The 57671-nt window shown below is 41.2% G+C and carries 53 protein-coding genes (2 of these 53 cut by a window edge); 3 read left to right on the plus strand and 50 right to left on the minus strand.

The features are described 5' to 3' along the window. From QR40_RS30190 to QR40_RS30195, 11 genes are all read right to left on the minus strand, one after another. A protein-coding gene (locus tag QR40_RS30190) for an Ig-like domain-containing protein (RefSeq protein WP_052431000.1) crosses the window boundary here: on the minus strand, positions 1-4422 show its 5' portion. Its footprint begins 762 nt before the window's first position; the window shows 4422 of its 5184 coding nt (coding positions 1-4422); its start codon is at positions 4420-4422; its stop codon lies off the left edge, out of view. 167 nt (positions 4423-4589) lie between these two features. Then, positions 4590-5069, minus strand: coding sequence for a hypothetical protein (locus QR40_RS22045; RefSeq protein WP_027293949.1), 480 nt, complete (start codon positions 5067-5069; stop codon positions 4590-4592). Between the two features lie 269 nt (positions 5070-5338). Next, entirely contained in the window at positions 5339-6373 is a 1035-nt protein-coding gene (locus QR40_RS22050) for an ABC transporter ATP-binding protein (RefSeq protein WP_027293948.1), read from the minus strand. Continuing rightward, on the minus strand, positions 6370-7119 hold the full coding sequence (locus tag QR40_RS22055; protein WP_027293947.1) for a tyrosine-protein phosphatase: 750 nt from the start codon (positions 7117-7119) through the stop codon (positions 6370-6372). The genes QR40_RS22050 and QR40_RS22055 overlap by 4 nt, the downstream gene beginning before the upstream one ends. Before the next feature lie 55 nt (positions 7120-7174). Beyond that, positions 7175-7990, minus strand: a complete 816-nt coding sequence (locus QR40_RS22060; RefSeq protein WP_027293946.1) for a carbohydrate ABC transporter permease — start codon at positions 7988-7990, stop codon at positions 7175-7177. 12 nt (positions 7991-8002) lie between these two features. Further along, positions 8003-8959, minus strand: coding sequence for a carbohydrate ABC transporter permease (locus QR40_RS22065; RefSeq protein ID WP_044296769.1), 957 nt, complete (start codon positions 8957-8959; stop codon positions 8003-8005). A 9-nt stretch (positions 8960-8968) separates the two neighbouring features. Further along, the gene (locus QR40_RS22070; RefSeq protein WP_027293944.1) at positions 8969-10327 is read right to left on the minus strand and encodes an ABC transporter substrate-binding protein; all 1359 of its coding nucleotides are present in this window, start codon (positions 10325-10327) and stop codon (positions 8969-8971) included. 19 nt (positions 10328-10346) lie between these two features. Next, positions 10347-11159, minus strand: a complete 813-nt coding sequence (locus tag QR40_RS22075; RefSeq protein ID WP_027293943.1) for a metallophosphoesterase family protein — start codon at positions 11157-11159, stop codon at positions 10347-10349. Positions 11160-11392: 233 nt separating this feature from the next. After that, positions 11393-12073: a TetR/AcrR family transcriptional regulator gene (locus QR40_RS22080; RefSeq protein WP_044296771.1), complete on the minus strand. Its 681-nt coding sequence runs from the start codon at positions 12071-12073 to the stop codon at positions 11393-11395. 79 nt (positions 12074-12152) lie between these two features. Continuing rightward, positions 12153-13523 (minus strand): MATE family efflux transporter, encoded by a 1371-nt coding sequence (locus QR40_RS22085; RefSeq protein ID WP_044296772.1) that lies wholly within the window; start codon positions 13521-13523, stop codon positions 12153-12155. 102 nt (positions 13524-13625) lie between these two features. Beyond that, the gene (locus tag QR40_RS30195) at positions 13626-15587 is read right to left on the minus strand and encodes an NlpC/P60 family protein (RefSeq protein WP_052431001.1); all 1962 of its coding nucleotides are present in this window, start codon (positions 15585-15587) and stop codon (positions 13626-13628) included. A 332-nt stretch (positions 15588-15919) separates the two neighbouring features. Here QR40_RS30195 and QR40_RS22095 point away from each other — a divergent pair, with 332 nt between their 5' ends. Further along, a complete protein-coding gene (locus tag QR40_RS22095; protein WP_044296773.1) occupies positions 15920-17086 on the plus strand; it encodes an SAM-dependent methyltransferase in 1167 nt (388 codons plus the stop codon). Between the two features lie 42 nt (positions 17087-17128). Here the strand turns inward: QR40_RS22095 and QR40_RS22100 are convergent, their stop codons facing one another. Together QR40_RS22100 and QR40_RS22105 are read right to left on the minus strand one after the other, a co-directional pair. Then, on the minus strand, positions 17129-18217 hold the full coding sequence (locus QR40_RS22100; RefSeq protein ID WP_052431002.1) for an LCP family protein: 1089 nt from the start codon (positions 18215-18217) through the stop codon (positions 17129-17131). 135 nt (positions 18218-18352) lie between these two features. After that, positions 18353-18574, minus strand: a complete 222-nt coding sequence (locus QR40_RS22105) for a hypothetical protein (protein WP_044296774.1) — start codon at positions 18572-18574, stop codon at positions 18353-18355. Between the two features lie 222 nt (positions 18575-18796). On the opposite strand from QR40_RS22105, the gene QR40_RS22110 reads away from it, so the two are divergent. Then, positions 18797-18937, plus strand: coding sequence for a DUF6364 family protein (locus tag QR40_RS22110; protein WP_027293937.1), 141 nt, complete (start codon positions 18797-18799; stop codon positions 18935-18937). A 60-nt stretch (positions 18938-18997) separates the two neighbouring features. On the opposite strand, the gene QR40_RS22115 is transcribed toward QR40_RS22110, so the two are convergent. The 31 genes from QR40_RS22115 to QR40_RS22260 form a co-directional block, all read right to left on the minus strand. Beyond that, positions 18998-19846 carry a bifunctional 5,10-methylenetetrahydrofolate dehydrogenase/5,10-methenyltetrahydrofolate cyclohydrolase gene (locus QR40_RS22115; protein WP_027293936.1) on the minus strand — a complete coding sequence of 283 codons (849 nt, stop codon included), beginning with the start codon at positions 19844-19846 and terminating at the stop codon, positions 18998-19000. Positions 19847-19965: 119 nt separating this feature from the next. Then, the gene (locus QR40_RS22120) at positions 19966-20595 is read right to left on the minus strand and encodes a cyclodeaminase/cyclohydrolase family protein (RefSeq protein WP_027293935.1); all 630 of its coding nucleotides are present in this window, start codon (positions 20593-20595) and stop codon (positions 19966-19968) included. A gap of 181 nt (positions 20596-20776) precedes the next feature. Continuing rightward, positions 20777-22462 carry a formate--tetrahydrofolate ligase gene (locus QR40_RS22125; RefSeq protein ID WP_044296775.1) on the minus strand — a complete coding sequence of 562 codons (1686 nt, stop codon included), beginning with the start codon at positions 22460-22462 and terminating at the stop codon, positions 20777-20779. Positions 22463-22519: 57 nt separating this feature from the next. Continuing rightward, the gene (locus QR40_RS22130) at positions 22520-23158 is read right to left on the minus strand and encodes a DUF3786 domain-containing protein (protein ID WP_044296776.1); all 639 of its coding nucleotides are present in this window, start codon (positions 23156-23158) and stop codon (positions 22520-22522) included. 38 nt (positions 23159-23196) lie between these two features. Next, the gene (gene acsV / locus QR40_RS22135) at positions 23197-25113 is read right to left on the minus strand and encodes a corrinoid activation/regeneration protein AcsV (protein WP_044296777.1); all 1917 of its coding nucleotides are present in this window, start codon (positions 25111-25113) and stop codon (positions 23197-23199) included. Positions 25114-25116: 3 nt separating this feature from the next. Continuing rightward, positions 25117-25902 carry a carbon monoxide dehydrogenase/acetyl-CoA synthase methytransferase subunit gene (gene acsE / locus QR40_RS22140; protein WP_027293931.1) on the minus strand — a complete coding sequence of 262 codons (786 nt, stop codon included), beginning with the start codon at positions 25900-25902 and terminating at the stop codon, positions 25117-25119. 224 nt (positions 25903-26126) lie between these two features. Beyond that, positions 26127-27470 carry an acetyl-CoA decarbonylase/synthase complex subunit gamma gene (gene acsC / locus QR40_RS22145; RefSeq protein WP_044296778.1) on the minus strand — a complete coding sequence of 448 codons (1344 nt, stop codon included), beginning with the start codon at positions 27468-27470 and terminating at the stop codon, positions 26127-26129. Positions 27471-27496: 26 nt separating this feature from the next. Next, a complete protein-coding gene (gene acsD, locus QR40_RS22150) occupies positions 27497-28438 on the minus strand; it encodes an acetyl-CoA decarbonylase/synthase complex subunit delta (protein ID WP_027293929.1) in 942 nt (313 codons plus the stop codon). Between the two features lie 188 nt (positions 28439-28626). Beyond that, entirely contained in the window at positions 28627-30756 is a 2130-nt protein-coding gene (gene acsB / locus QR40_RS22155; RefSeq protein WP_027293928.1) for an acetyl-CoA decarbonylase/synthase complex subunit alpha/beta, read from the minus strand. A 14-nt stretch (positions 30757-30770) separates the two neighbouring features. Beyond that, on the minus strand, positions 30771-31541 hold the full coding sequence (locus tag QR40_RS22160) for an ATP-binding protein (RefSeq protein WP_027293927.1): 771 nt from the start codon (positions 31539-31541) through the stop codon (positions 30771-30773). Between the two features lie 39 nt (positions 31542-31580). After that, positions 31581-33473: an anaerobic carbon-monoxide dehydrogenase catalytic subunit gene (cooS, locus tag QR40_RS22165; protein ID WP_027293926.1), complete on the minus strand. Its 1893-nt coding sequence runs from the start codon at positions 33471-33473 to the stop codon at positions 31581-31583. A gap of 163 nt (positions 33474-33636) precedes the next feature. After that, on the minus strand, positions 33637-34407 hold the full coding sequence (locus tag QR40_RS22170) for an ATP-binding protein (RefSeq protein WP_044296779.1): 771 nt from the start codon (positions 34405-34407) through the stop codon (positions 33637-33639). Positions 34408-34437: 30 nt separating this feature from the next. Beyond that, complete coding sequence (locus QR40_RS22175) at positions 34438-35313, minus strand: methylenetetrahydrofolate reductase (protein WP_027293924.1); 876 nt, start codon at positions 35311-35313, stop codon at positions 34438-34440. A 45-nt stretch (positions 35314-35358) separates the two neighbouring features. Beyond that, positions 35359-35547 carry a CooT family nickel-binding protein gene (locus QR40_RS22180; protein WP_027293923.1) on the minus strand — a complete coding sequence of 63 codons (189 nt, stop codon included), beginning with the start codon at positions 35545-35547 and terminating at the stop codon, positions 35359-35361. A gap of 12 nt (positions 35548-35559) precedes the next feature. Then, positions 35560-35979: a DUF8180 domain-containing protein gene (locus QR40_RS22185; protein WP_027293922.1), complete on the minus strand. Its 420-nt coding sequence runs from the start codon at positions 35977-35979 to the stop codon at positions 35560-35562. A 407-nt stretch (positions 35980-36386) separates the two neighbouring features. Continuing rightward, complete coding sequence (locus QR40_RS22190; RefSeq protein WP_027293921.1) at positions 36387-37181, minus strand: ABC transporter ATP-binding protein; 795 nt, start codon at positions 37179-37181, stop codon at positions 36387-36389. 13 nt (positions 37182-37194) lie between these two features. Continuing rightward, on the minus strand, positions 37195-38115 hold the full coding sequence (locus tag QR40_RS22195) for an ABC transporter permease (protein ID WP_197041661.1): 921 nt from the start codon (positions 38113-38115) through the stop codon (positions 37195-37197). 60 nt (positions 38116-38175) lie between these two features. Further along, a complete protein-coding gene (locus QR40_RS22200; protein ID WP_063837589.1) occupies positions 38176-39327 on the minus strand; it encodes an ABC transporter substrate-binding protein in 1152 nt (383 codons plus the stop codon). Positions 39328-39458: 131 nt separating this feature from the next. Continuing rightward, positions 39459-40337 (minus strand): 4Fe-4S binding protein, encoded by an 879-nt coding sequence (locus QR40_RS22205; RefSeq protein ID WP_044296780.1) that lies wholly within the window; start codon positions 40335-40337, stop codon positions 39459-39461. A gap of 11 nt (positions 40338-40348) precedes the next feature. After that, the gene (locus QR40_RS22210; RefSeq protein WP_044296781.1) at positions 40349-40498 is read right to left on the minus strand and encodes a CD1871A family CXXC motif-containing protein; all 150 of its coding nucleotides are present in this window, start codon (positions 40496-40498) and stop codon (positions 40349-40351) included. 129 nt (positions 40499-40627) lie between these two features. Then, positions 40628-41689, minus strand: a complete 1062-nt coding sequence (locus tag QR40_RS22215; protein WP_044296782.1) for an Ig-like domain-containing protein — start codon at positions 41687-41689, stop codon at positions 40628-40630. A gap of 67 nt (positions 41690-41756) precedes the next feature. Next, on the minus strand, positions 41757-41915 hold the full coding sequence (locus QR40_RS31925; protein ID WP_156042883.1) for a hypothetical protein: 159 nt from the start codon (positions 41913-41915) through the stop codon (positions 41757-41759). A gap of 49 nt (positions 41916-41964) precedes the next feature. Beyond that, positions 41965-42249, minus strand: coding sequence for a LacI family DNA-binding transcriptional regulator (locus tag QR40_RS33845; protein WP_044296783.1), 285 nt, complete (start codon positions 42247-42249; stop codon positions 41965-41967). A 188-nt stretch (positions 42250-42437) separates the two neighbouring features. Then, positions 42438-42758 carry a hypothetical protein gene (locus QR40_RS22225; protein WP_152614263.1) on the minus strand — a complete coding sequence of 107 codons (321 nt, stop codon included), beginning with the start codon at positions 42756-42758 and terminating at the stop codon, positions 42438-42440. Between the two features lie 168 nt (positions 42759-42926). Next, positions 42927-43655 carry a YebC/PmpR family DNA-binding transcriptional regulator gene (locus QR40_RS22230; RefSeq protein WP_027293916.1) on the minus strand — a complete coding sequence of 243 codons (729 nt, stop codon included), beginning with the start codon at positions 43653-43655 and terminating at the stop codon, positions 42927-42929. A 24-nt stretch (positions 43656-43679) separates the two neighbouring features. Further along, a complete protein-coding gene (locus QR40_RS22235; RefSeq protein WP_044296787.1) occupies positions 43680-45041 on the minus strand; it encodes a hemolysin family protein in 1362 nt (453 codons plus the stop codon). 136 nt (positions 45042-45177) lie between these two features. Beyond that, entirely contained in the window at positions 45178-45525 is a 348-nt protein-coding gene (locus QR40_RS22240) for a type II toxin-antitoxin system PemK/MazF family toxin (RefSeq protein ID WP_027293914.1), read from the minus strand. A gap of 197 nt (positions 45526-45722) precedes the next feature. Then, positions 45723-46892, minus strand: coding sequence for an alanine racemase (alr, locus tag QR40_RS22245; protein ID WP_027293913.1), 1170 nt, complete (start codon positions 46890-46892; stop codon positions 45723-45725). Beyond that, positions 46879-48387 carry a bifunctional ADP-dependent NAD(P)H-hydrate dehydratase/NAD(P)H-hydrate epimerase gene (locus tag QR40_RS22250; RefSeq protein WP_044296788.1) on the minus strand — a complete coding sequence of 503 codons (1509 nt, stop codon included), beginning with the start codon at positions 48385-48387 and terminating at the stop codon, positions 46879-46881. The genes alr and QR40_RS22250 overlap by 14 nt, the downstream gene beginning before the upstream one ends. A gap of 82 nt (positions 48388-48469) precedes the next feature. Further along, the gene (locus tag QR40_RS22255) at positions 48470-49120 is read right to left on the minus strand and encodes a redox-sensing transcriptional repressor Rex (RefSeq protein WP_027293911.1); all 651 of its coding nucleotides are present in this window, start codon (positions 49118-49120) and stop codon (positions 48470-48472) included. A gap of 161 nt (positions 49121-49281) precedes the next feature. Beyond that, positions 49282-50601, minus strand: a complete 1320-nt coding sequence (locus tag QR40_RS22260) for an aspartate kinase (RefSeq protein WP_027293910.1) — start codon at positions 50599-50601, stop codon at positions 49282-49284. 162 nt (positions 50602-50763) lie between these two features. Between QR40_RS22260 and abc-f the strand changes: the two genes are divergently transcribed. Next, positions 50764-52680, plus strand: coding sequence for a ribosomal protection-like ABC-F family protein (gene abc-f, locus QR40_RS22265; protein ID WP_027293909.1), 1917 nt, complete (start codon positions 50764-50766; stop codon positions 52678-52680). A gap of 142 nt (positions 52681-52822) precedes the next feature. Here abc-f and QR40_RS22270 read toward each other — a convergent pair whose 3' ends face one another. The 6 genes from QR40_RS22270 to QR40_RS22295 all read right to left on the minus strand — a co-directional run. Further along, complete coding sequence (locus QR40_RS22270) at positions 52823-53719, minus strand: SPL family radical SAM protein (RefSeq protein ID WP_044296789.1); 897 nt, start codon at positions 53717-53719, stop codon at positions 52823-52825. A 75-nt stretch (positions 53720-53794) separates the two neighbouring features. Further along, positions 53795-54268: a hypothetical protein gene (locus tag QR40_RS22275; protein WP_044296790.1), complete on the minus strand. Its 474-nt coding sequence runs from the start codon at positions 54266-54268 to the stop codon at positions 53795-53797. A 1-nt stretch (position 54269) separates the two neighbouring features. Then, a complete protein-coding gene (locus tag QR40_RS22280; RefSeq protein ID WP_044296792.1) occupies positions 54270-54611 on the minus strand; it encodes a PadR family transcriptional regulator in 342 nt (113 codons plus the stop codon). 145 nt (positions 54612-54756) lie between these two features. Further along, positions 54757-55959 (minus strand): NADP-dependent isocitrate dehydrogenase, encoded by a 1203-nt coding sequence (locus QR40_RS22285; RefSeq protein ID WP_027293907.1) that lies wholly within the window; start codon positions 55957-55959, stop codon positions 54757-54759. Continuing rightward, positions 55956-56657 carry a GntR family transcriptional regulator gene (locus QR40_RS22290; protein ID WP_027293906.1) on the minus strand — a complete coding sequence of 234 codons (702 nt, stop codon included), beginning with the start codon at positions 56655-56657 and terminating at the stop codon, positions 55956-55958. Before QR40_RS22290 ends, QR40_RS22285 begins: the two co-directional genes overlap by 4 nt. A gap of 23 nt (positions 56658-56680) precedes the next feature. Next, positions 56681-57671, minus strand: the 3' portion of a protein-coding gene (locus QR40_RS22295) for a beta/alpha barrel domain-containing protein (RefSeq protein ID WP_044296793.1). Its footprint extends 401 nt past the window's final position; 991 of the gene's 1392 nt are visible here — the last part of the coding sequence; its start codon lies off the right edge, out of view; it ends in the stop codon at positions 56681-56683.

A 57671-nucleotide genomic window follows, 5' to 3' on the forward strand; every position in this document is an offset into this window, starting at 1 on the left:
CTGAACGCTTTCCAGGGTTCTGTCATCATCCTCTGCAGCTGACTGCGCTTTTCCAATCGCTGTCTGCAAAGCCGCAAAACTTGCCTTCGTATAAATTCCACCGGTATTCTGGATTGCTTTTGCACTGTTAATTTTCTGATTCAGATCCGTCACATCCGGTCTTACGATTTCATGAAGACCCTGAACAGCAATATTCAGTGCATTTATTATGGCGGTAATTTCAGACTCAGATGCCCTTTCTTTGTCATAGACCACCCTTGCCTTATCATAAATATTCTGTAGTACTGCCAATGACTGGGCCGTGTAAATACGTGTTTGTCCAAGATACACCTCTGCCTCTTCCAGTTTTTGCAGAAGAACCGTTTTGTCCGCTCCCTGGGAATCCGCTGTTACCGCTTCCACAGCAAGCTTTAAAACATTTTCCTGTGCCTGAATCTGCGGTTCCTCTGCACGTATATTATTCACCAGTGCAGTTGATGACTGGATTGCTGCGGTGAGTACTCCGTATAGTTCATCGGATGCAGAACCCTGTTCCAGGGAACCAGCCGTTTCAATCAGTGCTTTCAGTACGGTGGTATCTGTTCCGCCGCCATCTTTCCATGCCAGGTTATCCCAGTCTAATTGCAGTCTTGCAAACTGTGTTCCTGCTCCTTCGCTGATGCTTTCCATAATAGGGACGTACACCTGCATCCAGATTTCAGAATCATCAATGGCAACCGGCATTGACATGGTTTTCGGATAGAACTGTCCTTTTATACTCTCATCCAGACCGGTTTCCGGATCATTGTAAGCATCATAGATATCGGTATATTGAGCGTCCACGGTCAGCGGGATTAATTCACTGTCTTCCGATGGATATTCATCTCCTTCATAAGTCAGATATTGTAATCTTGCTAAATATCCTTTTCCAAATGCTGCAATGGTCAAAGGTTCAAAATCCATGGTTATTGTTGCAGTTCCTTCTGCTACAGTAAGTGTGGATGGTTTTATAAGCGCTGCATTTCCCATTGAATCCTGTTGATTACTCGAATGGCGCAGAATTGCCGGGATGATGTAAGTACCGTCTTTCAATACACCTTTTGTATTCTCTATTAATGCATTTATGGCTGCATCTAATAAAGCACTCTGCCGGTCAACTGCTTCCTGGGAGACATTTACATCTTCATTTACAAGAGATGCTGAAATTATCGCTGTCTTCAGGGTATGAAAACTCTCCGTTGTATAGGCACCCTGCTCTGTATAGGAATTTGCCTTCTCAAGTGCTAAATCCAGTGCCGTTTTATCTGCCGCTTCCGGTGTCTGGGATTTCACAAGGGATGCCACCGCCGCCTGCACTGCAGTTACCTGTGCATCTACAGACTGCTGATCCGCATTTCTATCATCTGCAACTGCCTGGGCTTCTGCAATAACTGCCTGTAAATCGGCAAAACTTTCCTCTGTATAGTCTTCTGCCTCAAATGTTTTTGCTTCTTTTAGTGCTTCTCTGAGAGCCTGTTTCTTTACTTCTCCTGGTTTGTCGGCAGGCATCAGTCCTGCTATGGCAGCTTCCAGTAATGTTGTCTGTTCATCAATCTCTGTCTGATTTGCAGCAGCATGATCTGCTATTTTCTGGGCAGTGGTCACTGCATTATGTAACTTTTCCCAGGTATCTGCCGTAAACCCGTCTTTTTCATAAGATTTTGCTTCTGCAAGTTTTTCCATTAAGCCGGTCTTATCCGACTGTTGTTCTTTTACATTCCTAAGATCCAGGAATATACGGCCTTCCTCACTGATATCAGAGAACGATGCCTTTACATTTGTACATGTTACGCTGGAAGGCAGGGTGAGTTTTACCTGTGTAATATTCCCATCTTCGTCTTTCTGCGTAACTTCTGCATCTTTATATGCTTCCCCATCCTGGTAACTGAGACTTGTAAGCCAGATATCACCCGAACCTGCTTTTACTGACTGCAAATCAATAAATGCGGTAACTTTTCCACCTTTAACTGCAAGGCGCGCTCCTTTGATGACACCATTATATTCGCTCTCACTGTTAGAACGCATAATCCAAAGTGCACTGTCTGTTGTATAAATACCATCATTTACAAGGACTGTCTGCTGTCCTGACGGTGGGATCTCTTCCGGAGCTGGATCTAGCGTATCATCTGATACTTTTTTAATATTTGCATAGTCAATAGAAAATCTGGCATCCTGGGAATTGTCTCCGGTTTCAGAAAATCCATCCATGACCGGAACACGGAACCTTACCGGGAATTGTGCTTTATCGCTGGGCAATACAAAATATCCGGTCTTAGGGTAATACCTCCCTGTTCCCTCATTGAATATATCTGTGAGATAAGATCCGTCATCATATTTAAAATATGAGTTAAAGGTTACCCGATGTATCTCACCCTGAGGGTATCCTGCGGCATCGTAAGTTACATCCTTGTCATAATACCACATGTCCGTCATATAAGACTCTAGCAATCCATTGGTCACCATACGGTAATCCAGCCACATGGTCTTCACACCGTCTTTCACTACGATTTTCGCTGTTTTGCCAACGCATTTAGAAGACATGGACTGTTTTCCTTCATCCACGATATGCCATACGGTAACAGGGACAGTATAGGTTCCATCTAAAAGCTCTGGTGCATCCTGGTCTGCATTTTTAACTTCATATAAGGCATAATTTGATATGTCGTTGGTCTGGATTACATAATAATCCCCTTCCACTTTTCCGCCCTGAACGCTTAAGTCCGGACCCTCTGCTGCCATTCTGAATAACTGGATTCTTGTCTTATCCCAGTCATCCGGTATCTTAAACTTAAAAGTTACTTTTTGTGTTGGTTTTGTTATCTTATTCTCACCGCTTTGTATATAATAGCGGAAAGCCAGTATATTTTTGGCTATGCCCCCTATATTATTATCGATATCATCATATAAATCCCACTCATCCGGATTATCTGTAACTTCTTCTGATTTCAGCGTGGCATCTTCAGAGACCACATAATTGTTGCTTTCCAGTATGGTGCCTGACTGGGGATCTTCCAATGAAATTGTTTTGACATCCAGTTGGGGGATCATATCATAGGCGCGATATGTGGTACTGAGGAGATTCGATATCAGCAAGTACCTTTTTCCAAAAATTAAATCTTTATAATTTTCGTAAACAGCCGAAAATTCACCTTCATCCGTCAAGTTTATAAGATTCTTATTCCAGTCGTATAATTTTACCGGATCTTTAATCTGTTCCTGCTGCTCTTTGTTATCAAACCTGTAGGTCAGAGTCATCTTTCCCTGGGAAATTGTATATCTCCCCAACTCATCCGGGAAACATAGTGCGTCAGCCTCATAAAGCACTCCTTTACTGCAGCCCGCTTCTCCTTCACTATCTGCAAGCGGAAGCTCCTGCATTTGCTTTATGCTGCTTACATCTAAGGATGCCAAAAAATAATTGAACAGATAATATTCTTCGTCATTCTTCTCTACAGAATAAACAATGTCTCCATAGATATCCTGGGATAAATCGTTCACTTCAAACGAAACATAAACGGAATCATCAGAATCCTCTTCCATTTTCACATCCGACCAGAAATTATCATTTTCAGCAGAAAATCTATTTATAACGTTTGGATGTAAATTGCTCTCCAAAGGATTGAAGTTATGTAAAAATCCTTTCGTTCCAAAGTTATAAAGTAAAGTCCAGTCATCAGCTGTCTGGTTTTTTTGATATTCGGGTTTTAATACCTCTATGGACTTCATATCAGAATAATGGTAAATCTTTAATGTTAATGTATATTTACCGTCTTTTGCCGTAATCATCCCATTTTTCACAATCGGGACCGGAATTTCCTGTGTGAAAAAATCAACACTTTTTTGAAAATTTCTCCAAAGGGATAAGCCCACGGAATACACTCCGTCTTCTAATGTGGTAGTATCTGAATTCACCGGTACCAACTGATCGATGGCTGCATTTAAACCGCCAAGAAACATGGCTGCCATGGGCTCCAGATATTCATTCCCCTCTATCCCCTGCATAAATTCCGAAAAATAATTCCAGGAAGCCGGCGTATAATCTTCTTCCTTCAGGGTTTTTGCATAACTAATTCTCTCCAGCAATTGCTCATAAACTGTCTTTTCCTTTTCTTCCAACTGATCCAGATACGCAGTAATGGAATTTAGATAATGTTCAATTACACTCTCCGGATAAGTAGCTATGTCCGGATTGACCGCCATTTGATCCAATACATACTCCTTAAATGGTTTCCACGTTTCCGGTGTGTAATCTTCTTCTTTTAGAGTCAAAGCATATTCCAGTTTTTCTTGAAATTGTTCCAAAACGGTTTTTTCCTCCGCTGCAGATACATCCAAAGAAAAACAAGTCATAACCATGACCAATGCGAGCATAACAGCTATGCCTTTTTTTAGTATTATTTTCATGATTTCCTCCCGTTTTTTTCTTTTCTAAACAGTAATTAAGAAGAATTTACGTATAAACGAAAATTCTTCTCAATTTGTGATATCGATAATCATATACATTCACAAATATTTTTTATGATTACTTATACCTTAAACAACCAATGCTGATTTATATGGATACAATATTGCTATTCTGCATGGTTTTCAATCACCAGATCACCGATAGAATTCATTGGCATCAAATTTAATACGCTGATTGTAAAATCACCTATTATCTTTAAATTCTCTATATCTGATACAGGACCCGTGTAAGTAAATATAAGAGCATCCGTTTTACCATTACCGTCCCGGTCTGCTACCACATTCACATCTTTATTGATTACACCATCCCCATCCGTATCCATATATACTTTTGTGAGAGACCCGCTCATCCCATAAGCCTTAAAACCTTCATCTACATTTACCGTAACCTGAATCCCACCTGAAGTCTCAGTATATACAGCATCCAAAAGTGCCCCATCACCCATGGATAATGTCGTAGTACCTGTTTTATACAATTTTGCATCAAATGGTCCCTGCTGTTCTGCTGCAAATGCAGTCAGTCCCATACTAAGTGTCATGCTTCCTGCTAATCCTGCTGCGAATAATTTTTTTGCAATTCTGTTCATAATGTGTTCCCTCCTATTTGGGTTAAATATAAATTATTAGTTCCAATTAGCACTTGCTAACTGGTTGTCATTATATTACTGCATATTTTTAATTGCAATACTTATTTTCGTTGCTTTTGCGCACCGTTTATATCCATATATTTCCATAACTCACCGCAGTTGCTAATGAAATCAGGGTTGTCTCACGGCAACAATGATATTTTTTCTCAAAACAAAAGCAGCTGCAAACAGGATTTTACCCATTTGAAGCTGCTTACAGGGAAATAACTTTAAATGCCATTTATAAAATCCGCAAACTTCCTCTGGCAGATCTTATCCCCCTGAATCCGGTCCCCTGCTTCATCAAAATAAAAAATATGTTCATAAGGCAGACAAACATCTGCAAGCTTATCCTGATCTTCCCACAAGCAGACGGATTTCGCCTTGATATTGCCGATTTCGGTTCTCACACTGTATATACTGTCACTGCCCAGCTGCTCTACCGTCTTTATTTCGCCCTTTAGATGAATTCCTTCCATCAGCGGTTGATTTAAGCTAACGTGTTCCGGCCTGACCGCAACGCTTCCCATATTCCAATGGATGATATTTGCCGGAGGAGAGCCTATGAATCCGGCTACAAATACATTGCGCGGATTGGTATAAATCTCCCTTGGAGTCCCCTGCTGCATGACGATTCCCTGATTCATGATCACAATATTGCTCCCCATAGACATCGCTTCCACCTGATCATGGGTTACATACAAAAAAGTAGTTTTAAGCTGCTCATACAGCATCGTTATTTTTTCCCGCATCTGGTTTCTCAGTTTGGCATCCAGGTTAGACAGGGGTTCATCCATGAGAAATACTTTTGGATTTTTGACCACAGCTCTTGCAAGAGCCACTCTTTGCCGCTGGCCCCCGGACATCTGTGCGGGACGCTTATCCGCCTGATCCGTAAGCTCTACCATCTCCAGCGCCTTTTGCACCTTTTCTTTCCGCTCTGCCTTAGGCACTTTCTTCACTTTTAATCCGTATTCTACATTTTCACGCACCGTCATATGAGGGTACAGCGCATAGTTTTGAAAAACCATCGCCAGTTCCCTGTCTTTCGGTTCCACCTTTGTGACCAGGCGCTCTCCAATGCAGATATCCCCGGCATCCGCTTTTTCTAATCCGGAAATGATGCGGAGCAGCGTAGATTTTCCACAACCGGAAGGTCCTAACAACACCGTAAAAGATCCGTCCGGTATCTGAATAGATATCTCTTTTAATACCTGAATGTCCTTAAAATTCTTTACGATATTTTTTACTGCTACACTGCTCATCTTATACTTCCCTCCATTTTCCTCTGAATTGCATACATCTCTTCCCTGTCCAGATTCAGGCTTTCCGTATATTTTCTCACACTGCCATACTGTCTTTTCAGATATTGAATAGTCTGCTCCATCTCTTCCGGTCTGGAGGCGAACAGATACTCCGGCATTTTGATTCCCGCACTTAACAACTGTTTCTTTTGTTTTTCAAACAGAGGCCTTATATTTTCTTCGCTGGCTGCATAATCTGCAATGATCAATTTTTCCTCTACCTCAGCCAGATCCAATAGCAGCATAGCAATAACTCCCGTCCGGTCTTTACCTGCAGTACAGTTAAATACCACTGCCTGGTGAGGATAGCCGGCGATAATGCTCATTACTTTTGCAATCTCTTCCTTACTGTGTTCCAAAAGTTCAATGTAAAGCCCCGCCATACTATCCGGAAATCCTCCCTGCAGCCCATTTGACTGGATCTGATCCAGTAACGGCACCTGGTGATAATCTACATCTGCTGCATTGCAAAAAACACAGGGAAGTATTTGCACCTCCTGACAGCTTCTCAAATCAATAACTGCCGCTATACCGGCTTGTTTTAATTTTTCCTGATCCTGTCCGGTGAGGCTGTGCAGCCCGTCTGCCCGGTACAGTTGGTTCTGTACTAACTTCTCCCCCCTGCAATTAGTATACACACCTAAATCCCTGACATTGTATGCCATTTCTAAATCCAGCGGTTTTGATACTTCCTGATTGTTTAACATAATTTCATCCTCCATCTGTAAAAGTCCGGGCGTATTTTATCTTCCGGCACCTTCATTATTTGATTCCCCATTTCATAAAAGAGTCCACAATATTTTTCTGCAATACCATATAGATCAGAAAAATCGGAATACAGGATACTGTTGTAGCTGCCATCATGGATCCCCACAGATTTACATCAGAACTTACAAACATTTTAAGCCCAATCTGTATGGGCGCCTCTTCCAGCTTCTTAGCTATGAGCATGGGCCACATGTAATCATTCCAGGAATTGATAAATAGCAGGATTCCAAGTGATGCGATGGATGCTTTCATGCTCGGCAGCACAATATCTTTTAATATCTGAATCTCCCCGCTCCCATCCATTCTTGCCGCATCGATTAAGGCTCTGGGAAAGGACTGGAACGCCTGGTACATAGAAATACAGGCAAATGCCGATGCCAGATAGGGAAGTACAATGCCGAACAGCTGTCCGTTCAGGCCCATATTGTTGATCTGGGTATAATTGGGTACCATAATTGCCTGGAAAGGGATCAGCCAGGTTAAAGTCAGCAAAGCATAGACCAGCCCCTTCCCCCGGAATTCCCATCTGGTAAGGGCATAGGCTGCCAGTACCGAGGTAAATACCTGTCCGGCTGTTTCAATGATACTGATTACGATGGAATTAAATAGCATTTTCAGAATCGGCATTTGAGAAAATGCATAAAAATAATTATTTAAAGTAAATTCTTTGGGAAGCGGCAGGTAATTAAAAATTTCTGCCTCACCTTTTAAAGAAGAGATAATCATCCAGTATAACGGAAAAATTGCCAGAAAAGATAACAGGATCAAAAGACCATGCTTAACGCCATTTAACATTTTACGCTTCATCATCTTCGCATCCTCCTAATTGTCATAAAAGGCATATTTTTTTGTAAGCCTTTGCATCGTCAGTGCGATGATTCCAAATAAAACGAGAAACAGTGTTGCCGCTGCTGCACACAGACCTACATTCAGATCTCCAAACGCAAACTTATACATCATATAATAGATATTGGTTGAAGTTGCAAAGGGCCCACCCTGAGTCAGTACATCGATATAAGCAAAAGACCACTGGCTGGAAAAGAGTACGCTGACCATCAGCATCAGCATTGCGGTGGGTGACAGTAAAACCAGTGTCATATCAAAAAACCTCCGGATACTCCCTGCACCATCTAATTTCGCAGCTTCGTAATACTGTGTATCAATCCCGCTTAAGGCAGAGGAAAACATCAGGGTGCTAAATCCAATCATTTTCCACCCGGAAATCAGTATAATCATCAGTCTGGCAAATTTCTGGTCTGCAAAAAAAGCAATACTCTCCCCGGTAAGCCCCATTGTCTGCAGTAAATGGTTCACTAATCCATTACTAGGATGCATCAGCCATTGAAAAATAATACTCACGGCTACCGGAGCCATAATCATGGGAATAAAAAAGATTGCACGGTAAATCTTTTTTGCCTTTTCGTTTAAGTCCTGTGTAGCCGCGGCTATAAAAAGCGGCAGTACAATGGAAAACGGCAGCATCCCCAATATATAAATAAGGGTATTTTTAAGCGCAGGAACAAAGTCTTTGTTATGGAATAACTTTACGAAATTTTGAAATCCAACATACTCAGGCACAGTCCCCGGCACCATGCTCCATTTGTACATGCTGTATTGCAGAGTCTGCAGCAAAGGTTTGTAAGTCCAGAAAATGATCAGTCCGATAGCCGGCAGGAGAAAGAGATAGGGTTTTATCCCTCCCGGAATTCTCTTTCTAACAGTTTTTTCCGCGGCTGATGATGCCGCCGCATATTTTTTCTCCAGAGATAATGTACTCATTCGTTCCTCCTATTCCAACAACTGGTTAATGTTACTCTGGGCTTTTTCCAAAACCGTTTTAACATCAGCATCTGTGGTTAGTGCCTCCACCGTTGCATCTCTAAAAATGGTGAACGCTTCATTGGCAATACCGCCGGGCCAGATGGTAACCGGACGAATTTTCTTTAACTGGTCCAGATTCACACGAAGGAGCGGATACTGGTCCACAAAATCTTTCAGATAATCCGGATCATCAGCAAGCTCCGTTCGAAGAGGGAGATACCCGATTTCCGAAGTGATAATTGTGTAGCCTCTCTTTCCTGTTGCAAATTTGATAAATTCCCAGACTGCCTGGGCTTTCTGATCAGTATCCGGGCGTACAGCCAGACAGCTTCCGGAGTTCACCGGTACAGCCTCATTTCCGTCAAATCCTGGCATAGCAGCGCCATACAGTTCCCATCCTCCTGCTTTTGCTGCACTTGCAAAACCGCTCAGCACCGAAGTAGATTGTATATGCATTGCAACATTTCCCGCCATAAACTGCTGCATCAGATCGTTATCCGTACCTTTTGCACCGCAGCCTTCCGTAAAAAACTGTTTCCATATTTCAAAAGCTTTGACTGTGTTATCCGCAGCAAAAACTGCTTTCGTCCGATCTGCATTGATCATATCCGATCCGCTGCTATATACGATTCCTTCTGTCACCCAGCCATTATCTGCCGCCAGGCCAAACCCATCCTTACCCGTCTTTTCTTTAATCATCTTAGCCATTGCAAGCATCTCATCCCAGGATTTCGGTGGTGAATCAGGATCTAAACCGGCATCCTCAAATAACTTTCCGTTAATGTAAAGAATTGGAGTGCTGAAGGTAAATGCAAGGCCATAAGTCTTATCATTAATCTTTCCAAGAGCCAGTGCGTTTTCAGCAATCCCATTAAAATGCTCCTTTAACTCTTCTGCAGAAAATACATCTTCGTAAGCTTTTATCCCCAATGATTCCCTGGATGCATCCAGAGTTCCGAAGGTATGCTGAATAATATCTACCTGATTGCCAGCCTGTATATCCGTTTTAAATTTAGTCATATCATCAGGGACACCCTCAACTACTACCCCTTTTTCTTTTCCAACCGTATCATTGAATTCCTGGATCAGGTGCTCCATACCTGCCTTCATGGTCGGATAATTCAGACTGTAACTATAAAAAGTAACGTTTGTGGGATTCGCCGGATCCAGAAGATTCTGAACTGCCACATCATTTCCTTTAGCAGGACTTCCTGCTGCTTCGATACCTTTTGGTGTACAACCTGCAAGAGCTGTCGTTCCTACTATAATCGCCGCAGCAAGCGCTGTCATTCTTTTCCACATAAATCTCTTCTTTTCTCTGCCCATTTTATTTTCTCCTCCTGAGTTATTGCAATGCTTTCTTAAATGCTGAAAGTTCAAAGGTCACATATGCCGCTGGCTTTGGAGTACTTGTTTCATAATGCACCTGAAGCCTGCCGTCATTGATTTCACAAAGGCAATAACCTGTTTTATCCGTAAAGCTTAACATCTGTCCCTCAATTCCCAGCCCAAATGCCATGGAATCTGCCGTGATCTGAGGTATATGCTCCAGATAATTTAAACTGTTTGCATGGGTATGACCACAGAAAATCCCCAGCACATCACTGTTCTTCAATATATCCCACATTCTGTTTGTGATCTGCATTCCCAATTCTTTTACTTCCCACTCCACCGGATGATGAAAAGTAATGATCGAACCTACCGGTGCTTTTTCCGCAAGAATGCCTTCCAGCCATTCTACCTGCTCTTCGCTGATATATCCGCTCTCTTTCCCAGGTACCGCTGAATCCAGCACGATTACCCGAAGTCCGTTTATCTCTTTTACATAGTACAGGGAACGGTCATCCGGCTCCATTTGAAGCCCTTCCCGAAATTCCAGTTTTTTGTCGTGATTTCCAAGTGTATAGATCACTTGGGTCGTAGGCATACAGGAGCATACCATATCATTCAGATACCGGTAATCCTCTCCGGTTCCTTCGTGTACCAGATCCCCGCTGATTAAGACGAAGTCTAACTGTCTGGCCTCCAGTTCTTTCAGGCTTTTTTCCAGATTAGCCGAAGGGCTTCCGGCTTTTTCAAACAAATCTTTCATTTGATTCCCACTATAGTCTTTGCAGATATGAGTATCTGATAAATGTGCAAATCTAATTTTTTCCATATATTCCTCCTGGTATATTCTTTGCTTGTTCTTATCTACACTCTTATCTTAAAGAACTTTTGTAAATTATACATGCTGTTCAATGTTAAGTTTTTGTAAATTAAACATAGTGTTCATTTTTCATTTTTTGGAAATAAACCGGATCAAAATATATTTTTGCATACAAAAACAGGACGAACTGCGTTTATTCTTTTTGCAGTTCGTCCTGTTTTATTTAATGTGCTGACTACTCGTTACCTTAACAGATTTTGCGCCAGTTTTGATTCGTATCCGTCTTTTTTGGCAGCCTCCAGATATCCACGTAATATTCCTTTTAGTACCTGCAGTGCCGACAGATTATATTTCAGCGGCAGACTGTCCCGATTATTATTAACAATATGAATCGCTCCCAGCGTGCCATATACCAGGGAAACACAGAATTCCTTACTGTCCAGTTCCTCACGGACAGAACCATCATGGAAATTTTTCATAAGGAATGCCACGGTAGACCCAGAAGTTAATCCGGTAGTCTCGTAAAGTTCCTTAGTAAATCGGGTATCCGGATATAATTTATTATTTAGATACTCCTTACTGAAATGAAAAAAGAATTTGTAGTAATCCGGTAGTTTTTCAAATACATCTACCATATTTTGCAAAAACAATGCTATCTTTTCATAGGTCGACAAACCACTATCCATGAACTTCTCTTGCTTCATCTGATTAACCTGCTTGTTAAAATCAATATAGATTTCCCATGCAATGGCATCCCTATTCTCAAAATAGCGGTAGACCGTGGCACGCATCAGATTACTCTGCTGCGCAATCTGCGACATACTGACATCCTTAATATCCTGCTCTAAAAATAATTCTTTCGCCTTTTCCAGTATAAAAGCCCTTTGTTTATCACTGTGTTTTACATATTTATATTCCTGCACGATCCCACACCTTCAGTCTCTCTTTTTTATTTATTATAGCGACTGATCAAAAAATATACAACCTGTTTCTTTTTCGTATTTAATTTAATGCACTATTTTTCCCTGATAATTCCGGCAGCACCATACAAAGCATGGTAATAAAGCATGCCAGGCCCCCGATAAAATTTGAAACCGGTTCTGCGATAAACACTCCCTTTACTCCAAGGCTTCCAATCTGAGGAAGCATAAGGGTCAGTGGTATCACGATAACAGCTTTGCGCAGCAGCGAAAAGAACACCGCCTGCTTTGCCTTTCCGAGAGATACGAAAACTGTCTGCCCTGCAAACTGCAGTGCCATCATAAAAAAACCAAAGAAATATAATTGAATGGCTTCAACACTTGCCTGTATCATTTCAGGCTCATTATTAAAGATACGGATAAAAAATTCCGGAAACAGTATAAGTATCAGCCAGGATACTGTAGTTATAACTACACATACTACAGACATAAATCGAATTGCTTTTTTCACCTGCCCAAAATTTCCGGCACCATAATTAAAGCCTAATACCGGGGTCGCCCCATTCGTAATTCCCTGCACCGGCATGCTTAAAATTTCCCGTATGGAGTTTAAAATCGTCATCACTCCAACGTATAAGTCACCGCCATAGGACTGCAGGCTTGCATTACAGACCACCTGTACTGCACTGCTAGTAACGGACATAATGAATCCGGACAGTCCCAATCCTACAATCTCCCTAAGTCGATGCCATTTCACTTTCATCGTCTTCAGATGGAGCTTTAAGATCGCCCGTTTTCCAGTCAAAAATTTCAGAACCCAGATTGCTGAGAGAAACTGGGAAATAATCGTAGCAAGCGCCGCACCCTTTACCCCCATACCAAATACAAAGATAAATATAGGGTCCAATATAATATTGGTCACAGCCCCCAGTAAAACCGTCAGCATACCCATCTGTCCAAATCCCTGGCTATTGATAAAGCTGTTCATTCCAAGTCCAATCATCACAAAAACGCTGCCACACAGGTAAATCATAGTATAATCCCTGGCAAATGGATAAGTCGCGTCACTCGCCCCAAAAGCATATAATATAGGTCTGTTAAAGATCAGTCCTAAAATCGTAAGCAAAACACCGCAAAGTATCATCATGGAAAAGGATGTACCCATTATCTTCTCTGCTTCCCGGATTTCCCCCCTGCCACGTTCAATGGAACAAAGCGGAGCCCCACCCATACCGAATAAATTTGCAAATGCCGATACCATTGTAATAATCGGAAAGCAGAGACCCAGTCCGGTAAGTGCCAGAGTACCCTGTTCCGGTATTCTGCCGATATACACCCGGTCAACGATATTGTACAAAAGGTTAATTAGCTGTGCCATGGTCATTGGCACAGCTAATTCTAATATATTCTTATAAACATTTCCTTTGGAAAAGTCCGTCTGATGTGCCTTCATATCCTTCCCCCAAACTTATCAAACATTCTATTTTAACCATAATTTATAAGCGCCGTACTTCATTTTCTGAAATACGACGCTCTTTATCATCTTTAACGTAAATTAATTTGCCATATATACATTCGTATACTGTACGCCAAAATTAACTGCTTCCTGATGGTTATTGAGATAAATATCCACATGACCATAAGGTGTGCCCCTGTCTTCAACGGTATAGATCTGACCATTAATTACTAGTCTGGTTCCAAATGGAACACCTGCCATAGCTACGGTTCGTCCCTGAATTGGCATTGCACCGCTGGCTGTAGGACCTCCGGACCACTGACCGCAACAAATCGGGCAGCTGCAATATGCTGTTAATTTAAATGTTCCCAGAAGCTGTCCGATATCGGAATCGCTTGCTGAAGTATACTGACCTGTATTATTGGAAACCAGTTCCACATTGGCTACATCATCATCTGATATGATTCGGGTTGCCCAGACAGCTTCACCCGTATTAACATTAGCATTTACAATACCGGTTGCCGTACTCTGTGCCTCTACAGTCTTACCATCTCCTATATACATAACGACATGGTGAATATAACCATCCCTGGCATAGAAAATCAAATCACCCGGTGCTGCTTCTTCAACTGGAATTTTCATTCCATACTGAGCCTGATCCTCAGCTACACGCGGAAGACTGTAACCGTACTGTGCATAGATACTTTGTACAAATCCGGAACAATCCGCTCCATTTGTCAGACTAACACCACCCCAGACATAAGCATTGCCTACGAACTGCTGTGCAAACCGAACCATAGAATCACGGATGGAACTTGATATTGCACCCTCTTTGGTTGAGGTTAATGTATAGTACAGTACTTCATTTTCTTCCGAGTCAATCAGCTCATCTGCTAAAGCGATTTTATCTTCGCCGGTTTCTTCTACGAGCTTTTCAGCTTCTTTACCCTGCATAAGGAGTTTGCTGCTTACAAATCCCCTCACATCACCGGATTCTACGTAAACCCAGTCTTTTTTTGCATCTTTCAACACATAGCAAAGAGCACCTTTTGGAAGTTTTCCAATGATACGGGATTCTTCTGATTTACCTTCTCTGATATTCAATCCTTCTGTCTTAGCGATTGCATATCTCTTTTTAACTACTGTTGTCTTCGTAGTTGTTTTTGTAAAAGTTAAAGCCGGATTCTTTAAGGGATTCACTAACGCAGTTGCTTTCTGCAACTTTTTCTCTGTCTTTTTCTTTACATAATTATTGGCTTTTTTACCAGTCGTAAGTTTATCTGCTTTTACAAAACCTCTGACGGATCCGGACTCTATGTATGTCCACTCTTCATCTTCACTTTGCAGCACATAACAAAGTCCATTCTTAGGCAGTTTTCCAACTACCGTAGAAGAAGTATCTTTGTCACTGTATACCTTTAAATTTTTCTGTTTTGACAGCGCATATACTTTCTTTACCGTAACAAAACGGAATGAAGATAGAATCTGAGGCGGTATCACGATCTGCTGGTTTGCAACCAGTTCCTGATTGCTGCCATATTGTGAATTATTCGTTTGATTTTGATTGGATTCAGTCTGTTTATTACTCTCAGTCTGATCTTTCTTTTCGGTCTCTTTTTCCGTTCCTACGATTTGAGGCTGCTTATGTAGATCTTCCGTCTCACTTTCTGTAGGTTTTTCTGTATCTGACCCGTCCTGTGAGTTGGATTCTGAATCATCACCCGGATTCGTGCCATCTCCCGTTTCTCCTGTTGAAGGCGTCTCTGTCTCAGTGGGTGGTTCTGTTTCCGGTTTGGTATTTGGCTGTGATTCCGATTCAGTCGGAGTCGTTGGTTCAGTTGGTGTTTCTGATGGTGTATTTGATTCTGATGGCGTTGTCTCTGACGGCTGAGTCTCTGGCGGAACTGGTTCAGTCTCCGGATTTGTTACCGGCTGTGAATGAGCCTCCGTGTGATTCTCTGATGCGACCGTCGTGGGTTCTGCTGCCATAGAAACATTGGGAACTACCAGGGAAAGCGACATAGCTGCAACCATGACCCTGCACAATGATTTATAATGCATATTTTTGTATTCTCCTTTTGTCTCCTGCTGCGAATTTCGTTTTTAATGCTTAAATGCCAAATTGAATTTCATATAATTATGTAAATTAATTCATAATACTAGTATACCTTACTTAACAATTGTGTCAAGTGTTTTATCCCCAAAACATAATTGTTCACAACAAATTCACAATCTAAATCTACATATTTTCAAGATTTGCTGTATATAACCGTGAATTATTGTACAGATTTAATATTGTAAAGTATTTTAATAAGTTTATAATTATTTTGTAAATAATATCATACTGTTTTGGTATTATAAGAAATATCTATAAACGACTGGAGGTAAATTTAATGACATTAACAGAAAACTTTTTAATTCAATTTCTTCAAAGATTTGATGAATATCCCTTTTTAGTAAAGCTAAAAGGAGAAGAACATCTAATCGGTGACGGGACCCCCGCCTTTACGGTCAAATTGCAAAATGATATTCCAAAACAGGAACTGCTAACAAGCACTTCACTCGCCTTAGGCGAAGCATACATGCGGGGTGATCTCGATATAGACGGAGACCTGTTTGATGCACTGGACCACTTTTTGGGGCAGATGGGGAAATTTTCCACAAATCATTCTGCGCTGAAAAAACTAATCTTCTCTTCACACTCGAAAAAGAATCAGCAAAAAGAAGTATCTTCTCATTACGATATCGGTAATGATTTCTACAGCTTATGGCTGGATGACACCATGAGCTACTCCTGCGGCTATTTCAAAAACGCAAATGATACCCTGTACGATGCACAAGTAAATAAAGTTGATTACATTCTCGAAAAGCTTTACCTGCAAAAAGGTATGAGCCTCCTTGACATTGGCTGCGGCTGGGGATTTCTGCTAATTGAAGCTGCTAAAAAATATGGTGTATCCGGACTTGGAATTACACTCAGCAAAGAGCAGCAGAAAAAATTTCAGGACAGGATCAAAGAAGAAGGCCTGACCGGGCAGATTTCTGTAGAATTGATGGATTACAGAGATCTGGCTAAGAGCGGCAGAACTTTTGACCGCGTTGTAAGTGTAGGCATGCTGGAGCACGTAGGACGTGACAACTACGAACTGTACATTAAAAATGTAGACTCCGTTTTGAAAAAGGGCGGGATGTTCCTGCTGCACTATATCAGCGCGCTGCAGGAACATCCCGGTGATCCATGGATTAAAAAATATATTTTCCCCGGAGGTACTGTGCCAAGTCTGCGGGAAATGATTCATATCCTGGGTGATTATAATTTCTACACCCTGGACGTAGAAAGTCTCCGCCGACACTATTTTAAAACCCTTCGCTGCTGGAGCCAGAATTTCAACGAACACCGTGATACGATCAACGAGATGATGGGCAGTGAATTCACCAGAATGTGGGATTTGTATTTAAATGCGTGCGCTGCCACATTCCACAATGGTATCATCGACCTGAACCAGATCTTAATCTCAAAAGGCATCAATAATGACCTTCCAATGACCAGGTGGTATTAGTCCATTCATAAATAGAGTGGCTATACCACTCTATTTTGCTTTTTACTGGATGCCTGTATTATTAATGATCTGATTACTGATTTCCTGCACAGTTGCTGATGGGGTATAGCTTTCCCCGCTGAATAAAAACTGATGAAGCTGAACAACATTATTTGCAAGATTTTTAGGAACCACACAGTCTCCCGCTGATGGAATATCCGCAGTATCTTTATCCATTGGAAAACCTGTGGTTTCTCCCATGTTATAACCGGATATACCTGTTGCCAGCTTTAATATTTCCGTATTAGAAAGGCTTGTAAGGACCATAGGCAGAATTGTATCGATCGCTTTATTTAATGTGAGCAAATCGGTTGTTTTTGCCTTCTGCATCAGCTGTTCTAATACTTTTCTCTGGCGTTCCGTACGTTCATAATCAAGTCCGATGTAACGGATACGGCTGTATGCCAGCGCCTGCATACCATTTAAATGCTGCATGCCCGGTCCCGGAACATCGGGTGTTTCTTTTCCCACAACTTCCCGTCCCTCAACCAGATAACCATTCAGCCACTGTACTTCACCTTCCGTCAACTCTATATCAACGCCGCCTAACAAATCAACTGCTTCTACAAGTGCCTGAAAATCAACGGTAATATAATCACTCAGATTCAAATCCAGGTTTTTGTTCAGCATATTTAAAGACTGCTTTGGTCCTCCAATGGAATATACTTCTGTTGCTTTCTGAAATCCTCCCTGGGTATTATCCAGGTAACTGTCACGATAAACTGATGCAAGTTTGATTTCTTTTGTTTTATTGTTGATACTGCATATCATAATCGTATCGCTGTTTGCCCCTGAAGAAAGACTTCCTTCACGGGAATCCACACCAAAAAATGCAATATTGGTATAGCCGGACATATTTTTAAGTTCAGCCGGATCCAGATTTGTATTGATAACCAGATCCTCTTTCGGGATATCATTACGCTGGATCTTCGCAAATTTCACAAGAACAAACACTGCTGCTGCCCCAACGAGTAAAAGCAATACTAATAAAATAAACGGCCATATTCTTCTTTTCTTTTTTCGCTTAGGCATCCTGCCATTTTGCGGATATCCTCCATATTGGTTATTGTACTGATCTCTTGAATAACTCATAATTTTCTCCTCTCATAAAAGCGGATTATTCAATGCTAAAACTGATGTCTGTGGTATTATAACATTTTTTGACTGCATTCGCTGAGATTTAAAGAAAGATTAAGAAAGCTTAATGAAAATTACCGTTTCAAATGGTCAGCGTACAATCTGGCTTCCGTATGTGAAAATTGTGTTCATGGCTTCGTTTAATTTTTCAGCTTCCGCCCGGTTTCGTGCCATACAATAAAGCTTATACCTAGTGTCATGATCCAAAAGGATATGCTGCATCACGCACAGCTTCTCCACCGGTTTCAATTTGTCCAGCTCCTGATAGAACTGTTCATGAATAAATAAATATTCATTATCATGTTCATCCATAATTCACATTCTCCCCATATCTTTTATTATTTGCAATAAATGATTATAAATTAATATTTTACTATAATGCTCATTATTTTTCAATTATGCTGGTAAAATTTGAAAAATAATCTTATATAATATCCATGTTTTTTTAAGATTCCTGTATCATTTGCACATGGTAAAAACCGAAAGCAGGGTATATAATAATTTTGCCAATTTTTACTACAGGGAGATGAGAAGATGAAAAAAAAGGTCAGCTTAACACTGGAAACAAATGTAATTAAAAAGCTACGGCAATTAGCTGATTCTGATGAGCGCTCTTTATCACAATACATTAACATTGCGCTCAAAGCACACATCAAAAATCTGGGTATCGATTGATAAAAAAAGGAACGGTACCGCTTTTCAGCTTTCCCGTTCCTTTCCAGATCTCATATTTAATTATAAGGTTCTCATAGCCGCTTCCACCACATGTCCTACCAGAACGGAAGTTGTTACACTACCTACTCCGCCCGGAACAGGTGTGATTGCTTCTACAATCGGTTCTGCTTCATCATATTTTACATCGCCGCAGAGCTTGCCTTCCTCATTCACATTGATTCCAACATCAATTACAGTCTGTCCTGCTGACAAATAAGAACCATCTACTACACCCGCACGTCCTGCAGCTACAATCACAATGTCGGCTTCTTTTACAACAGAAGGCATATCCACTGTTCTTGTATGACAGATCGTTACGGTAGCATTCTTCTTAATCAGCATCATAGCCGCGGGTTTTCCTACTACCAGGCTTCGTCCCACAACAACCGCTTTTTTACCGGTACAATCGATTTTATAGTGATCCAGTATTTCCATACATGCCTGTGGAGTACATGGAGGAAATCCCTGTTTTGTTCCGGCAAACACACCCACCATAGAACCATCTGTAATTCCGTCTACATCTTTCTCCGGATTCAAAGCTTTAATAACTGCATCTTCGTCTAAATGCTTTGGCAATGGACGGAAGATCAAAATCCCGTGGATTTTCTCATCTTTATTCACCTTATCTAAGGTTTCCATTAATTCTTCCTGTGATACATCTGCAGGGAGTAAGAATTTTTCATAAGATACGCCCAAAGTTTCACAGCGTTTTGTTGCACCTCTTTCATAAGAGACATCATCCGGTCTTTCCCCAACACGGATAATTCCAAGAGTAGGATTAATTCCTTTTCCTTTTAGCGCTTCTGCATCTGCTTTGATTTTTTCATTTAAAGCTGCCGTTACTTCTTTTCCAAGTAATTGTTTTGCCATTTTTATACCCATTGCATATTGCAGATTTCCTGCAATACTGCCACAATTAAAACAAGTTGAAAGAATTACAGCGTGGCTTCCTTTCTATTTCATAATTTTCTTCCAACTTTCTCTTTCTCCTATTTCAGTCTTCCAAGCACACTCTGAAAGATTTCGTCTGCAAGACTTGTATATTTCTCTAACATCTCATCTGCCTTTTTATTTAGTTCTTCGGCATACTCTCTGTTCTTCATAGATTTCGTATTAATATATACGTTTAAGCTGGCACCTTCTAATGCTGCTTTGCAAAATGCTGCGCCAACACCAGCATCACTGATGGCAAGTGTACTTCCTTTTGCTGCAAATTCTACAATAATATCAATTGCTTCACAGCATTTTTCCATGATTTCCATGGGTACGGAACAGGCATCTTTTAAAACAATTTCCATTACACGTGCTTTTTCTGCTTTTTCTTCTTCGGTTTCACGGGGCATACCGTATGCTTTGGAAAGGGGCTCGAAAACTTCCGCATCTCTCTCGATTAATGTCAAGAAATCTTTCTGAAGCTGGTCGGATTTTGCTTTTAACGCATACATTTCCTCTTCCACTTCTGCATACTTCTTCTTACCTACAGTTAAACTTCCCACCATATTTCCCAGTGCTGTGCCAATGGCACCCACTAATGCTGATGCTCCGCCACCGCCCGGAACCGGAGCTTTGGATGCTAATACTTCTACAAATTCATTACATGGTACAGTTGAAAATCCCATAATACCCTCCTACATGTTTTTTTAATATGGGGCGTAATATATGAAATACTACGCCCCATTTCGGACTTATCACTATAAAATTCTGCAAATCAAAGCTTTTCCAAGCTTTATCAATAGATTCTAAAGATTGTCTGAAAATTGCTTTCTGTCAGCTGCGCGGAAATGAATTTTCAAACACGCTCTAGAACAATCCGGAAATCTTTCCTGTCTCGTCTACGTCGATTCTTTCTGCTGCCGGAACTTTTGGAAGTCCTGGCATGGTCATGATCTCTCCTGTGAGGGCTACGATAAAGCCTGCTCCTGCGGAGATCTTTAAGTTACGTACTGTTACTTCAAAGTCTGTCGGTGCGCCAAGCTTTGTCTGGTCATCTGTCAGACTGTACTGTGTCTTAGCAACACAGATCGGGCAGTTCCCGAATCCAAGGTTTTCCAGTTCTTTCGCCTGCTTCTGAGCATTTGCTGTGAGAACTGCTTTCTTTCCGCCATATACTTTCTGTACGATTGCATTTAATTTATCTTCGATACTTCCTTCTAATTCATAAGAATAGTGGAATTCACTTGGCTCTTCTACCAAACGGATTACTTCTTTTGCAAGAGCTTCGCCGCCTTCGCCGCCTTTTGCCCATACTTCAGAAAGTGCTACGTTTACACCAAGTTCTTTACATTTTGCTTCTACCAGGTCTAATTCAGCCTTGGTATCCGTTGGGAATGCATTGATTGCCACTACGCATGGAAGWCCGTATACATTTTTGATGTTGCTTACATGTTTCAGTAAGTTTGGCATACCGTTTTCCAGTGCTTCTAAGTTTTCGTTATTCAAGTCAGYCTTTGGAACGCCGCCATTGTATTTTAATGCACGCACRGTTGCTACGATAACAACTGCGGAAGGGGTAAGCCCTGCCATACGGCATTTGATATCCAGGAATTTCTCYGCTCCAAGGTCAGCGCCGAATCCTGCTTCTGTGATTGCGTAATCACCCAGTTTTAATGCCATCTTTGTTGCAATTACAGAGTTACAGCCATGTGCGATATTRGCAAATGGTCCGCCGTGAACGATTGCAGGCACGTGTTCCAGAGTCTGAACCAGGTTTGGTTTCAGAGCATCTTTTAACAGTGCTGTCATAGCGCCCTGTGCATTTAAGTCGCCTGCGGTTACCGGTTTCTGCTCTGCAATTTTTCCATATGTATATCCAACGATAATCTTGGAAAGTCTCTCTTTTAAATCTGTGATATCTTTTGCCAGACATAATACTGCCATAATTTCAGATGCAACGGTGATATCATATCCGTCTTCTCTAGGCATTCCGTTTGTCTTTCCGCCCAGTCCGTCTATTACATTACGAAGCTGGCGGTCATTCATATCCACACATCTTCTCCAAGTGATCTTTCTTGGGTCGATGTTTAATGCATTGCCCTGGAAGATATGGTTATCCAGCATCGCTGCCAGTAAGTTGTTGGCTGCACCGATAGCATGGAAATCACCTGTAAAGTGAAGGTTGATGTCTTCCATCGGAACTACCTGTGCATAGCCGCCGCCTGCTGCGCCGCCTTTTACGCCGAATACCGGTCCTAAAGATGGCTCACGAAGCGCAACCATAACGTTCTTGCCCAGTTTTTGTAAACCATCAGCCAGACCTACGGTAGTTGTCGTTTTTCCTTCACCTGCCGGAGTCGGGTTGATTGCTGTTACAAGAACTAATTTTCCGTTTGGAGCATCACTTTCTTTTAAAAGGTTGTAGTCAATTTTCGCTTTGTATTTACCATATTGCTCCAGATATTTTTCGTCAATACCTGCTTTTGCTGCAATTTCTGTAATTGGGGACATGGTAGTCTCCTGTGCAATTTCGATGTCTGATTTGTAACCCATAGAAATATCTCCTTTCAAAACTATCCGTCCAATGTTTTCCTGACACTTTAACGGATTTTAGATTTTTTTTAATGTGCCGATGGACACATCTCCAACAACTGCCAGATCCTCTGCTTCAAAGGATAGTGGAAAATTATCAGAAAATAGTATTTGGGATGACGGTGGAAACTCATCATCCCCAGCCCATAGAATAAATCGTACAAAATATCCATTTATGAATTCAAACTCGTAAGATACATCGCCAAGCTCTAATCTTACGGCGCCCACTTTGTCCATTTGTGCCTGAAAAAGTTCTAACTTTGAACCGTAGGAAAATGCCAGACGCATCAGGCATCTGCCCTGAAACTGTCTGAAATAAACCTCACCCCAGGGCACTTCACGATAAGTCAGATACTTTCCGGTTGTCTCAGATGCTGTGCCTTTTGTCAAAAAACGGATTGCAATAATCTTTGCAGATATTTCTTCCATAAGGGCACCATATGTCTCATCATCAGTCTCTGCTTTTTCCACACTGAATTCCGGATAAGATATCAGATAACTTTTCTGCATCATCCGCAGCGTAAATACCTGCTTTTCTTCATCAAAGGGAACTCCTGTGCGTCTGCTTGCTTCAATCGGATCTATTTTGCGATATTCTTCAAGGTAATGCTCGAACGGGATTCGTTCTTTGTTGTCTTTTTCGTACTCAATATTCATATGTATCCCCATTGCTTCCTTTCAATATCCCAATTTAGTTAGTCTTCAAATAGTGTCGTATCTGTATGCGGCAAGAAACATGCTGCAACAAACTCATCCATATACTGAGGGATTGCACTTAATTCCAGATAAGTCATATTTCTTGCAACTTCATATACTTTCCGCTCAGCCTGAGTAGAGCAAAGCATTGCATATGCCCCTGACAGGGATGAATTTCCAATATACTGGTACAATTCCAAAGGAACTTTCGGGAACATCCCAATATGAATTGCATTTTCCATATTGATACCGCTTCCAATGCCACCTGCTACATAAACATGTTCTATCATTGAAATATCAAAATCACAATAAGATAACATCGTCCGGATTGCAGAGAAAATTGCTCCCTTTGCACGGATAAAATTATCGATATCAACTTCTGAAATCTCCACATCCTTCACAGACCCTGCTTCTGACTCAAATGCCAGCACATAGCTGCCCATATCAAATTTATCGTGTCTTACGCGTTTTCCTTCACGGACAAATTTACCTTTAGGGTTAATAATGCCGCAACGGAATAACTCACTGATAATATCAATGATACCGGAACCGCAGATTCCAATCGGTTTCGTCCCCTCATCTCCAATTACAGAGAGATTTGGCTCCATTGTTTCTTTATCTATGGTACAAGCTTCAATTGCTCCATCTGTAGCCCGCATGCCACAGCTGATATCCCCACCTTCAAATGCCGGTCCTGCTGAGCAGGCACAACTCATTAAAAAGTCAGAGTTACCAAATACAATCTCGCCATTGGTACCAAGGTCAATAAACAAGGAAAACTCCGGTTTATTCCACAGTGCACTTACAAAAGCACCTGCTGTTATATCTCCGCCTACATAGCTTCCGATATTTGGAGCTATAATAATATGGGAATCCGGATTAATATGAATTCCAATATCAGATGCATACAGTGAATTCGTTTTAAAGAAGGTTGGAATGTATGGTTCCATACGAAGAGGATCAGCATTGATACCCATTAATAAATGGTTCATAGTGGTATTGCCTGCAACACACATACGATATATACTCATAGGATCCAGTTTCGCCTGTCTGCACATGGTCTGGATCAACGGATTAATCGTCTCTTCAATAACTGCTTTTTGCAGTCTCTCCTTGCCGCCTGGTTTTGCCGATTCAATTATACGATTAATTACATCGGCACCGTAACGGATTTGTCCGTTTCCGGAAGAACCTTTTGCAAGAATAGATCCGTCCAGCATATTAATCAGAATTGCTGAAACCGTTGTTGTTCCGATATCAATTGCAATTCCACCTACAATCACTTCTTCATTCTCCGGGAAAACATCATATACAAATATATTTGTTTCAATTTTTCTTACAATTATTTTGACACGAAAATTGCTTTCCCTAAGCACATCCGGCAATTTCTTCAAAACCGAATATGGAACACGGATCTTTTCAATACCAGTTATTGCCGTAATTGCGCGGGTAAACCGCTCATTGTCAGGCATGGTATCATCCAAAGTAGGCTCATCCATAGATACATTCAAAATCTCTAATGTATTCTTCAGTTCAATACCTGCTTCTAAAATCTGTTCTTTTGCATCGGAAAAAATCTTTAATTCTTCCGGCGAACTTAGATCTGCCACTTTCATACGGCTTCTGTAAGCAGAGGCAATATCCGGCACCAGTACTTCCACATCCGCATTTATGGTACTGACACAGGCGAGACGCCAGCCTTCGGCATAGTCCTCATCCGTAATATGACGCGTCTTTTTTGATTCTAATTCACCGCCAACGAGCTTTACTCTGCATTTCCCGCAAGATGCATTTCCTGAACACGGTGCATCGATAGCTACGTTTGTTTTTCTCGCTACCTCAAGAAGGCTTTCACCGAAAGCAGCGAAGACAATAATATCTTCGCTGTTTTCAAACTTAAAAGTAACTTTATGCATATATTAGATCTCCAGATAGGAATCCGCATATAAGGTATTGTTTTTAAATACATCACAGGATTTGATTGTTTCCATCAATCTTAAATCACAAGGATTTACGATAGCGGAAGTCAAACCATTCATCATAGCCATAGCTACTAAAGCAGAATCCATGATCGGACGGATATGTTTTGGCATACCGTTAGAGTTATTGGATAATCCACCTGTAGAGTTTAATCCCATATCGCTGAACATTTTAATTGCTTCTAAAACGTCCATCTGCTTGTCCTGCATTCCTTTAACAACAAGGAATAACGGGTCAAACCAGAGATCAGTAGGTTCCATGCCAAGTTCCAGACCTCTCTCTAACATGTTCTGGCAGTGCATCATACGTTCGTCATTATCAGATGGAACGCCTTCTGCGGAACATAATGCGATAACAATTGCATCATTTGCTGCAGCTAAATCGATATTTTCGATTCTGTCTCCGGCATCTGCAGAGTTAACGATTGGTTTTCCTTTTGAACGGTTATATACGGAAATACCAGCTTCAATCGCTTTTTTATTAGCGGTATCCAGTGCCAGCGGTACATTGTCGAATTCATTCTGAAGCAGCTGAACAGCCCATTTCATTAATTCTTCGCCATCGCTTTCAGCCGGTCCGATATTTACATCTAAGTAAGTTGCGCCTGCATCAAGCTGCTCTTTTGCACGCTGAATGATAGGAGCTCCGTCTCTTTCTGCCATTGCTTTACGGATAACTGGGGAAATACAGTGGATTCTTTCACCAATTGTTACGAATTTTGCCATTGTTTAATCTCCTTCTCTAATTGAAATTGTTGTAACATTTCAGACAGGTCTGCGCATTTACTGCGCCGACCGTATGAAAACCTGGAGCCTGCAGACATCCAGCCCTTCGCCGCAGGCGAATTTCAATGGGCTGGATGTGTAACAGTTCATGCTGTCTGAACTGTTACATATTGTTAGTAAAATCATTTACTGATTTCTGCCATACTATATTAGTATAGAGAAAATTACTGCATATCTTTTAAGAATTTCACAAGCTGTACAGCTTCATTTGGTCCTACAATGACATCCCATCCCGGAAGTTTCGCTTCTACTTCACCTTTTAAAACAGCTACTTTACCTGGAAGAATTAATTTTCTGTTTTTGATCTTGCCTTCGATATCAGCTTCTCCAAAATATTTAGCAATAGAACTTGCAGATAATTTACCTGCTGCCCATGCTGTCAGAACGGATAATCCGCCTGCATCACTGATAATCAGATTACAAGGAACTCCGGAACGCTCTAACTCGCCGGATACTACGAAATATGTAAGTGCAAAGTCTACAGTTGTAAGACAAACTGAATTCTCATCTGCTCCATTGATTGGGTAAATACCCGGTTCTACTTTCATTGGCTTCTGAGGATCTGTAAATACGTTCTGTCTTAAACCATATAACGGCAATGCCTGAGCATAAGTCATTTCTTCCATTACTATGATAGAGCCATATTTAATTGTAAACATAGATGCTAAAGCTGCCTGCATGTGGATATCTCCCTTTGCAAGTGCTGCTACATTTACGATTGACGGATAACCAAATGTTCTGTCACTGTCTTTAACTGCTGCTTTTCTCATCTGAACTGCTGTTGCAAATGCATCTTTAATGGATTTACATCCCGCATCCAGGATCAGGTTCTTGTTTCCAAGTCCTTCTAATTTAGCAACTGTATCATATAATTCATTTATATCTGCTCCACGAACACCAAGTACAGCACCTGCTGCAACAGCTATTGCACTCATAGCTTCATAATTGGAAGCATCTGCTCCATTTAATACTGGTTTGCTGTCTTTGCATACTTCAAGAGCTGCTTTTGCAACTTCAACATCTGTACATCCTAAAATCAAAGTTCTGTTCAGAGCCGCTGCTTTTTTTACAAGCTCTACATAATCACTGACTCCATCAGCGCTGTAGTTAACATAGACCATCTCTACAAACATTCTTTCGCCGATACGTTCGTAATCAACCTTAGGAATTGCTGCAAGCTTAGCATCAATTGTTGCTTCATCCATACAATTGCAAAGAGCAACTGCATATCTTGTCTTACTTACAAAAGTTTTTTCGTGTCTTTCAAGAACAGTTTCTCCGCCTAAAGTAAATTCATTTTCGCCTGTTCCGACTTTAATTGTTTTCATTGGTGGTGCAGTAGCCTCTGATAAAGTTGCTAATGCATCCGGTGAGAAATGCGGACATGCACTGATATCCATAGCGCCCTGTGCAACCTTCATTGAGAAAGCCATACATGTTGGGCATCCACACTCCTTACAGTTTTTCTTAGGTGATAATTTAAATATATCAAGACCTTTAAGTGCCATAATTCTTTTTCCTCCTTAAGCAGCAATTATACTAATTCTTTGACTAATTTTGAAATAGTTGCAACTGATACAGGATGTTTTAAAATAACTGCATTTGATCCGGAAACTAAAACTGCTGCTGCTGTCTCTACTTCCATATCAATACCGCGCTGTTCAACATCTCCCCATTCAGGCATATCAGCTTCTGAAGCCATTGATTCTTTTACGCCCCATGTTTCAGATGCTACCGGTGTTATAATCGGCATCTGTAACATTCCATCATTCTGAGATAAAGCTGCTGCTTTTACTCTCTGCATGGTGGAAACAACATATTCAAAACCATAACCTGCTGCTGCAGTACCTACGTTCATAACAACGTTAGAACTGCTGACACCTAACTGTGACAATAATACATTTAACTGTTTTGCAAGGTTGATATCAACTGCTGATTCAGCACCTACTACCTGCTTATAAGCCAGGCCTGCTGCTGCACCAACTGTCTTGTAGTTTTCTTCCTTTGCTGCTAAAAGCATTGCATTTCTGCCTTCCAGTACTTCGGCAGCTTTGCTTAAAAGTTCTGCATCTTTTTCAACGTTCTTGCATCCCGCAATAACAAGTGGCACGTCTACTGCTGCTGCAACATCTTTTACGATTTGAATTAATTCCTCTGTAGATTTGTCAGCTCCGTTGGGATCTCCGCCTTCTAATCTCAGGCAAAGGAAATCAGCGCCTTCCATAGCCGCGGCTTTTTTAGCCATATCAGCTACAGTTGCACAGCCTTCATAATATTTCTGAATAAATTCCGGTTCATTTTCTAAACCGAAGTCTGTGATCTCAACACCTACTTTTGGTGCGTTTTCGATAGGAGCATCGAAGGTATAAAATGGTAATACATTTTCTCCGCCTATGGTAATTTTCTTGTCCCCGCATCCAATTTCAACAGTGTTAATATTTGCGCTGAACTTTCCTGATTTTGCATTAAATGGCATTTCTAATAAACCTCCTTCATGTTTTTAGACTGTTGTAAAACATAATTATATTTTACAACAGTCTGCCTTAAAAATCCATAAAATCTTTGTACTTCTTTAAGAACACTCCCATTAAAAACCCTTGAATTTACTGAATATTTATAGATATCTCCGGTATAAACAAAAGCTTTGGTGATTCTTAAATCAAATTACATCATTGGTTCCATGCTAAGTGCCGGATGACCTTTTTCTTCTAAGTATGCTAATAATGTTTCCGGATCTTCTGCTACTGTTTCATCACCGATCATATCAACAAAGTTATCGATATTATATAATTCTTTCGCGGTAGCATTTAACTTCTCAGCAACCTGATCTTTTAAGTCTTTTGGCATCCATACGATTCTGCCAACACCGCCTTCTGCTTTCATGAACTTCTTAGAAGCGATGAAGTGTTTACCATGTCCCATGAAACCTGGTGTCTGAACACCGCCGCCTGTCATGGAAGCTAATTCAGGGAACGTCATACCGATTGGTGTCATTCCTGCATATTCACGGTTCGCAATACATACACCATTGGATAATGGCTCAATACCACAGATACACTCAAAACATCCACAAGATGTCATAGGATCTTCAATGATAGAATATAAGGTTACTGTTTCAAGAGCACCCTGGGAATATTTCTTAACCGCATCGTTAACATCCTGGTAAGATCCGGTTCTTTCATCAATTAAGCCGCCTTTTGTGATAACCTGGCATGGTCCCTGAGGATCAAGTTCGTTGGTAGCCTTTGCATCCAGCCATGAAACAGCACCGCAAAGTCCAAGTCTTTCAGGTGTAACAACACATACGTGAGACGGTGAGAATGCCTGACACATAATACAGCTGTAGTATACGTCAACACCTTCATCTGTTAATGTACTAAGTCTTTCATCACGTTTGTCATAGCTTGGTACAGCCAGTTCTGAACGAAGTTTTGTACATTCCGCTGCATCCGTAATAACTTTAACCTGACATTTGTCAACAACTGCTGCAAATTCGCTCTTAATTTTAGCATACAGAACTTCACCGATATGTTTTGCTCTGAATCCTGCATTAAAGGTATCTTTGCTCACACGTACACGGATCATATCTCTCTGTCCGGTATGCATTACGCCTTCGATACAGTTGATGTAGGAGTGGAATTTACGTTCAAATACAGGCTCGAAATCAGACTGCATGTTCTTTCCTGCAACTTCTACTATGTAAGCAATACTCTGTTTGCTTCCAACTTCGAATTCGTCAAAGTCCGGTCCGATTACTTCAATCTTATGATCTTCGATTTCTGTTGCTTCTTTTGCCTGTACTAATTCGAAACAGTCAACTCTGGAACCATCGAATTCTACCTGCATATCACCACGGCGGATGATTTCACCTTCAAATGCAGATGCAAATGCAACCGGGATATCGATCTTGGTGATTTTAATCTTAATATCTCTTGCTTCCAGAGATGTTGCGTTGAATTTCGCTACATCTTCCTGAACGATTAAGCTCTTTGGTACGCGGAAGATATTTTCTGTTTCGTTTGTAACTACCGGGAAACCAAGTGCAATTGCACCAGCTCCACAGGCAACTACTACATCATCCAAAGGTCCGAAAGCATTTACAAATGCTGGAACTCTTTCAAATGTATATTTCATTAACGCGCCTGCATCTCCTGCTGTAATATTACCGAAGATCAGAGCTGCCCTGATTGCTACGGATACTACGTGGATTACGCTTGTTACATCTTTTCCTAACGGAATAACACGAACGTTAGCGCCTGTTTTATATCCTAATTCTGCACACTGGTCAATGATTCCGCCAACCAATGTTACCAGGATACCCTGTGCCTGATAGCTCTTAATCAGGTCAACACCTTCCTGTGCAGTTGGTGCAGTACCAAGGACTACAGCTACACCTGGGATATCTCCTGTAACAAGAGGAACGCCCAGCTCACGGATAATTGCATCGCTTAAATGTCCATAGCATGGATCTTCGTAAGGAGCAGCTCCGTCAATATATTTTAACACTTCAATAAACTCTGCACACAGAGCTGTAGCAACACCTGACATAAATGCATCATTCAGACGTTTTTCTCTGGTCATTAAAGATTTTACAACTCCGAGAGCTGTTTTTAAATCACCTAAATTAGCGATTTTTGTTCCTGTTACACCATAGTAACAAGGTAAGCTGTATGCTGTATTTGGAAAACTTACTGCTTTATCAGCGCCATGCTGTGCGATTGCACCGTCAATTGCCTGCTCTGTCAATCCGTATACGGCATCATTTCCACTAAATACTCTATCAAATAATGTCACTGTTATACCTCCAATCAGATACTTGTATTATCGATCTTTTCTTTTATTTTTCTTATCTCTTCTGTTGCGGTGTCGCTAAAATCAAAGGGGGATTTTCCCTGCCGGTCCGCATCGATCACTTCCGTGTTGTAGTGAATGAAGCCCAATAAATCTTCTGACGGAATTTTGGATTTTATAAACTCTTCGTCCTCTTCATTACGCACCTTGTTCGCCACAACCCGCACGTGCTTCACACCAAGGTCCGTTGCAAGACGCTTTACATTCTTGTAGGTTTGGATGCTTCTTGCACCGGGTTCAATTACAACCACAAACTGATCCATTCCCTCGGTAGTTCCCCGTCCCAGATGTTCCAGGCCCGCTTCCATATCCAGGATTACCACATCATCGCTTCTTAAAACAAGATGATTGATAATCCTTTTGAGCATTACATGCTCCGGACATACACAGCCGCTTCCAGCCGTATCAACGGTGCCAAGAACCAGCAGTTTTACGCCGTTTGCTGACTTTGCAAATTTATTCGGGATATCGTCTACTTTCGGGTTGATCTTATAAAACTTATTGTCGTCATTTGCACCGGTACGTTCCTGCACCAGCTTACGCATTTTGGTAATCGGTACGATCTGATCTAATTCTTCATCAGAAAAACCAAGGGCTAATCCTAAATTTGCATCCGGATCCACATCCGCCGCCAGGACATTCTTCCCTTCCTGTGCATATAACCTTGCCAAAGTGGCCGCAAAAGTTGTCTTTCCTACTCCGCCTTTTCCGGTAACTGCAATTTTCATTTTAACTCCAATCTGCTGCCAATAGCAGCGTTCTCCCGATTAGATACCAAGAGCCGCTCTCTTTTCTTCAATTCTGTCAATCATAGCATCTACAAGCTTATCTATATCTTTTTCAACCGTATATGCTGCTTCAACCCATTCTCTTACGCCGCTTGTCAGTAACTCTGCAACTTCACTGGAACCGGATACATAAGGATCAACTCCAAGGAATGTATCGATACCGGTAGAAACTACGTAGTTACCAATGGATACCGCTTTTTCAGACATCCACTCAGGAGCACATCCCACAACCGGAAGCTGAGAAATATTAAGTCCTGAATCTTTTGCAAGTTCAGATGCAAGAATCATCATACGGCTGATATCAACACAAGATCCCATGTGTAATACTGGAGGGATATCAGCTAATTCACAAACTCTCTTAAGACCTGCACCGCAAATATCTTTTGCAGCTTTGTCCATAAGTCCTGCCTTAGCAGCCGCCTGAGCAGCACAACCGGATGCAATGACTACGATATCGTTTGCGATTAATTTTTTCATTAATTCGATGTGAGCAAGGTCAGGTCTGATCTTCGGATTGTTACATCCAACCATAGCAACAGCACCACGGAGTACACCGGATGTAATACATTCCAGTAATGGTTTTGTTGTTCCTGTCTCATCTACCTGTGAATTTGTAACGCCATCCAACACTTTAACAATTGCTTCTACAGAATAACCAACAGTAGCTTTCTGTTTCATATCCGGGATGTAGATCAGATCCGGATTTCTGTTTTCGAAGTTGTCAATAGCAGCTTTTACAATCGCTTTTGCGTTCTCGCCTGCTGTATGAGCATTGAATCTGATAAATTCAGAATCCGGCATCTGAGCGATCGGAGAAGTTGTGATGAATTTTGTATGGAAACATTTGCTTAAAGGACCAAGTGCCGGGAAAATACACTGTACGTCAACTACAATCGCTTCACAAGCTCCTGTAAGTACTACGTTTTCCTGCTGTAAGAAGTTTCCTGCCATCGGGATACCACGACGCATAGCAACTTCATTGGAAGTACAGCACACACCGGATACGGTAATGCCTTTAGCACCTTTGCTTTTCGCATAAGCAATTAATTCAGGATCATCCGCATATTCACAGATCATTTCTGAAAGTGAAGGATCATGTCCGTGAACAACGATATTTACGTTTTCCACTTCCATAACACCAAGGTTTGCCTCTGTATCAACCGGCTTCGGTGTTCCAAAGAGAACATCAGAGAATTCCGTTCCCATCATGGATCCGCCCCAACCATCAGAAAGACCTGCTCTGAATGACTGTCTGATCAGCGCTTCCGGTTTGGAGGAACATCCCATATGAGCCATATGTAAAGAACATGAAACTTCACGGTCAATTGCTCTTGGTGCAATTTCTTCTCTTTCCCAGATTTCCTGAGTATGTTTTGGTGCTCTCTTTAAGAATCTCTGGGTTCCGAATGGCTTACCATATTCCATCATACCCATTTCAGCGATTTCGTGAGCCAGATCGTAGATATCTTTTCCTTCGGTCTCTACACCCCACTCTTTAGCAATACGAAGTAATTTTTCCGGATCTTTTACTTTGTAGTTGCCATCCGCAGCTGATTCATAAAGTGTATGGCAGATTTCACGACCATGATCGGAATGTGTAGCAGATCCGCCTGCTGTAAATTTAAGGTAATTTCTTCCTACGATACCATGTACGTCACATCCACAGATTCCTTTTGGAGCCTTTGGAGTAATACGGCAAGGTCCCATAGCACAGATTTTACAGCAGACACCTGTCTCGCCGAATTTACAGTGTGGTGTCTGGTTTTTTACTCTGAACTGCCAGGCATCAGCACCAACCTTTGCGCCTGTCTCCAACAATCTGGCTGTAGCCGCTTCAAATTCTTCTACTGTTGTTAATTTAAAGTTTCCCATTATAAACCTCCTTTAAAATTGGGTTGTTTTCCCGGGGCTGTTTTTATCCCAACATACGAAATTCATTTCGTATTATCCGCCCCCACGGGATATTTCTCTTTAAAATTAATCCCCCTGGTGTCTGGTGATCCCTTCCATCAAGGGGAATTAATAACTCATAATATTAAAGACCTAATGCATCCACAATATCTCTTATCGCTTTTTTCACCGGTGAATCCTCAGGAAGTTCAACTGTAGGCTTTCCATCGCAGTCAAATTCGTATACATCCGAGTTCTGCGGAACGACTCCTAAAAGCTTTAAACCCTGTTTTTCAATTTCTTCACGGGTTCCTTCGTTCAGTTCTCCATCTGGAGCACGATTGATAATCAATCCCATATCCTTCGGATTCATCTCACAGTCGTTTACAAGCTTTGCAATCCGCCCTACAGCCTGTACTCCTCTTCTGGAACAGTCACTAACCAGTATCATGGTATCAACTTTGGGCAGGACGCCTCTGCTGATATGTTCCATCCCCGCCTCATTATCCATCACCATGTATTTATAATTCGGCAGCAATTTTGTAAGCTGTGTCTGAAGCAGTCCGTTTACAAAACAATAGCAGCCTTTTCCCTGGGTTCTTCCCATAACAAGTAAATCATAATCATCTTCTTCCACCATACAGCGGTTGAACATAATTTCCATATAGTCTGCTTTAGACATACTTGCCGGAATAGGGTTCTTTACACTGTTTTCCGCACGTGCCACTTCTTCTCTGATATCGCCCAGAGTCATATCTACTTCCACTCCGAGAACTTCATTCAGGTTTGAATTCGCATCAGCATCTACTGCCAAAATCGGTCTTTTTCCCTTTTCACAGAGATACTGAATAATAAGTCCGCAAATTGTGGTTTTTCCCACTCCGCCTTTTCCTGCAACTGCAATTGTATGTGTCATAACGGGTGCCTCCTGTCATTTCCCTATAGTCTATTCTGCTTTTGTTCTGAGTCCGGATCTTGTTAAGATTTCGGAAACTGCAGCAGATTTGTTTAATGCATATAAATGTATACCTTCTACACCTTCGCCAATGAACTGGTATAACTGATGTACGGTATAATCGATACCTGCTTCTTTAAATCCTTCCGGATCATTGTAATATTTACTGATTACTTCAGCAAGGTCTCTTGGAATTGAACATCCGTTCATGGACAATGCCATACGGATTGTAGCGTCTTTGTTTAATACAGGCATTACACCTACATCGATAGGAAGTGTAATTCCGGCATTTCTGATCTGATCTACCCATCTCTTAAACTGCTCAATATCAAAGCAAAGCTGAGTCATAATATAATCAGCGCCTGCATCCTGTTTCATTTTCAGATGTGCAATATCTTCTTCAAAGGTTGGACATTGAATATGTTTTTCAGGATCTCCGGCCATGGCGATGGTAAACTGATCACCAAATTCTGCTCTGATGAATGCTACCAATTCATTTGCATAGTTGAAATCTCCGCGTGTTCCTTCCCAGCCTGCCGGTAAGTCTCCGCGAAGTGCCAGAATATGGTTTACACCATTATCCAGGTATGCCTGTAACTCAGCTTTCATTTTTTCTTTTGTGTTTCCAATACATGTAAAATGAGTTACTGCTCTGTGTCCGCTGTCCGCAATAGCTTTACAAATTTCCACATTACGCCCTGCATTAGAACCGCCGGCACCATATGTACAGCTGATGAAATCCGGATCAAACTGATAGAGTTCGTCCAGTGTGTTTAATAATGGTTCCATTGGCTGTTCAGCCTTTGGAGGGAATACCTCGAAAGAAAATGATGTTCTCTCCTTCATAATGTCGATTACGCTTTTCATCTAACTAATACCTCCGTTTTTTTAGTTTTATTTTAATTATCCTTCCTAATCAGGACAATTAATTTTAACAACTCCGCCGGTCAGGTCCACCATAGCGATGGTTCCTTCCACGACTTTTCGTTCCCCCATTACATCAGTCAGAGTGATGTTCATGCCTTCCACTTCGATCATACTAACATATTGTAAAATAATACTGTCTTCTTTATTGATATTATATGCCGTAGCTAAGCACATCTCTATGACCTCCTATTGCTGCTCCTTGACCATTGCAAGTGCAACTCCTAAATACATGTTTCCTTTTTGAAACTCATCTACTGCTTTCTTGATCTGTTCTGCTGCGCCTTCGGCACCGGCTGTTCTTAACTTAGCCGCCATCTGATCCAGCTCTGCCGCATGATGTTCATTATGCTGTAACATGTAGGTTAATAACGCAATATTTTCTTTGTTGGGGTTTTCTTCCCCGGAACCACATCCGCATCCACAACTGCTCTCATTGCAGGATGTACTGTCGCAGCTGCAACTTCCATCATGAGAATGCTTATGTTCCTCTTCGTGGCCATGCTCATGGTCATGTGCATGGTTGTGTTCGTAGGTATGGGTGTGAGGATGGACATGTTCATGCGCATGCGCACAAATGTTACCATTTTCATCTTTAACTAAATGCACTGTTATCCACTCTCCTTTCCTCTTATTTGTTAAAAGCTTCACAGAGTCATATATCATAACCCTTAGATGGGGATATTATAACATACAATATATGAATTCTCAACAATGAGTATTGTATTTTTTTAAATAATTTTAGAAGATTCACTAATACTTACAAATATATAACATCACTTCGACTCACTAAACTGCTGCATTGCCAAATAATTAACATCCTCATCATGCTGTCCGAAATCCATATTATATTCATGTCTAACAGAACCCCTGCATTGCATAACCTGCGCCTCATTCCCCGCCTTACTCATTAAACATACAATTTACGAAAGGATAATTTTAAAAATAAAAAATGCTAATTTTATAATAAATCATTATCATAAAATTAGCAATCTTTTCCATTAATTTTTTCACAATTAAGCTAAAATCATTCGGTCGTTGGCAAATTCTCCGCCACTTTCCATTTCAAATTTTTTCAAAAGGTCTGCCACCTGCAGATTTTTCTTCTCCTCACCGGATACATCATAGATAATATGTCCGTCATACATCATGATTAACCGGTTGCCGATACGGATGGCATCCTTCATGTTGTGCGTAACCATAAGTGCAGTCAGATTGTGGGTGTCTACAATCTTAACCGTGAGATCAAGTACTTTTTTGGCTGTCTTTGGATCCAGTGCAGCCGTATGTTCATCCAGCAGCAGCACTTTCGGACGCTGTAGGGAAGCCATGAGCAGTGTCAGCGCCTGACGCTGGCCTCCTGATAATAGCCCGACCTTGGAAGTCATGCGGTCCTCCAAACCTAAATCCAGTGACTTAAGGGCAGTCTGGAATATTTCCTTCTCTTTTTTGGTAATTCCCCAGCCCAGACCTCTTTTCTTGCCTCTTCTGTAAGCAAGTGCAAGGTTTTCCTGTATTTCCATACTGGAAGCCGTTCCCATCATGGGATCCTGGAAGACCCTCCCCAGATTTCCGGCTCTCTGATACTCCGGTTTTTTGGAAATATCGTCCCCATCCAGCACAATGCTTCCGGAATCAATGGGGTATACACCGGCAACCATATTTAACATCGTAGATTTACCTGCACCATTACCGCCTATAATTGTGATAAAATCCCCAGGGTTGACATGCAGATTCAGCCCCTGAAGTGCTCTTTTCTCATTAATTGTCCCGGGATTAAATGTCTTATATACCTCTTTTATTGTCAACATATCTGCTCGCCTCCTAATTCTTAACTACCAGTTTTTTAGAAAATACCGGAACGGCCAGAGCAATTGTTACAATAACCGCTGTTAACAGTTTCATATCATTGGAATCCATACCTAACTGAAGAACTACTGCTACAATTACACGATACAGGATAGATCCTAAAATAGCAGAGCCAAGCTTTCCTGCAAAGTTCAGACGTTTTCCCATAACAACTTCACCTATTACAATAGATGCAAGACCGATTACGATAGTACCGGTTCCCATACCTACGTCCGCAACCTTCTGCGCCTGCACAACTAAAGCACCTGACAGTCCGACAAGGGCATTTCCGATAACCAGACCGAATATTTTCATTTTGTCTGTATCCACACCCAATGCCCGGATCATAGCTTCGTTATTTCCGGTAGCACGCAGTGCACTTCCGATCTCTGTTCCGAAGAGCCAATAGAGCAAGACGATTGCGGCAATTGCTATAATCAGTCCGATAAAACAGACTACGATCGTATTGATATTTGTATTTTTCTGAAGACTGTCCGGCAGCAATTTTACAAGCATTGTTACTATGGTGTCAGTTCCTTTTTCTCTGGTATTAATAGGCGTATTTGCCTGCCCCATAATTCTCAGGTTAATTGAGTAGAGAGAAATCATCGTCAGGATTCCCGATAATATAGCCGGAATCTTAAGCTTTGTATGGAGTATGCCAGTTACTGCTCCTGCCAATCCTCCTGCAGCCAGTGCAAAAAACAGGGTCAGAAATGGATTCATATGCAGCTTAACGCAAAAAACCGCACTGATACATCCGCCCAGTGCAAAACTACCATCGCATGTCATATCTGCGAAGTCCAATATTTTAAATGTTATGTATACCCCCAGTGCCATAAGGCTCCACAATAATCCCTGGGACACTGCCCCAAATATTGCCATTAAAATGTTCATCTCTACCTCCATTGTTATAAAATGGCCGTTTCAAAATACCTTTTGAAACAGCCACTTTTCTTATTCTTCTGTCGCAGAAGTCTCCTCTGAAGAAGCCTCTGTTGTTGCAGCCGGTGTTTTAACAAACTCCTGTAAGTCAGCCGGAATCTCAAGTCCCAGTTCTTCTGCTGCATCTTTGTTGATTACGGTATCAACATCTTTTAAATACTCGATAGGCATAGCCGCAGGATCACTTTCGCCGGCTAAAATTTTAGCAGCCTGTGCCCCTGTCTGTTTACCCAGATTGAAGTAATTAATACCTCTGGTTGCAAGGCCTCCGTTATTCACCATTCCTTCTTCACCGCAGATGATCGGAATACCAGCCGGATTTGCTACCATAGAAACAGTCTGCATTCCTGCTGCAATCATATTATCAGTAGGCGCATAAATAGCATCTACTTTACCAACCAGGTTCTGAACTACCTGCTGGATCTCGTTAGAGTTAGAAACAGTTGCATCCTGTGTCTCCAATCCGATTGCTTCTGCAGCTTCTTTTGCCATATCAGCCTGGATCTTGGAATTGGTTTCACTGGAGCAGTAAAGGATTGCAATTTTCTTTGCATCCGGCAGCATTTCCTTTAATAAGTCCATCTGCTCTTTTACCGGTGTCAAATCAGATGTTCCGGTAATATTTGCACCCGGCGCTTCGTTTGATTCAACTAATCCGCTTGCTGCAGGATCTGTAACTGCTGTAAGTACAATAGGAATCTGCTCTGTTGCATTTGCGCATGCCTGTGCTGCAGGTGTTGCAATTGCAAGAATTAAATCTGACTGGTCATTAACCAGTTTGGACGCAATGGTACTGCAGTTTGACTGGTCGCCCTGAGCATTCTGGTAATCAATCTGGATATTTTCTCCGTCTACGTATCCAGCTTCCTTCAAGCCCTCTACAAACCCTTCATAAGCCGCATCCAAAGCATCATGCTGCACCAACTGACAGACACCAATCTTATAGACCTTATCCGTATCTGCTTTTGCTGCACTTGCTGTTTCTGCAGCATCCGTGTCTCCTGCTGCGTCTGTGGCAGCGCCTTCTGCAGCGGCACCCTCTGTAGAAGCTGCGCTTGTCTCTTTTGATGCTGAAGTCTCAGTGCTTCCACTATTTGAACCGCATCCAACAGCCATAGAAACAACAAGACCCATTGCTAATAACATAGATAATGCTTTTTTCATAATATCCTCACTCCTATTTTCTTTTCCGAATCAACGCTTTCTCGCATTAAAGCGTCATGTTCATAAATGTGACTATACACTATTTCAAGAAAAAGGTCAATATATTATATGAAAAAATTCAATAAATCCCACTATTTTTTGTAAAATGTACCATAAAGTTTTGACATAGTAGAGGATATCGCTCCCGTAGGACAGGATTTTTTGCATTTCCCGCAGCGGATACATTCTGCACTGTTTGGCGTCTCATATACCGGTATATTCATTTCACATACTTTCTGGCATTTTTTACAATTTATACATTTTTTATCATCCACTTTATAGCGGTAAATGGACACTTTGTTAAAGCATCCGTATATTGCACCTAATGGGCAAAGATATCTGCAGAATGGGCGGTATATTACGATTGACAGCACTATGATTAAAATCAGGATTCCCATCTTCCAGTTGAACAGAAAGCCGATCGCTTCCTGCAGCGGAGGATTGGCTGATACCAGCGGAATACCGCCAAAAAGTGTTCCCGAAGGACAAATCCACTTACAGAACCAGGGGTCTCCATTTCCCAGAAGATTTACCGCAAACATCGGTAGTATGATAACAAATACAACCAGAATTATGTATTTCAGATACTTTAAAAACTTATCACCCGGAACCTTCCGTATTTTTACCGGAAACGGAATCTTATGAAGCAAATCCTGAACAAGTCCAAAAGGACACAGCCACCCGCAGATAAAGCGGCCGAAGAAAGCTCCGAATGCCATCAGAAAACCAATTACATAGAAAGAGAACTGGTATTTCCGGCTGCCCAGCACCGCCTGAAGCGAACCAATGGGGCAAGACCCCAATGCTCCCGGACAAGAATAGCAGTTCAAACCCGGCACACAGAGATTTTTTGTACTTCCTTTAAAAATGGTCCCACCCAGAAATCCATTCACATAACCATTTGAAACAGCTGTAAATGCAATTTGTACAACGAGACGTATGTGATTCCTTAATTTTGTCAATATTCCCATCTTACGCCTCCTTATCCGATCCCAATGCATTCCAGGCATATATTGGTTGCCTTTTGGAACACCGTTGCTGCTTCCCCGTTAAACACGCCTACAATGAGGAATACTGCGGCTGCGCATATGATAACAAGGGCTGCTTTGTTTTCTTTTAAAAATTTTACCATCTGTTTTCCTCCAATTTGATTAATTGCGGCAGTTTAAAACACGTTTTAGTATAACATTCCCGGGAAAAAGTTGCAAGCGAAGACAAAACCAGGGGCATCTGTGACCGATGCCCCTGGTACTCTTGCCCATTATTTATATGACGTAAACCCGATATCCTTCATGGAAAGGCCTGTCTGGCTTCTCAGCAGATAATCCCAGTTCATAAACGATAACTGCAGTCCCAAATTAGCTGTTTCCTGTATACCACTCTCAGTCACTATCCCTGAATAATTGCTTATCGTAAAGTAAACCTTAGAATTCCTCTTATATTTCGATGCATTAAATTCCGCAGTTGCCCTGAACCCGGCATATGAATTGTTGACCGAAAAAATAAGTTCAGGTTTGATCAAATCAGATCTGACCGTTTCTACCTTCATGGAAAACCCCAGGCTTGCTTCGCTTTCATCAAATACACTTAAAAAACTAAACCTGTCATATGCACTCTCATATACGATGCCAAATGTATAGCCTGAACGGGCATCTGTTTGTTTGATAAACCTATTTCCGGAGCTGTTTCTTTCCCCATAGGAGAGAATGAAATTTTTTAATTTAGTATGGCTTGCGGAAATGGATTTATCAGGTGAATCTGTTTTTGCAATTACCTTAATGGTGCAGGTAAATTTCTTTCCGGCTACTTTAGCAGTTATGGTTGCACTCCCAGTCTTTTTCCCTTCTACCTTACCTTTTTTTGTTACTGTTGCAACGGAGTTTCTTGAACTGCTCCAGGTAACCTTCTGCTTTGTTTTTTCCAACTTCAGATTATAAGTCTGTCCCACCTTAAGGGTCTTACTTTTGGCACTTAATTTGGGAACTTCTACCCTGACGCTGCCTTTATATTTCTTGCCTCCGACATTTGCCGTTATATTAGCCGAACCACCGGACTTTGCGACCAGTGTTCCATCTTTTTTGACCTCTGCAATTTTCCTATTGCTAATAGACCAGGTAACTCTTTTCTTTGTTCCTGTCACCTTCAGCTTTTTTCGCTGTCCCTTAATCAAGGTAACATTCTTTGGTACAATTTTTATGCCAGCCGCCTTTACCATGGAAACATTCTGAGTAAGCGGTAATACATCCGGGACTACACTAAAAAATACCAGCGCCGCCGCTACTCCCAATAACAATCTTTTTACTTTACTCCCTGCTCCGCACATAACTTTCCTCCTAAATTCATGGACAACATTCCTCTGTTTTCAGGTTGCTGCCCGATTGTCGCACCAATCACACTTTGTCAATCAAATACATCTGTCTGCTTACGATATCATTTGTAATAATGCGAATTCTTTTCTGCATGTCCACTTTGGCTATTTCCTCACAAATGCTATAATCGCCCGGATTTACTACATAAATCGCATCCAGATCCGGTGTGGCTCTAACCAATTCACATAAGACAGCCTTTGGGTATCTTCCATATCAAGATTCATAAAAACTATGGGTACGTTTTTTGCATCCATTTTTTTATGAAAACTGCTATCGACTCCATCTGCAGCGGCAGTATCGCAATTCCGTCCGGCGCATCCGCTTCTACCTGTGCAAGCAGGGGCTCAATAGTCCGGTCCGACAACTCCTTGATCAGATATAACTTTACACTGACTCCAAAAGCCTCCAGTTCTTTCGCCTTTTCACGTGCTGCTTTATAGCGGTTATTGAGTACCCTGTCTACCGTTCCTCTTGAGACACCGGCTATTTCAGCAATCTTACTAATTGTCACCATTCATTATCTATTCCTCATCAGTATTTAGAATTACGGGAGTACGAAAGTTCAGAACGATCCGTATATATGATAATAATTATAACATCATTTCTAACTTGTGTTAATACAAATTTAAATTATTTTCTCAAAATCCAGAGTGCCATAGTACTTCTCCAGGCTATCGAGATTGTATATTGCCATCGCATTTACTAAACCATTACAGGTATCGTTATCATCACCCTTATTCTTTGCCGCCGCACCAGAAAATTCACTGTATTCTGTATCAACCATACGGATGTCATAAATCCTTCACATTGTATGCCCGGCATTGCATAATCATACATAATTCCGAGAGTGGACAACCCTTGCTGCATCCCCCTGGTTACTATTTTCCCCAGCAATGCCAGTTTTTCATCCCTGCTATATCCTGCAATCCGCATTAAATCAGGAATCACCTCCTGAAACGAACAGTCTCCGCAAAGCAGGTCCACATCTTTATTCTCCTCATACACGGCCAACATGCTTCTCATAGCAAACATCACACTTGTTGCGTCAATCTTGACTTACCTATGAGTTATGATAATGTTCTGGATATAGACTATTTCCTACCTATTTTCCTTTAAAGCAAAAAAAGACTTCATGCCAGTCTCCATCGGAAACAAACATAAAGTCCTGTTCTCATAATTATTTAATCTGCCTTACTCGTCCCAGTTATGGTATACATTCTGTACATCATCGTCTTCATCCAAAAGGTCTAAGGTTTTCTGCAGATTCTTAACCGCAGTTTCATCCGTCAATTCCACATAATTTTGCGGAATCATGGTTACTTCTGCTTCCGCCATCCGGATGCCTTCTTTTTCCAACGCTTCACGCACGTTACTGAATTCATCAGGATCTGTAATGATCTCATAACTGTCCTCTTCTTCCTGGAAGTCCTCTGCGCCTGCATCCAAAGCAATCATCATTAAATCATCTGCGTCCATTTCACATTCTTCTTTGTCAATGATGATCTGCCCTTTTTTATCAAAGCTATAGGACACACATCCGGGTGTTCCGATGCTTCCGCTTCCTTTTGTAAAAGCACTTCTTACATTGGCAGCTGTACGATTCTTATTATCGGTAAGTGCATCTACAATGATAGCAATACCGCTAGGACCATAGCCTTCATAGGAAACATATTCATAATTAACTGCATTTGCATCACCGGCAGCTTTTTTAATCCCACGGTCTATGGTATCATTTGGCATGTTATTGGCTTTCGCTTTTGCAATTACATCACGAAGTCTGCTGTTATTATCCGGATCAGCTCCGCCTTCTTTTACGGCAACAGCGATTTCTCTTCCAATTATGGTAAAGATCTTACCTTTCGCAGCATCATTTTTTTCCTTTTTGTGTTTAATATTGGCAAATTTTGAATGTCCTGACATCTTGATTACTCCTTTTATCTTTCTTTATTCTTTTGTTATTTCTTTCGGAATCTCTTCCTCTGATTTGCTGACTCTTACTTTTTGTATAGTTTTGTTGGCAACGTTTAATATCTTAAACGCATAACCGTCTACTATAATTTCTGAGTCTTCTTTTTCGTCCGGTATTTTATCCAGACGGTAAATCAAATATCCATTTAATGTTTCAAAATCATCTGACTGAAGCTCTATATGAAGTATTTCTTCTACATCTTCAAGGGGCGTCATACCATCCATAATATATTTCCCGTCCGGCAGTTCCTCGATCAGCATCTCATCCAGATCATATTCATCCATAATATTCCCAACGATCTCTTCCAGGATATCTTCTAATGCGATTAACCCTGCTGTCTGGCCATACTCATCTGCAACGATTACCATCTGAAGCTTTTTGGACTGCATACTCTGGAACAAAAGATTAATGTTCCTGGTCTCCGGAATAAATATGGCCGGCCGGATTAATTCGGGTATATCTTTGATTGCCCAATTGTCATATCCTTTTCTGGTATGAAAACGCATGGCATCTTTTAAATGCAGAATGCCGGTAATATTATCGATATTATCCTCAAATACCGGAAATCTGGAATTCGTACTGTCCAGCATAAACTGCAGGCTTTCCTTGAGGGTTTTTTCCTCATTTACCGCTATAATATTCTTCCTGTGGGTCATAATATCCTGGGCTTCTTTATCCCGGAATTCAAATATATTATTAATCATCTCCGCTTCACTTGCTTCCAGGACTCCCTGTTCATGGCCTTCGTTTACCATAGAGATAATTTCCTCTTCCGTTACATCATCCTGCAATTTCTTCGGATCAATTCCAAAAAGCCGGATAATTACATTTACAACTGATGTAAATAAATATGTAACGGGACTAAACAGAACCACGATTGTATGCACAAGCGTTACCTGTCCAAATGCCCATTTCCTGCAATAATGCGCTCCCAGTTTTTTCGGGAGCAGTATGCCAAATGTATACAAAAGAAAAAGCATACAGACAACTGCCAAAAACGCATTTATAAAAAGATAAACACCCATCGGCAATATTTGTCCGAGACCGGTTCTATCCAGGACCAGCTTCCATAAAGCAGTTGCCGGATGCATCATTACTCCGCCCGTCAGCATACAGACAAGGGTTGTTGTGACCTGAATTGTGCTAATCAGCTGGTCCGGAGCCTCCTTGGCGCGCAGAAGCATCCTGGCTTTACTGCTGCCCTGTGCCTCTTCCCGCTCCAATTCGCCTTCATTCAGTGCCTGAACGGCAGATCCAAATCCAAATAATACTGCATCCAGCAATATAAATATTAAAAAAACGATGAATCCTGTCGCAGGACTCCCACCACTATCCATTTGTAAAAATACTCCTTCTTGTTGTACTGTTAAGTGCGAAAGAAAATCACTTTCAAAGTTACCCTATTCAGGGGTTTAACAATGAAACAGTTACATATCAATAGAAAATATATCATCTTCCCGGGAATTAGTCAAGTTATGTAGATAATTCCAGACTGATTTTAAGTGCCCGGTCTACCTGACGTAAGATTTCCATATCCAGATGACACACTCTGTCTTTTAATCGTTTTTTATCGATGGTACGAAGCTGTTCCAGAAGAATGACCGAATCTTTTACGATTGCATATTTTCCAGCATCTATTTCCACATGGGTTGGCAGCTTCGCCTTATTCATCTTCGATGTAATGGCAGCACAGATCACTGTTGGGCTGTGCTTATTTCCAATATCATTCTGAATAATCAGAACAGGCCGGATTCCCCCTTGTTCGGACCCAATTACCGGCCGCAGGTCCGCATAAAAAATATCTCCACGTTTAATAATCACACATTTCACACTCCGATTCATACGTTATGGCTAATTAAAGATTAACTCTAGTATTTCCATATTCTTCATGAGTATGCATCTTTGTGTTCATATTCTTGCGGCATCGGCCCAAACGGACAAACTTGATGTCCGTCCGGCGAATGCCGCAAGGATCCAATACCCTGCAGCAGGCTGCAGGGTATTGAACTTACCGGGCATTATTCGTTAAAATAATCCCTCGTCAACACAATCTCCCCTTTGTGGACATATACCCTGGGTATCCGTTTACCAATATCACAGACAAATTCATACGGAAAACGTCCGCAGATACTGCTTAAGTCTTCTACCGGCAGGATTGCCCCCTCGCTCTCCCCAAACAGCGTAACTTCATCCAATTCCTTTGCTTCATCGATTTCACTGATATCCACCATAAACTGATCCATGCAGACTCTCCCCAGAATCGGCGCTTTTTTTCCATGAATCAAAACCCATCCTTTACCTGACAGGCTGCGTGGATAACCATCTCCATATCCCACCGGAATCGTAGCCACCTTTGTTTTCTTTTCTGTAACAAACGTGCCACCATAACTGACAGGAATTCCTGCTTCTAATTCCTTTATGTAAACAATATGGCTCTTGAGCTGCATTACAGGCTTAAGCGGAACACTCTCCTTCTTTACTTCCTGGGAAGGATAAATTCCGTAAATACTGATGCCGGGACGCACTGCGTCCATATTCGCTTCCGGAAGATCGATAATCCCTGCACTGTTGCTGCAATGTTTGAGGGGAATCCTAATCCCTGCTGCCGACAATTTTTCCAAAAAGTCCTGACAGCGCGCAAACTGCCCCCATGCACTGGTTTTATCTGCTTCATCCGATCTGGCGAAGTGGGTAAACAGCCCTTCTATCTTAAGGTTTGGTAATTTAGCAATTTCCAGGATCACTTCAATACTCTCTTTTGTATCTGTAAATCCAATCCTGCTCATTCCCGTATCTAATCCCAGATGAACATAGATCGTCTTTCCCTGTCTTCCCGCTTCCTCCGACAGGGCTATAGCCGTATCCAATTTGAACACGACCGGTCGTATATCAAGCCTTACCAGCATTTCAAAATGTTCTTCAAACGTATAGCCTAAAATCAGAATAGGCTTTTGGATTTGGTTCCTTTTAAGAATCTGAGCCTCTTCCGCAGTTGCAACGGCAAATCCCCAGATATAATCATAATCTTCCACAAGCTTTGCCACAGGAACTGCCCCATGTCCGTATCCGTCGGTTTTTACCACTGCAATCATCCTGGTTTCCGGATTTGTATTTGCTCTCATGTTCTTAAAGTTTTCTTCTACGGCATCCAGGCTGATGACAGCGCAGACCCTGCTATATTTCTGCATGTTCCTTTTCTCCTCTGATAAGTATTTCCTGTAATCCTTCAATGATATCGGTTGCCAGCATGGCATATGTACCACATCTGTCCCGTGCTTCATCACCCGCCAGGCCGTGCAGATATACCCCCAGTCTGGCCGCCTGGGCTTCCGGCATTTTCTGAGCCATCAACCCTGCTATAATACCCGTAAGCACATCCCCGGAACCACCCACTGCCATTCCGTTATTTCCACTCTGGTTCACATAGATTTTCTGCCCGTCTGATACAATTGTCCTTGCATCCTTTAATACACAGACCACTCTCTGTTTAGATGCATAAGTACACGCTGTTTGTAATAGGTTATCCAGGATATCTTTTTTTTCTGCATGACAGAGTCTGCTCATTTCGCCCACATGAGGCGTCACCACTGCCGGACGTTTCCGTTCGCCCAAAGGCTGTGGATTTTCTGCCAGCAGATTCAGACCATCTGCATCAATCAAAAGCGGCTTATCCTGTACCTTTATAAGAAGTTCCAGCATTCTGCGCTTTTCTGCTTTCTTTCCAATTCCGGGTCCAAATACAATCACATCTGCCCATTCTGCTGCTTCTTCCAACTGCTCATGCCTGTAATCACAGGTATCATAAGTGGTAAGAATTGCTTCCGGCAGCATAGTCTGGAGCATGGTACGGTTACTCTCTTCCGTGAAAATCCGCACCAGTCCTGCCCCTGTTTTATAGGCTGCCTTTGCTGATAGAAAAGCTGCCCCGCACATATTATAAGTTCCGGCCACTACAAGAACCTTTCCGTAAGTGCCCTTATTGGAATACGCAAATCTGGGAGGCAGCAGCTGCAGATCCCTTTCTGTGTAAGAGACGACTCCAGGCAGCTGATTTCCAAAACCATCCACGGTAATTCCTATATCCTTCACAATGACGCCCCCTGCATACTCTGTTCCGGGATATAAGACGTGGCCGATCTTTTTAAATGCAAACGTTACTGTTTTTATTGCCCTTACCGCCGTTCCCATCACTTTCCCGGTGTCCGCACTGATTCCGGAAGCTATATCCACCGCCAGAACAGCTGCCCCTGACTGATTCATATAACCGATCACATCCGCATAATGGCCTTCGATATTTCTGGATAGACCTACTCCAAACATAGCGTCTACTATACTAGTATATTCACCTACCCCCAACTTACTTACAAAAATCACACCATATTTTTCGCAGATATTCTTCTGCAATCTGGTTTCTTGTGTACAAGATGCCTCATTTCCCGCAAAATATACACAAACAGCTATCCCTCGCAGATGCAGCAGCCTTGCAATGGCAAAACCATCGCCTCCATTATTGCCGCTTCCACACACCACCAGTACATTTTCAAGGTTAAAACTACCGTCCACCAGCTCTTCCACACATGCCAGGGCTGCCCGTTCCATCAAAACCATGGATGGTACCCCTATCTTTTCTATTGTTGTCTGATCGCAGCGCTTCATTTCTTCTGCTGTTACCAGGTACTCCATATCTTTCACCCACTTTCAAACGCAAAACAACGCGTAAAAATATCTTTCTGATATCCTCCTACGCGTTATTTTGTCCACTTACTTATTCTTTAATTTCATGTTCTCTTTCATAACGGTTAATGTTATAGGATAACTGCATCAGGCTCTCTGAAAGATGTACATTTTCTACAATTACATCCTCCGGCAGGCGCAGATCAATATGAGCAAAATTCCAGATTGCCTTCACGCCGTTCTCAATCAGCAGGTTCGCCATCTGTTCAGCGTTCTCCTTAGGCAGGGTAAGCGCTGCAATTTTAATCTCATTATCCCTGACAAACTGCGGAAGATCATCTGTCATCCGAATCGCAATTCCACGTACCGTCACGCCCTGCAGCCTTGGATTTACATCGAAGATACCTTTAATCCAGAACCCGCGCTTTTCAAACTTCACATAGTTTGCCAATGCCTGTCCCAGATTGCCGGCTCCTACAATAATCATATTATAAGTTTTATCCAGACCCAAAATCTTTCCTATTTCATTGTAAAGATACTTCACGTTATAACCGTATCCCTGTTGTCCAAAACCACCAAAGTTATTTAAATCCTGCCGAATCTGAGATGCTGTCACCTGCATGCGGTCGCTTAATTCGTTCGAAGATATCCGCTCCACACCATCCTCCAGCAAATCTCCCAGATAACGGTAATAACGAGGCAGCCTTTTTATGACGGCTTTTGAAATTTCCTTTTCCTCCACAATACCATCCTCCAAATGCATAATCTCGTTTACTCTATCGTATAAACATTATAACGAATTGTGAATTTCATGTCAAACTATTATGGCAGAAAATACAAAATTTCCTGTTATACAGGCATTTTGGCACATTCATACCGATAATGGGGACAGGTGAATCGATGTTAGAGCTGGATTGTAACGAAAATATCGTAAATAGCTTTAATCGCCGTCTCAAAATCTTCATTACGTACACCAATAATAATATTTAATTCACTTGATCCCTGATCGATCATTTTTACGTTGATATTTGCATGGGCAAGCGCTGAGAAAATTCTTCCTGCAGTGCCTCTTGTAGAACGCATTCCTCTGCCTACTACTGCGATCAATGCAAGATCGGATTCTAAATCAATATAATCCGGATGAACATTTCGCTGGATTCCCTGAAGTACCTTCTGTTCTTTTTCTTCAAATTCTGACTGATGTACAAATACGGTCATGGTGTCAATTCCGGAAGGCATATGTTCGAAAGAAATATCATTTTCTTCAAACACTCCAAGCACTTTGCGTCCAAATCCAATTTCCGCATTCATCATATCTTTTTCAATATTGATGGCTGCAAAACCTTTTTTACCGGCAATACCGGTAATCGTATATTTCGGTTTATGACAGGTATGAGCCACGATCAGAGTACCCTTTTCCTGAGGAGCATTGGTATTTTTAATATTAATGGGGATTTCCGCTTTGCGAACCGGGAAAATAGCATCCTCGTGAAGTACAGTGGCCCCCATATATGCAAGCTCTCTTAATTCACGGTATGTAATGGTCTCGATTACCTCCGGATTTTCAATGATCCGCGGATCTGTCACGAGAAAGCCGGATACATCTGTCCAGTTTTCATATAAATCAGCCTGAATTGCTTTTGCAACAATGGAACCCGTTACATCGGAACCGCCTCTTGAAAATGTTTTAACAGATCCGTCCGGTTTTGCACCGTAAAATCCGGGTACGACCGCCCTTTCCGTATCTTTTAATCTGTTTGCAAGTTCTTTATCTGTTTTAACTTCATCAAAGTTTCCGGCTTCATCAAAGAAAATTACTTCAGCGGCATCTACAAACTCATAGCCCAGATAGTTTGCCATTATGATACCATTCAAATATTCTCCTCTGGAAGCTGCGTAGTTGCTGCCTGCTTTGTTCTCAAAATTTTCATGAATTACTTCAAATTCATGATCCAAAGAAAGGTCCAGTTCCAATCCTTTGATAATTTCGTTATAGCGCTCTTTTATTTTATCCAGCTTCGCGGTAAATTTTTTACCGGATTCAGCAATGTCATAGCATTCATAAAGCATATCTGTAACTTTAATATCACTTGAGAAGCGTTTACCCGGTGCGGAAGGAATTACATATCTTCTTGCTTCATCTGCACGGATAATGTCGGCTACCTTTTGAAACTGCTCTGCGTTTGCTAATGAACTGCCGCCAAATTTTACTACTTTCTTCATTACCAATTTCCTCCTCTTGTATATCCATAAACGTAACAATATCCCTATATTATCGCAAATCATGCATAAAGTCCAGTATTTTTGAAGAAATCTATTTGCAAAACCCGGATTATCTATTATAATAGTTTCTGATAAATATGAGAAAGATTGGGTGAATTACTTATGATACTTGCATGTCAGAACATAAGCAAAGCATTTGGAACAACCGAAATTATTAAGAATGCTTCCTTCCATATAGAAGATCGTGAAAAAACAGCAATCGTGGGAATTAACGGAGCCGGTAAATCTACCCTCCTGAAAATTATCATGCAGGAAATGCCTGCGGATTCCGGTGAAGTGATAATCACCCGCGGAAAATCCATCGGCTACCTGGCACAGCATCAGTCTGTTACAAATGAAAATACGATTTATGAAGAACTTTTGGAAGTAAAACGGGATGTAATCGAACTGGAACAGCGGATCCGAACCATGGAACAGGAAATGAAGATCCTGGAAGGTGCCAGACTTACCGAAATCCTGGAAACCTATAACCGGCTAACAATGGAATTTGAACACAAAAACGGCTATGCCTATAAAAGTGAAATCGTAGGGGTTTTAAAGGGTCTTGGCTTTACCGAAGACGAATTTGACAAACCCATCAATACACTCTCAGGCGGCCAGAAAACCCGTGTGGCTCTTGGTAAACTGCTTCTTTCCAATCCGGACATTATTCTCCTGGATGAGCCTACAAACCACCTGGATATGAACTCCATTGCATGGCTGGAAACCTATCTTCTGAACTACAACGGTGCCGTAATCATCGTAGCGCATGACCGCTATTTCTTAAACCGTGTGGTAACGAAAGTAGTAGAAATTGACAATGGTGAGGTTACCACCTACCTGGGGAATTACACGGATTATGCGCAAAAACGGGCGATGATCCGGGATGCAAAGTTAAAAGCATACCTAAATCAGCAGCAGGAAATCAAACATCAGCAGGAAGTTATCACCAAACTAAAATCCTTTAACCGGGAAAAATCTATCCGCCGGGCGGAAAGCCGTGAAAAAATGTTGGATAAGATTGAAGTTCTGGACAAACCGGTAACACAGACCTCTGAAATACACATAACGCTGGAACCAAAAATTCTGAGCGGAAATGATGTACTGACCGTGGAAGGACTCAAAAAATCTTTTGATGGAAATACCTTATTTCAGGATCTGGATTTTGAAATCAAGCGGGGAGAAAAAGTTGCAATTATCGGTAATAACGGTACCGGAAAAACAACGATCTTAAAGATTATCAACGGTGTTATTCAGGCAGATGCCGGAAAGTTTACACTGGGAAGTAAAGTCCACATCGGATATTACGATCAGGAGCACCATGTTTTACACATGGAGAAAACTTTATTTGAAGAACTCTCCGATGCTTATCCCAACCTTACCAACACAGAAATCCGTAATATCCTTGCAGCATTTCTATTTACCGGAGATGATGTGTTTAAACGAATCAAGGATTTAAGCGGTGGAGAAAGAGGACGTGTTTCCCTGGCTAAACTTATGCTCTCCAAAGCTAATTTCATCATCCTGGATGAGCCTACCAACCATTTGGACATTGTTTCGAAAGAAATTCTAGAAAATGCACTGAATCAATATACCGGTACTGTCCTTTATGTATCCCATGACCGTTATTTTATCAACCAGACGGCAACTCGTATCATGGATCTTACCGGCAATACTTTAGTTAACTATATCGGCAATTACGATTATTATCTGGAAAAGAAAGATGAGCTGACCCGGATTTATGCTGCAGCTTCCACTGCTACTGCTGAGGGTACATCGGAAGATGACAACCACGCAAAACTGGATTGGAAACAGCAAAAAGAAGAACAGGCACGTATCCGCAAACGTCAGAATGACTTAAAAAAGACGGAAGACCGCATCCACCAACTGGAAACCAGAGATGGCGAAATTGATGAACTGCTGACAAAAGAAGAGATTTATACCGACGTTGAAAAATGTCTATCCTTAAACACAGAAAAAGCCGCTGTTCAGGAAGAACTGGAAACACTTTATGAAGCCTGGGCGGAACTGGCTGAATAGCCTGCGTGGAAATGATAAATCAAAAACCCCATACCATAATATACCTGTGTGTCTGCACAGACGATTATAGTATGGGGTTTTTATCGTAACAGGTTATTCCAGTCTGCTGCCGCTCAATCAAACAAGCCAGTATATTTCCACTCTACAGATCGAATAATGAGAGTTGTGTATACTGGGGCTGGTTCATCTTCTCTTTCATTAATTTAGAATAACTGCCGGATAAACCGTATTTTTCTTTTAATTCATTTACCATCTGATAAAGTTGGTTTTTATATGTCTTTGGTGCTCCCCCTGTTTGATACAGCATTTTCAGCGGCTCATACAAATTGGGATATTTTTTAGAAATAAAGTCAAAAAATACATTCCGCGTCTTTCCCCTAAGATATAGCGTTCCGGGTAATACATACCCCACTTCACTCTCTTTTGCCAGCTGGTAAAGAGCATCCACATTTTGGCGGCTGTCTGTCAAATAAGGAATAATCGGCATAAAATGAAGTCCTGTAGATGCATTGGTTTTGGAAAACTCCTTCAGCATCTGAAACCGCTTTACGGATTCTGCCCCGTTTGGTTCTATTTTTTTCCGTATTCCTTCATCCATACAAGTGATAGTTGCCGCTACATTTACATATGTGATCCCTGCCAGTTCAGCAATTAAATCATAGTCGCGCAGGATCAGATCAGATTTTGTAGAAATAATGCAGGGCGTTTTATATCTGATCATTAATTTAAGGATATCCGGCATCTGTTTATAGATACTTTCTGCAGGCTGATAGCTGTCTGTAACCCCTCCGATATTTACAACTTCCCTTTTCCAGTTGGGAGAACTCAGTTCCTTTTCCAACTGCTCTGCAATATTAGTTTTGACATATATTTCTTCAAAATAATCTCCTGAGCCCAGATACTCATTGGAATACATGGCATAGCAATATCTGCATTCATGTTCGCAGCCACGATAAATATTCAAATCCCAGCCATAGGGAATTTTGCGTTTTAATTTATTACAAGCTGATGCACAGGTAATTTCTTTGTAAACTGCCATTTTTCACCTCCAAAAAAGGCATATCAAAATTCAACAAATTCAGTTATGCCTTTCCGATACTTATACTAATGATCATTAAATTTCCCACATATACTTTCTTTTAATAACATATTTAACACAAAAAAGAATAGCAATTAATATTGCAAGTAATATCAGGACAAATACCTGTATGTTAATGATAGATGAACCCGCCACAAAAGTTGATGAATTTTGTTCTGTAAGAAAACGCAATATACTGTTTTGCTTTATAAAAATATATCCAACAATTATACAAAATCCAATAATGGCAGCATAGCTTAAATATTTACAGGTCTTATAAATCTTTAAAATCTTTTGATCCATACATTGTTTTTTTTCCAATAAGTAAACATTTAATTCACAAGCAACTTCCTCCGGTGTTCCTATGGATGTCATAATCTCTTTCATATTCATGCCATTTTCTTTTTTCTCTACTACTATATCTGACAGAATATTATATAACTCTTTCTTTTTCTTAAAACCACACCTTGTATATAAGAGTATACTTTTTATGTATTGTTTTTCATCCATTCTATGCCTCCCTATCCAGAATCACAGACATTTCTTCCGTAACAAATTCCCACATTTTCTTACATTTATTTAACTGTAATTTACCCGTTTCCGTAATACTATACATTTTTAATAATCTGGATTTACTTTTATTAAATTCTAATTGACAGAATATGTACTCCTGATCATGTAATCCACATAACCTTGCATAGAACATTCCTTCCTTTAACGAAGCAAAAATTCTAGAATCATTTTTAACTTCCTGTAATAATTCATCTTCATAATATGGTCTTTCCATTAATATATGTAAAACTTTAATATCCAAAATTACTCTTTTAAGTTTATTTTCAAGTACATCATTCATTAATATCCTTCCCCCTATTCGAACAATATAACTCAATTTTATCATCGTCAGGATAAATTGGCATCTAAAGAACTGCTGCTTAGATACTCAAAAAGCATATCAAAACCAATCTGATTCTGATATGCCCTGCATAAATATTTTTTATTTAAATCTCCAGTTCAGCACGTACTGCTTTAATGAAATCTTCGCTGTTTAATACAACCGGGTTTGGAGTACTGGTAATCAGCGCTAAGTCTTTTGTCATTTTGCCATCTTCGATGGTCTTTACCGTAGCTTTTTCCAGTTTGTCAGCAAACTCCATTAATTCTTTATTATCATCCAGTTCACCGCGTTTACGAAGTGCACCGGTCCATGCAAAAATGGTTGCAACGGAATTTGTGGAAGTTTCTTCGCCCTTTAAGTGTTTGTAATAATGTCTCTGTACGGTACCGTGGGCAGCTTCGTACTCAAAGAAGCCTTCCGGAGATACTAATACAGAGGTCATCATAGCAAGAGAACCAAACGCAGAAGAAACCATATCACTCATTACATCTCCATCATAATTTTTACAAGCCCAGATGTAACCGCCTTCTGATTTCATAACACGGGCAACCGCATCATCAATCAGTGTGTAGAAATAAGTAATGCCTGCTTCTTCAAACTTTTTGGCATACTCTGCATCAAAGATCTCCTGGAATATGTCTTTGAATGTATGGTCATATTTTTTAGAAATGGTGTCTTTTGTAGCAAACCAAAGATCCTGCCTGGTATCAAGTGCATAGTTAAAACAGCTTTTAGCAAAGCTTTCAATGGAATCATTTACATTATGCATACCCTGAAGGATTCCTGCTCCTGTAAAATCATGAATCAGCTCTCTGGATTCATTACCGTCTGTATCTGTATAGACAAGCTCTGCCTTACCTGCTCCCGGAATTTTCATTTCTGTAGCTTTATATACATCTCCGTATGCATGTCTGGCAATTGTGATTGGCTTTTTCCAATTTTTCACGCATGGCTCAATTCCTTTTACGATAATCGGAGTACGAAATACCGTTCCGTCTAAGATCGCACGGATAGTGCCATTAGGGCTTTTCCACATTTCTTTTAAATTGTATTCCGGCATTCTGGCAGCATTTGGCGTAATGGTCGCACATTTCACTGCTACACCGTATTTCTTGGTTGCATATGCACTGTCAAATGTCACCTTGTCATCTGTCTCATTGCGGTGTTCCAGTCCTAAATCATAGTATTCAGTATTGAGTTCAATAAAAGGATTCAGTAATTCATCTTTGATCATCTGCCAAAGAATCCTTGTCATTTCATCTCCATCCATCTCTACCAACGGTGTCTTCATCTGAATTTTGCTCATGCTTGTCCTCCATTTTCATCTAAAATGTTTTCTATCTTGTAATGATTCATATTATGTATCGTATTCATAATATGCAGCGTAGCCAGTTCATCTGCCTTATCCGGATTTCGTTCACGGATTGCTTCTAATATCTGTCGGTGTTCATAAGTCGACTTTTCTGCCCTTTCCTGATGCTTCAGCGCCAGCTTACGGGCCCTTTGTACATAATGGTGGAAATCCGACAACAAATGTTCCAGCATTTTACTCTGACAGGCTTCATATAAAGTTTCATGAAACTTGCTGTCTAACGAAAATAATTGCTCATAATGCTTCTGTTTCTCATGGAATTCCGCTAACATTATGATTTCTTCCAAATGCTCCAGCTCTTTTGGAGTGATGGACTCTGCAGCCATTCTGGCACATAATCCTTCCAGCCTTGCACGGATCATATAAATATCCTTGACGTCTGCGGGGGTAATTCCGGTCACATAAGCACCTTTATTTGGAACGATCTTTACCAGACCTTCCAGCTCCAGCTGTCTTAAGGCTTCCCGCACCGGAGTCCGGCTTACACCTAATTCTGCACCGATAGCAGTTTCCCGCAATTCTTCTTCCTGGCGGTATCTGCCATTTAAAATATCTTCCCGTATGGTATGGAACACCCTTCCACGAAGCGAATATTTATCATTTACTTCTTTAAGCATTTCATGATTACTCAAAATGATTCCTCCTGCCCTGCCTACTATACTAAAACATAATTCAATTTTTTGCAACAGTCATCAATGACTTTTATCAGTTCATTATCAGTAATTACTGTTACACGACCATCTTCATACTCTTTATCCACCCAATTTTTCACCATTTCAACAAGTGGCGCATCCTTTGACAGGCGCTTTTCTTCCGGCAGGCGATAGTATGTATTAATCCAATGTGCAATTCCAGCCAGACCGGACGTATTGGAAACAGCAACCAGTACCGGACGGTTCAGGAACTTTTCTGTATCAAAAATATTATAGATTTCTTCATTTTTCAATAAACCATCAGCGTGGATACCTGCTCTCGTCACATTAAAATTCTGCCCTACAAATGGTGTTCTGGAAGGGATGTGATACCCGATCTCTCTCTGGTAATAATCTGCCATTTCCGTAATAACAGTTGTATCCATACCATCCAGTGTACCCCGAAGCTGTGCATATTCAAATACCATCGCCTCAATCGGAGTATTTCCCGTACGTTCTCCGATTCCAAAAAGGGAACAGTTTACGCCTGCCGCTCCGTAAAGCCATGCAGTTGTGGAATTGCTGACTGCTTTATAAAAATCATTGTGCCCATGCCACTCAATTAGCTCAGAAGGCACACCTGCATGTGTCATAATACCATAAATAATTCCCTGTACAGACCTGGGAATTACAGCACCGGCATAGTTTACGCCATACCCCATGGTATCACAACAGCGCACTTTAATTGGAATCTGGTATTCTTCCATCAATTTCATCAATTCTACGCAGAATGGAATTACATATCCATAAATATCTGCACGTGTGATATCTTCCAGATGGCATCTTGGACTGACACCGGTCTCCAGACATTCCTTAATTACACTGAGATAATGTTCCATTGCCTGCTTTCTTGTCATCTTCATCTTGTAGAAGATATGGTAATCCGAGCAGCTTACCAGAATTCCGGTTTCCTTCATCCCCAAATCTTTAACTAATTCAAAATCCTTTTTACTG

Origin of the sequence: Robinsoniella peoriensis (assembly GCF_000797495.1) — a bacterium.
Classification (GTDB): domain Bacteria; phylum Bacillota; class Clostridia; order Lachnospirales; family Lachnospiraceae; genus Robinsoniella; species Robinsoniella peoriensis.

Coding starts and splice junctions, on each gene's coding strand:
- acsE (WP_027293931.1), bottom strand. CDS start 25,902: ATGGCAAAATTCGTAACAATTGGTGAAAGAATCCACTGTATTTCCCCA.
- QR40_RS22110 (WP_027293937.1), top strand. CDS start 18,797: ATGAAAAAAAAGGTCAGCTTAACACTGGAAACAAATGTAATTAAAAAG.
- QR40_RS22050 (WP_027293948.1), bottom strand. CDS start 6,373: ATGAGCAGTGTAGCAGTAAAAAATATCGTAAAGAATTTTAAGGACATT.
- QR40_RS22210 (WP_044296781.1), bottom strand. CDS start 40,498: ATGGTAAAATTTTTAAAAGAAAACAAAGCAGCCCTTGTTATCATATGC.
- QR40_RS22275 (WP_044296790.1), bottom strand. CDS start 54,268: ATGGATGAAAAACAATACATAAAAAGTATACTCTTATATACAAGGTGT.
- QR40_RS22200 (WP_063837589.1), bottom strand. CDS start 39,327: ATGAAAAAAGCATTATCTATGTTATTAGCAATGGGTCTTGTTGTTTCT.
- QR40_RS22235 (WP_044296787.1), bottom strand. CDS start 45,041: ATGGATAGTGGTGGGAGTCCTGCGACAGGATTCATCGTTTTTTTAATA.
- QR40_RS22270 (WP_044296789.1), bottom strand. CDS start 53,719: ATGGCAGTTTACAAAGAAATTACCTGTGCATCAGCTTGTAATAAATTA.
- QR40_RS22115 (WP_027293936.1), bottom strand. CDS start 19,846: ATGGCAAAACAATTACTTGGAAAAGAAGTAACGGCAGCTTTAAATGAA.
- QR40_RS22045 (WP_027293949.1), bottom strand. CDS start 5,069: ATGAACAGAATTGCAAAAAAATTATTCGCAGCAGGATTAGCAGGAAGC.
- QR40_RS30195 (WP_052431001.1), bottom strand. CDS start 15,587: ATGCATTATAAATCATTGTGCAGGGTCATGGTTGCAGCTATGTCGCTT.
- QR40_RS22055 (WP_027293947.1), bottom strand. CDS start 7,119: ATGTTAAACAATCAGGAAGTATCAAAACCGCTGGATTTAGAAATGGCA.
- cooS (WP_027293926.1), bottom strand. CDS start 33,473: ATGGGAAACTTTAAATTAACAACAGTAGAAGAATTTGAAGCGGCTACA.
- QR40_RS22170 (WP_044296779.1), bottom strand. CDS start 34,407: ATGACACATACAATTGCAGTTGCAGGAAAAGGCGGAGTGGGAAAAACC.
- QR40_RS22280 (WP_044296792.1), bottom strand. CDS start 54,611: ATGAATGATGTACTTGAAAATAAACTTAAAAGAGTAATTTTGGATATT.
- QR40_RS22285 (WP_027293907.1), bottom strand. CDS start 55,959: ATGAGCAAAATTCAGATGAAGACACCGTTGGTAGAGATGGATGGAGAT.
- QR40_RS22215 (WP_044296782.1), bottom strand. CDS start 41,689: ATGTGCGGAGCAGGGAGTAAAGTAAAAAGATTGTTATTGGGAGTAGCG.
- alr (WP_027293913.1), bottom strand. CDS start 46,892: ATGCAGAAATATAGCAGGGTCTGCGCTGTCATCAGCCTGGATGCCGTA.
- QR40_RS22250 (WP_044296788.1), bottom strand. CDS start 48,387: ATGGAGTACCTGGTAACAGCAGAAGAAATGAAGCGCTGCGATCAGACA.
- QR40_RS22095 (WP_044296773.1), top strand. CDS start 15,920: ATGACATTAACAGAAAACTTTTTAATTCAATTTCTTCAAAGATTTGAT.
- acsV (WP_044296777.1), bottom strand. CDS start 25,113: ATGCATAAAGTTACTTTTAAGTTTGAAAACAGCGAAGATATTATTGTC.
- abc-f (WP_027293909.1), top strand. CDS start 50,764: ATGATACTTGCATGTCAGAACATAAGCAAAGCATTTGGAACAACCGAA.
- QR40_RS22190 (WP_027293921.1), bottom strand. CDS start 37,181: ATGTTGACAATAAAAGAGGTATATAAGACATTTAATCCCGGGACAATT.
- QR40_RS22230 (WP_027293916.1), bottom strand. CDS start 43,655: ATGTCAGGACATTCAAAATTTGCCAATATTAAACACAAAAAGGAAAAA.
- QR40_RS22205 (WP_044296780.1), bottom strand. CDS start 40,337: ATGGGAATATTGACAAAATTAAGGAATCACATACGTCTCGTTGTACAA.
- QR40_RS22195 (WP_197041661.1), bottom strand. CDS start 38,115: ATGAACATTTTAATGGCAATATTTGGGGCAGTGTCCCAGGGATTATTG.
- QR40_RS22105 (WP_044296774.1), bottom strand. CDS start 18,574: ATGGATGAACATGATAATGAATATTTATTTATTCATGAACAGTTCTAT.
- QR40_RS22100 (WP_052431002.1), bottom strand. CDS start 18,217: ATGAGTTATTCAAGAGATCAGTACAATAACCAATATGGAGGATATCCG.
- QR40_RS22130 (WP_044296776.1), bottom strand. CDS start 23,158: ATGAATATTGAGTACGAAAAAGACAACAAAGAACGAATCCCGTTCGAG.
- QR40_RS22070 (WP_027293944.1), bottom strand. CDS start 10,327: ATGGGCAGAGAAAAGAAGAGATTTATGTGGAAAAGAATGACAGCGCTT.
- QR40_RS22075 (WP_027293943.1), bottom strand. CDS start 11,159: ATGGAAAAAATTAGATTTGCACATTTATCAGATACTCATATCTGCAAA.
- QR40_RS22085 (WP_044296772.1), bottom strand. CDS start 13,523: ATGAAGGCACATCAGACGGACTTTTCCAAAGGAAATGTTTATAAGAAT.
- QR40_RS22175 (WP_027293924.1), bottom strand. CDS start 35,313: ATGAAAAGCGTAATCGACATTATGAAGGAGAGAACATCATTTTCTTTC.
- QR40_RS22160 (WP_027293927.1), bottom strand. CDS start 31,541: ATGAAAATTGCAGTTACCGGAAAAGGCGGAGTAGGAAAGACAACTTTT.
- QR40_RS33845 (WP_044296783.1), bottom strand. CDS start 42,249: ATGGTGACAATTAGTAAGATTGCTGAAATAGCCGGTGTCTCAAGAGGA.
- QR40_RS22225 (WP_152614263.1), bottom strand. CDS start 42,758: ATGAGAAGCATGTTGGCCGTGTATGAGGAGAATAAAGATGTGGACCTG.
- QR40_RS22260 (WP_027293910.1), bottom strand. CDS start 50,601: ATGAAGAAAGTAGTAAAATTTGGCGGCAGTTCATTAGCAAACGCAGAG.
- QR40_RS22060 (WP_027293946.1), bottom strand. CDS start 7,990: ATGATGAAGCGTAAAATGTTAAATGGCGTTAAGCATGGTCTTTTGATC.
- QR40_RS22180 (WP_027293923.1), bottom strand. CDS start 35,547: ATGTGCTTAGCTACGGCATATAATATCAATAAAGAAGACAGTATTATT.
- acsC (WP_044296778.1), bottom strand. CDS start 27,470: ATGGCACTTAAAGGTCTTGATATATTTAAATTATCACCTAAGAAAAAC.
- QR40_RS22120 (WP_027293935.1), bottom strand. CDS start 20,595: ATGGGATTTTCAACTGTACCATGTAATGAATTTGTAGAAGTATTAGCA.
- QR40_RS22065 (WP_044296769.1), bottom strand. CDS start 8,959: ATGAGTACATTATCTCTGGAGAAAAAATATGCGGCGGCATCATCAGCC.
- acsD (WP_027293929.1), bottom strand. CDS start 28,438: ATGCCATTTAATGCAAAATCAGGAAAGTTCAGCGCAAATATTAACACT.